The sequence below is a fragment of the Planctomycetota bacterium genome (assembly GCA_016125255.1).
Classification (GTDB): domain Bacteria; phylum Planctomycetota; class Phycisphaerae; order Phycisphaerales; family Zrk34; genus RI-421.
Window position 1 is genome coordinate 1 of sequence record WGMD01000016.1, and the last position, 57,671, is coordinate 57,671.

45 protein-coding genes, 1 tRNA gene and 2 pseudogenes (1 of these 48 running past the window's edge) are annotated in these 57,671 nt (G+C 63.2%); 29 read left to right on the plus strand and 19 right to left on the minus strand.

Going from position 1 to position 57,671, the window contains the following annotated elements; translation table 11 throughout:
- The 6 genes and pseudogenes from GC162_13160 to GC162_13185 form a co-directional block, all read left to right on the plus strand.
- Positions 1–678, plus strand: a 678-nt coding sequence (locus GC162_13160) for a prepilin-type N-terminal cleavage/methylation domain-containing protein (protein MBI1369590.1), incomplete at its 5' end; no start/stop codon positions are given.
- Positions 638–793 (plus strand): annotated as a pseudogene (locus GC162_13165) (prepilin-type N-terminal cleavage/methylation domain-containing protein). The gene GC162_13160 and the pseudogene GC162_13165, both read left to right, overlap by 41 nt.
- 746 nt (positions 794–1,539) lie before the next feature.
- On the plus strand, positions 1,540–2,085 hold the full coding sequence (locus tag GC162_13170) for a sigma-70 family RNA polymerase sigma factor (GenBank protein ID MBI1369591.1): 546 nt from the start codon (positions 1,540–1,542) through the stop codon (positions 2,083–2,085).
- The gene (locus tag GC162_13175) at positions 2,082–3,434 is read left to right on the plus strand and encodes a hypothetical protein (GenBank protein MBI1369592.1); all 1,353 of its coding nucleotides are present in this window, start codon (positions 2,082–2,084) and stop codon (positions 3,432–3,434) included. The genes GC162_13170 and GC162_13175 overlap by 4 nt, the downstream gene beginning before the upstream one ends.
- Before the next feature lie 45 nt (positions 3,435–3,479).
- Positions 3,480–5,732: a hypothetical protein gene (locus GC162_13180; GenBank protein ID MBI1369593.1), complete on the plus strand. Its 2,253-nt coding sequence runs from the start codon at positions 3,480–3,482 to the stop codon at positions 5,730–5,732.
- Between the two features lie 68 nt (positions 5,733–5,800).
- Complete coding sequence (locus GC162_13185) at positions 5,801–6,550, plus strand: prepilin-type N-terminal cleavage/methylation domain-containing protein (protein ID MBI1369594.1); 750 nt, start codon at positions 5,801–5,803, stop codon at positions 6,548–6,550.
- A gap of 175 nt (positions 6,551–6,725) precedes the next feature.
- On the opposite strand, the gene GC162_13190 is transcribed toward GC162_13185, so the two are convergent.
- Both GC162_13190 and GC162_13195 read right to left on the minus strand, forming a co-directional pair.
- A complete protein-coding gene (locus GC162_13190; protein ID MBI1369595.1) occupies positions 6,726–7,499 on the minus strand; it encodes a hypothetical protein in 774 nt (257 codons plus the stop codon).
- 45 nt (positions 7,500–7,544) lie between these two features.
- Positions 7,545–8,369, minus strand: a complete 825-nt coding sequence (locus tag GC162_13195; protein MBI1369596.1) for a hypothetical protein — start codon at positions 8,367–8,369, stop codon at positions 7,545–7,547.
- A 104-nt stretch (positions 8,370–8,473) separates the two neighbouring features.
- Between GC162_13195 and pheA the strand changes: the two genes are divergently transcribed.
- From pheA to clpB, 8 genes are all read left to right on the plus strand, one after another.
- The gene (gene pheA / locus GC162_13200) at positions 8,474–9,586 is read left to right on the plus strand and encodes a prephenate dehydratase (GenBank protein ID MBI1369597.1); all 1,113 of its coding nucleotides are present in this window, start codon (positions 8,474–8,476) and stop codon (positions 9,584–9,586) included.
- A gap of 28 nt (positions 9,587–9,614) precedes the next feature.
- Positions 9,615–10,592: a hypothetical protein gene (locus tag GC162_13205; protein MBI1369598.1), complete on the plus strand. Its 978-nt coding sequence runs from the start codon at positions 9,615–9,617 to the stop codon at positions 10,590–10,592.
- 71 nt (positions 10,593–10,663) lie between these two features.
- The gene (locus GC162_13210; protein MBI1369599.1) at positions 10,664–11,233 is read left to right on the plus strand and encodes a hypothetical protein; all 570 of its coding nucleotides are present in this window, start codon (positions 10,664–10,666) and stop codon (positions 11,231–11,233) included.
- Positions 11,230–12,654, plus strand: coding sequence for a hypothetical protein (locus tag GC162_13215; protein ID MBI1369600.1), 1,425 nt, complete (start codon positions 11,230–11,232; stop codon positions 12,652–12,654). The genes GC162_13210 and GC162_13215 overlap by 4 nt, the downstream gene beginning before the upstream one ends.
- Before the next feature lie 56 nt (positions 12,655–12,710).
- Positions 12,711–13,712, plus strand: a complete 1,002-nt coding sequence (locus GC162_13220) for a hypothetical protein (GenBank protein ID MBI1369601.1) — start codon at positions 12,711–12,713, stop codon at positions 13,710–13,712.
- A 9-nt stretch (positions 13,713–13,721) separates the two neighbouring features.
- Complete coding sequence (locus tag GC162_13225; GenBank protein MBI1369602.1) at positions 13,722–14,795, plus strand: hypothetical protein; 1,074 nt, start codon at positions 13,722–13,724, stop codon at positions 14,793–14,795.
- A 12-nt stretch (positions 14,796–14,807) separates the two neighbouring features.
- The gene (locus tag GC162_13230) at positions 14,808–15,158 is read left to right on the plus strand and encodes a hypothetical protein (GenBank protein MBI1369603.1); all 351 of its coding nucleotides are present in this window, start codon (positions 14,808–14,810) and stop codon (positions 15,156–15,158) included.
- 221 nt (positions 15,159–15,379) lie between these two features.
- The gene (gene clpB / locus GC162_13235; GenBank protein ID MBI1369604.1) at positions 15,380–18,001 is read left to right on the plus strand and encodes an ATP-dependent chaperone ClpB; all 2,622 of its coding nucleotides are present in this window, start codon (positions 15,380–15,382) and stop codon (positions 17,999–18,001) included.
- Positions 18,002–18,004: 3 nt separating this feature from the next.
- On the opposite strand, the gene GC162_13240 is transcribed toward clpB, so the two are convergent.
- Positions 18,005–18,364: a hypothetical protein gene (locus GC162_13240; protein MBI1369605.1), complete on the minus strand. Its 360-nt coding sequence runs from the start codon at positions 18,362–18,364 to the stop codon at positions 18,005–18,007.
- A 301-nt stretch (positions 18,365–18,665) separates the two neighbouring features.
- Between GC162_13240 and GC162_13245 the strand changes: the two genes are divergently transcribed.
- Genes GC162_13245 through GC162_13260 form a run of 4 tightly spaced genes read left to right on the plus strand, consistent with a single transcriptional unit; the run spans position 18,666 to position 22,403 of the window.
- On the plus strand, positions 18,666–20,126 hold the full coding sequence (locus GC162_13245) for a circularly permuted type 2 ATP-grasp protein (GenBank protein ID MBI1369606.1): 1,461 nt from the start codon (positions 18,666–18,668) through the stop codon (positions 20,124–20,126).
- A 12-nt stretch (positions 20,127–20,138) separates the two neighbouring features.
- Entirely contained in the window at positions 20,139–21,155 is a 1,017-nt protein-coding gene (locus tag GC162_13250; protein MBI1369607.1) for an alpha-E domain-containing protein, read from the plus strand.
- A complete protein-coding gene (locus GC162_13255; protein MBI1369608.1) occupies positions 21,043–21,912 on the plus strand; it encodes a peptidase in 870 nt (289 codons plus the stop codon). The genes GC162_13250 and GC162_13255 overlap by 113 nt, the downstream gene beginning before the upstream one ends.
- Positions 21,822–22,403, plus strand: coding sequence for a GNAT family N-acetyltransferase (locus GC162_13260; GenBank protein ID MBI1369609.1), 582 nt, complete (start codon positions 21,822–21,824; stop codon positions 22,401–22,403). Before GC162_13255 ends, GC162_13260 begins: the two co-directional genes overlap by 91 nt.
- Positions 22,404–22,457: 54 nt before the next feature.
- Here the strand turns inward: GC162_13260 and GC162_13265 are convergent, their stop codons facing one another.
- Together GC162_13265 and GC162_13270 are read right to left on the minus strand one after the other, a co-directional pair.
- Entirely contained in the window at positions 22,458–23,126 is a 669-nt protein-coding gene (locus GC162_13265; GenBank protein MBI1369610.1) for a glutathione S-transferase family protein, read from the minus strand.
- An 88-nt stretch (positions 23,127–23,214) separates the two neighbouring features.
- Positions 23,215–24,522: a hypothetical protein gene (locus tag GC162_13270; protein ID MBI1369611.1), complete on the minus strand. Its 1,308-nt coding sequence runs from the start codon at positions 24,520–24,522 to the stop codon at positions 23,215–23,217.
- 54 nt (positions 24,523–24,576) lie between these two features.
- Here GC162_13270 and GC162_13275 point away from each other — a divergent pair, with 54 nt between their 5' ends.
- Positions 24,577–24,843, plus strand: a complete 267-nt coding sequence (locus GC162_13275) for a hypothetical protein (GenBank protein MBI1369612.1) — start codon at positions 24,577–24,579, stop codon at positions 24,841–24,843.
- Between the two features lie 26 nt (positions 24,844–24,869).
- On the opposite strand, the gene GC162_13280 is transcribed toward GC162_13275, so the two are convergent.
- Positions 24,870–25,157, minus strand: a complete 288-nt coding sequence (locus tag GC162_13280; protein ID MBI1369613.1) for a hypothetical protein — start codon at positions 25,155–25,157, stop codon at positions 24,870–24,872.
- Between the two features lie 117 nt (positions 25,158–25,274).
- On the opposite strand from GC162_13280, the gene GC162_13285 reads away from it, so the two are divergent.
- From GC162_13285 to GC162_13295, 3 genes are all read left to right on the plus strand, one after another.
- The gene (locus tag GC162_13285) at positions 25,275–26,591 is read left to right on the plus strand and encodes a DUF1570 domain-containing protein (protein MBI1369614.1); all 1,317 of its coding nucleotides are present in this window, start codon (positions 25,275–25,277) and stop codon (positions 26,589–26,591) included.
- A gap of 114 nt (positions 26,592–26,705) precedes the next feature.
- Positions 26,706–26,779, plus strand: a tRNA-Arg gene (locus GC162_13290).
- 47 nt (positions 26,780–26,826) lie between these two features.
- The gene (locus GC162_13295; protein MBI1369615.1) at positions 26,827–27,213 is read left to right on the plus strand and encodes a DUF423 domain-containing protein; all 387 of its coding nucleotides are present in this window, start codon (positions 26,827–26,829) and stop codon (positions 27,211–27,213) included.
- On the opposite strand, the gene GC162_13300 is transcribed toward GC162_13295, so the two are convergent.
- On the minus strand, positions 27,188–28,423 hold the full coding sequence (locus GC162_13300) for a helix-turn-helix domain-containing protein (GenBank protein ID MBI1369616.1): 1,236 nt from the start codon (positions 28,421–28,423) through the stop codon (positions 27,188–27,190). The two genes, GC162_13295 and GC162_13300, sit on opposite strands and share 26 nt — an antisense overlap.
- 270 nt (positions 28,424–28,693) lie before the next feature.
- On the opposite strand from GC162_13300, the gene GC162_13305 reads away from it, so the two are divergent.
- Positions 28,694–32,605, plus strand: coding sequence for a hypothetical protein (locus GC162_13305; protein MBI1369617.1), 3,912 nt, complete (start codon positions 28,694–28,696; stop codon positions 32,603–32,605).
- Positions 32,606–32,611: 6 nt separating this feature from the next.
- Here the strand turns inward: GC162_13305 and GC162_13310 are convergent, their stop codons facing one another.
- The 7 genes from GC162_13310 to GC162_13340 form a co-directional block, all read right to left on the minus strand.
- A complete protein-coding gene (locus GC162_13310; GenBank protein ID MBI1369618.1) occupies positions 32,612–33,328 on the minus strand; it encodes a hypothetical protein in 717 nt (238 codons plus the stop codon).
- A gap of 40 nt (positions 33,329–33,368) precedes the next feature.
- A complete protein-coding gene (locus GC162_13315; protein MBI1369619.1) occupies positions 33,369–34,208 on the minus strand; it encodes a prepilin-type N-terminal cleavage/methylation domain-containing protein in 840 nt (279 codons plus the stop codon).
- A 15-nt stretch (positions 34,209–34,223) separates the two neighbouring features.
- Positions 34,224–37,151 carry a hypothetical protein gene (locus GC162_13320; protein ID MBI1369620.1) on the minus strand — a complete coding sequence of 976 codons (2,928 nt, stop codon included), beginning with the start codon at positions 37,149–37,151 and terminating at the stop codon, positions 34,224–34,226.
- 103 nt (positions 37,152–37,254) lie between these two features.
- Entirely contained in the window at positions 37,255–38,832 is a 1,578-nt protein-coding gene (locus GC162_13325) for a hypothetical protein (protein ID MBI1369621.1), read from the minus strand.
- Positions 38,829–39,356 (minus strand): sigma-70 family RNA polymerase sigma factor, encoded by a 528-nt coding sequence (locus GC162_13330; protein ID MBI1369622.1) that lies wholly within the window; start codon positions 39,354–39,356, stop codon positions 38,829–38,831. Before GC162_13330 ends, GC162_13325 begins: the two co-directional genes overlap by 4 nt.
- A 69-nt stretch (positions 39,357–39,425) precedes the next feature.
- Complete coding sequence (locus GC162_13335) at positions 39,426–41,048, minus strand: family 10 glycosylhydrolase (protein ID MBI1369623.1); 1,623 nt, start codon at positions 41,046–41,048, stop codon at positions 39,426–39,428.
- Positions 41,045–44,155 carry a hypothetical protein gene (locus GC162_13340; GenBank protein ID MBI1369624.1) on the minus strand — a complete coding sequence of 1,037 codons (3,111 nt, stop codon included), beginning with the start codon at positions 44,153–44,155 and terminating at the stop codon, positions 41,045–41,047. Before GC162_13340 ends, GC162_13335 begins: the two co-directional genes overlap by 4 nt.
- Before the next feature lie 89 nt (positions 44,156–44,244).
- On the opposite strand from GC162_13340, the gene GC162_13345 reads away from it, so the two are divergent.
- The gene (locus GC162_13345) at positions 44,245–45,534 is read left to right on the plus strand and encodes a hypothetical protein (GenBank protein ID MBI1369625.1); all 1,290 of its coding nucleotides are present in this window, start codon (positions 44,245–44,247) and stop codon (positions 45,532–45,534) included.
- A 7-nt stretch (positions 45,535–45,541) separates the two neighbouring features.
- Here GC162_13345 and GC162_13350 read toward each other — a convergent pair whose 3' ends face one another.
- From GC162_13350 to GC162_13365, 4 genes are all read right to left on the minus strand, one after another.
- On the minus strand, positions 45,542–46,342 hold the full coding sequence (locus GC162_13350) for a prepilin-type N-terminal cleavage/methylation domain-containing protein (GenBank protein MBI1369626.1): 801 nt from the start codon (positions 46,340–46,342) through the stop codon (positions 45,542–45,544).
- A gap of 60 nt (positions 46,343–46,402) precedes the next feature.
- On the minus strand, positions 46,403–48,733 hold the full coding sequence (locus GC162_13355; protein MBI1369627.1) for a hypothetical protein: 2,331 nt from the start codon (positions 48,731–48,733) through the stop codon (positions 46,403–46,405).
- Positions 48,734–48,794: 61 nt separating this feature from the next.
- Complete coding sequence (locus GC162_13360) at positions 48,795–50,153, minus strand: hypothetical protein (protein MBI1369628.1); 1,359 nt, start codon at positions 50,151–50,153, stop codon at positions 48,795–48,797.
- Complete coding sequence (locus tag GC162_13365) at positions 50,150–50,677, minus strand: sigma-70 family RNA polymerase sigma factor (protein MBI1369629.1); 528 nt, start codon at positions 50,675–50,677, stop codon at positions 50,150–50,152. The genes GC162_13360 and GC162_13365 overlap by 4 nt, the downstream gene beginning before the upstream one ends.
- 226 nt (positions 50,678–50,903) lie before the next feature.
- Here GC162_13365 and GC162_13370 point away from each other — a divergent pair, with 226 nt between their 5' ends.
- The 4 genes from GC162_13370 to GC162_13385 all read left to right on the plus strand — a co-directional run bounded on the left by GC162_13370 (position 50,904) and on the right by GC162_13385 (position 55,722).
- Positions 50,904–52,355, plus strand: a complete 1,452-nt coding sequence (locus GC162_13370) for a sulfatase-like hydrolase/transferase (protein MBI1369630.1) — start codon at positions 50,904–50,906, stop codon at positions 52,353–52,355.
- A 37-nt stretch (positions 52,356–52,392) separates the two neighbouring features.
- Positions 52,393–53,295: a hypothetical protein gene (locus tag GC162_13375; protein ID MBI1369631.1), complete on the plus strand. Its 903-nt coding sequence runs from the start codon at positions 52,393–52,395 to the stop codon at positions 53,293–53,295.
- A 4-nt stretch (positions 53,296–53,299) separates the two neighbouring features.
- Positions 53,300–54,106, plus strand: a complete 807-nt coding sequence (locus GC162_13380) for a polyphosphate kinase 2 family protein (GenBank protein MBI1369632.1) — start codon at positions 53,300–53,302, stop codon at positions 54,104–54,106.
- Positions 54,107–54,183: 77 nt separating this feature from the next.
- Positions 54,184–55,722: a sulfatase-like hydrolase/transferase gene (locus tag GC162_13385; GenBank protein MBI1369633.1), complete on the plus strand. Its 1,539-nt coding sequence runs from the start codon at positions 54,184–54,186 to the stop codon at positions 55,720–55,722.
- A gap of 97 nt (positions 55,723–55,819) precedes the next feature.
- Here GC162_13385 and GC162_13390 read toward each other — a convergent pair whose 3' ends face one another.
- Positions 55,820–56,389, minus strand: coding sequence for a hypothetical protein (locus GC162_13390; GenBank protein ID MBI1369634.1), 570 nt, complete (start codon positions 56,387–56,389; stop codon positions 55,820–55,822).
- A 262-nt stretch (positions 56,390–56,651) separates the two neighbouring features.
- On the opposite strand from GC162_13390, the pseudogene GC162_13395 reads away from it, so the two are divergent.
- Positions 56,652–57,671: pseudogene (locus tag GC162_13395) on the plus strand (DUF1549 domain-containing protein); it runs 192 nt beyond the window's last position.

A 57,671-nucleotide genomic window follows, 5' to 3' on the forward strand; every position in this document is an offset into this window, starting at 1 on the left:
CGCGGCGGCTTTACACTGATCGAACTGCTCGTCGTCGTGACGATCATCACGCTGCTGCTGGCGATTCTGTTGCCGTCGCTGAGTCGATCGCTGGCGCATGCGAAGACGACGGTGTGCCAGACGCGGATGCGACAGTTGATGCTCGCGAGCGTGACCTACTCGTCGGACTGGTTCGGCACGATGCCGCATCCGGATTGGGATTCGTGGGAGCCGTACCCCGGTTGGCTGTACGACAAGAACGACGCGAGCAAGCCCCGCCCGCAGAGCGGCGTGCTGTTTCCGCTCGTCAAGGATGTGACGCTCTACCATTGCCCGAGCCATCCCCAGCCCTGGACCTACGGCACGCAGGTCTACACCAGCTACACGATGAACGGCTCCGTCTGCGGGTACGGCAATGCCGGGAAGGCCTACGCTTTGGGCGATTTTCAGGCGACCGACGTCATCTTCTGGGAGACGCACGAAGAGAGCACCTACTGGAACGACGGCTCGAACTTCCCCCACGAATTCGCCACCGGGCGCCATCCGCTCAGCGGCGACGTCGGCGCGGGCAACGTCGTCCGCATCGATACGTCGACCAAGTGGCTCAGCACGGATGAATATCACGAACTGGCGTTTCCTTCGTTCCCCGCATCACGCAATGAACTTTGGAACCGCCCCTATTCGAGCAAAGGCTGGTGAGTCCGCCATGCGCCAACGCGCCTTTACGCTGATCGAACTGCTCGTCGTCGTCGCCATCATCGCGATGCTCATCGCCATCCTGCTGCCGTCGCTCAGTAAAGCGCGACAGACGGCCAAGGCCATCGCCTGCGCCGCCAACATCCGCCAGTTCGAAACCGCGCACATCGGCTACGGGCTCGACAATCGCAACGCGCCGTTCCCCTACGTCGGGGGGAAACTGTTCATGTGGTACCTGGAAAAATATCACTCCAATATTGATGCGATCCGCCTCTGCCCCGAGGCGATCAAGCCCAATCCCTACGCCGGCAACGGCACGGCCCACCTGGCGTGGACCTACAGCGGGTACACCGGCTCGTACGCCCTCAACGGGTTCATGTACAACTCGCAGGGCGGCGACGCATCCAACGGCGGCGGTCACAACTACGCCGCTGCTTCGCCGTATCCCAATGCCTGGTGGGACACGCTCGCGCCCAAGTACACGTCGATGGTCCCGGCGTTCTGCGATTCGATGTGGGTCGATCTGTGGCCGCATCAGAACGACACTGTTCCGACGGATCTGGAGAATCCGGTGCCGCTGCCCTTGCAGCAGAATCCGTGGCACCTTGGCCGGGTGTGCATCGACCGACATGACCGGCGGGTCAACATCGCGTACACGGACGGACACGTGCAGGCGACGCAACTGGTGGATTTATGGGATTTGCCCTGGTCGCGGACGTTCGTGCGTCAGGGCCCTGTGGTGCTGCCTAACTGACGCAAGCGGCGGCAATTGCGGCGGGCGGCGAAAGATTTTTATTGCCAGCGGGCAATTTTTTTTCCAAAATGACTCACGAGGCCGGGTTTCCGTAGTGAGGAACCCAGTTCGTGAGTGAGACACGCCAAAATTCATCGCATTCGCTCGACCCCGAGTCGTTCGTCCGTCTGTTGATGGCCAACGAACGCCGGGTGTACGGGTTCATTCTGACGCTCGTGACCAACACGGCCGACGCGGACGACCTGATGCAGGAAACGAGCGCGGTGCTGTGGCGCAAGTACGGTGCGTTCGAGCAGGGGACGGACTTTGCGGCATGGGCGATGCGGATCGCGCGATACGAAGTGCTCAAGTTCCGCGAGCGCCGGGGCGGGGCGGCGGGGCTCAGTGAAAAGGTGATGGATTCACTGGCGGAAGTGGCTCAGCAGGTGGCGGGCGAAGCGGACGCGCGTCACGAGGCGCTGCAGGGCTGCATTCAGAAGCTCGGCTCGCGTGACCAGCAGGTCATCGCGATGCGTTACGACGAAGGCGCGACGGTCAAGCACATGGCGGCGCGGATCGGGCTGAGCGTCTTTGCCGTGTACAAATCTTTGACGCGCATTCATCAGCAGCTTCACGACTGCATCGAGCGCACGATCGCGCGGGAGCACCGCTCATGAGCGAAGCGCGGTGGCAATGCGATGCGGAACTGCTGAGTCTCGTCGGCTCGGCGCGCGAGCAGACGCTCGATGCGGCGGGCTGGTCGCGGTTAAGCGAGCGGCTCGAAGGCGACGTCGAAGCGCAGCACTATTTCGCCCAGCACATGTTCCTCGTCGCCGACCTGACCCGCCGCCGCGCGACGCCGCTCCGAATGGCGGCGCCGGTGGTTTCGACGCCGGCGCGGTCGGCGTTCAAATGGCGTACGGGGCTGGCGCTGGCGGCGATGGTATTGATCGTGCTGGGGGTGACCTTCGCACTGTGGCCGCGCGAGGCGCGGACGCCGCACGAATCAAATCAGCCGCGCAGCGCGGTGGCGCTTTTGTCGGACTTGTCGAGCGATGTGACGTTCGGTGAATCGACGACGCCGACGGCGCTGGGGTCGGATTTGCCGCCGGGCATGTTGCGATTGGCCAGCGGTGCGGCGCAGGTGGCGTTCCACGGCGGGGCGGTGGTGGATTTGGCGGGGCCGTGCGCGTTTGAGATGACCGGTTCGGGTCGGGCGCGGCTGGTGAGCGGGACGGTCAGCGCGTATGTGCCCGAGCGGGCGCGGGGGTTCACGCTCGACACGGTGTCGCTGAGCGTCATCGACCTGGGCACGGCGTTTACGGTTCGCGCGGAGGATAAGGGGCCGACTGATGTGGCGGTCACGGAAGGGCAGGTCTGGCTGGATGTGCGCGATGCGGACCCGGCGTCGGGCCTTTCGCGGATCGTGCGGGCGCCGCAGGTGATGCGTCTGACGGCGGATCGTGGGCGGATGATCGTCGCCAAGGCGCGGCCGGTGTTGGTGACGGGGCGCGGGGTCAGCCCCGGCGCGGACGATCCGCAGTGGCAGATTGCCGGCGTGTCGGACGCATCGGAGTTCACGCTGACGGCGGCCAAAGCGCTGGCCCGGCCGGATGTGAGCTACGTGCAGATCGACGGCACCGAGGCGCGCTGGATCGGGATTACGCCTGACGACGGCGCGGCCCGCACCAACACGACCTACACCTTCCGCACGACGTTCGACATGACGGGCTTCGACACGCGCACCGCCTGTCTCGTCGGCAAGTACGCCGCGGACAACACCGTCACCGCCATCCGGCTCAACGGCAAGGCCGTCGCGAATATCGCCGCGTCGGACAGCGAACAGTTCCGCCGTCTGTCGGCGCTGAAGATCGCGACGGGCCTCGTGCCCGGCGTGAACGTGATCGAATTCGATGTGTTCAACGGGTCGGACCCGCATGGGGCGGCGAACCCGATGGGCTTGATTGTGGATGCGGATATTTATGCCCTGCCGGAAAAGTCCGGCGCGGCGCCAACGGAGCAATGAGTCGAGGACTCGGAGAACACTTTTTTTGCCGAAAGGGAATGACGAATGAGCGGCCAACTGAATCGCATCGTGTCTGCGCTGTGCGTGATGACGACGTGCTTGGGCGTCGGAGCCAAGGCGGCGAACCTCATTACGCCCACGAATGCCGGATTCGAAACCGACACGTTCACCGTGGCGCCGGGCTACGTGAGCGGCAACTTCCCGATCACCGGATGGAGCGACAATGCCGACAATCGCGTCGGCATCAATCCGACGACCGTGTCCAACGACTTCGGCAACAACGGCGTGACTCCGCAGGGCTCGAAGATCGCGTTCATCCAGTCCAACGGCTCGGCCACGACGCTCTCGCAGAACATCACCGGCCTGACCGCGGGCAACAATTATGTGCTGTTTTACCGGGAAAATGCGCGCAATTTCGGCGGGAACAACGCCAACGCCTCCACGACGCTCGGCCTGGACACCGTCGTGTCCGCACACAGCGTCGCGCCCGTGCAGGCATCGCCCACGCACACGCTGCCCTACTACAAGGTCGTCGGCTCCGCCTACACCGCGACCGGCACGAGCGCCAATCTCGTGTTCCAGAACAACACCGGTCCCGACTCGACGCTGCTCGTCGATGACGTGCGGCTCTACGAATACGCCGCCAACGAAGGCGTCGTCCTCAACAACAGCTTTGAATGGGACTCGTTCACAGGCAATGGCTACAGCACCGACGGCACCAACGGGCCGATCACCGGATGGACCAGCACGAGTCTGGACCGCACCGGCCTCAACCCCGCCGGCGGATCGCCCTTTGCCAACAACGGCGTCGTGCCCGACGGGTCCAAGGTCGCCTTCATCCAGTACAACGGCCACGGCGGCGCTCTGAGCACGACCGTCACGAACTTGGTTGTCGGCAAGACCTATCAGATCGACCTGAAGCTCAACGCCCGCTCCGGTTTCGATACGCCTAATGTGACCATCACCGCCGGCGGCAACACGCTCGTCGCCAACACCGCCGTCAGCCCCGTCGGCGGCGCCAATCCCTACAAGACCGCGACGTTCTACTACACCGCCACCGCCGCGACCGCCAACTTCTCCGTCGCAAACGTGAGCACGGCCGGGGACGCCACGCTGCTGTTCGACGATGTGCACTTCACCGAAGCGACGCCCGCCTGGAACACCAAACAATGGACCAATGACGCCACCAGCGGCGTCATGACCGGCGGACTCTATTCCCATGCCTACAACTTCGGCTCCGGCGGCAACGCGCCCAACACCACCATCAACGGCATTCTGTTCCGCGACGCCTCCGGCACCACCCCCGCCAACAACAACGCCCAACTCGGCGGCGACTTCACACTCGGCGGCGGATACAACACGAACTTCGGCGTCGACACCAACAACGTCACCGGCTCCAGCGCCAACCTCGCCAAGAGCTTCATCTATGAAAGCTCCGCAGCCACCGCCGGCACGCTGACTCTGACCGGCTTGCTGCCCGGCTCATTCAACAAGCTCTCGCTCTACGGCGTCGCCTTTGACCCCTCCGCCGGTCGCACCGCCACTTTCACCGACACCGCTACCAACCGGCGCCTGACCGTCAATGAAACCGCCAACGGCAATGACAACGGCACGATCATCAACTACTTCTACAAGGCCGACAACACCGGCACGCTGACCATCGACATCTCCGCGCTGGGCTCCAACAGCTATCACCTCTACGGCTTCGCCAATCAGGTGCTCAGCACGGCAGTCATCGCCGGGCTGTACAACACCGGCGTCAACGACAGCGGCGTCGCCCTTGCCGACAACGCGCTCGATACGCACTGGCGCCTCGTGAGCACGCCCGCCGGCGCCGTCGATATCGCCCCGGTCGTCGCCGCCGGGTCCGCCGGATTCCCGATTCCGCCATGGCTCGGGGACACCAGCGCGTCCGCCTGGATCACGCCCGCCAATGACACCAATGGCGTCCCCGGCAGCTACACATGGCAGACCACCTTCAACCTCGACAACGCCGTGGCCTACATCACCGGCCGCTTCGCCGTCGACAACGACGTGACCGCCATCATCCTCAACGGCACCACCCTCCTGACGAATCCCGGCTCGGGCTTCGGTGCGTGGATCAATTTCACCCTCGACTCCGGCTTCGTCGCCGGGCTCAACACGCTTCAGTTCGTGGTCAACAACGGCTCGCCAACGGGACCGACCGGTCTGCGCGTCGAGTTCCTTTCGGCCTCCGTCGCTGTCGTCCCGACGCCCGGGGCGCTGTCGGCGGGGCTGGTCCTCATGAGCATGGTGCTGGTGCGCCGCCGCAAATGAAACAGATGTCGATCCATCCTGAGCGTCATTTAGCGGCGGGGCTCGCCCCGCGCGGTTTGAGGCGCACCATGACGCGCGCGGCGTTCACCCTAATCGAGCTGCTCGTCGTCGTGAGCATCATCGCACTTTTGATCGCGATTCTGCTCCCCTCGCTCAAGCAGGCGCGCGAGCAGGCCAAACGCACGGTCTGCGGGTCCGGTCAGCGGCAGTTCGGCGTGCTGCTGTTCACGTATGGGCAGGACAACAAAGGCATCCTCCCGCCGGGCAATGCGCGGCTCGGGCTGTGGGGCATCGACTCGACGTATCACGTGCAGAGCGGCACGCCGCTGGGCCTGGCTTACCTGATGGACCTCAAGTACATGACTGATGCGAGAATGTTTTATTGTCCGAGCTGGAAGCATCCGCTGCTGGCGTACGATGTGATCAACGCCGCGACGGAACCGGGGGCCGGGTTCCCGCCCGGGTCCTACGGCGGCTGGCCGGCGCCGGGGCATGCGGGTCCGACGCAGTCCCGCGGCATCAGCTACCACTACCGCGCGACATTCGGCAAGACCGGCAATCAGCCCGCACGACTGACCGACCCCGATGCCGGCATGACCGCACTCGTCGCCGATCACTGGGTCCGACGCGAGGCGCTCTACGGTGTGGACTACGGACATGTCGATGGGTACGAAACGCTTTATCTGGACGGTCACGTAAGCTGGATCGGCATCAAGCCCGAGACGATGGAAATGCTCGAACCCGTCGGCGCGACGACCAACGACAATTGGGCGTTTCAGGAAATCATCTGGAAAGACTGGTTCTCGCTGCCGCATTGACCCCCGTTTAGCGACGCCGCTTGCGGCGGGGTTTTGCATCTTGAGATGCGGCGATGTGGCGAAGTGGTGATGTCATCCCCATCGCGGCACGCGGGGTTTGCATTTCGAGTTTCGGGGTTTCGAGTTTTGCGCATGGATGGGGATCATCGAAATGCGCTGCTGATCCGCGCGCGGCTCAGGCGGGTTTGGCGGCGGCGGCGGGGGCGCCGGGGGAGGTGGGCTTTTTCATTTTCTTGAACGCGCCCCACTGATGCTGGAGCACCAACCCGACCATCGCCGGCACCAGCACCAATAGCGGAATGGCCATCGGCTTGTCGACGAGTCCGCTGGCGATGCCGCTCTGCCAGGCGTCGACCTGAAGCATCAGGGCGATGATGCCCAGCACGGCGAGCACGGAGCCGGAGAAGGATGTGAAGAGCACGACGGAAAGCTCAAAAAGAATGAAGCTGAGCATGCCGAGGATGAGCAGGCCGGCCAGGGCGCCGACCCAGGGCGTGCCGATGTCGATGTGGAACCCGTGATTGTTAAGCTGCGTACCGATGCCGACCCAGGCGCTGGCGCCGACGAACGCACCGGCGATGCCGCCCGCCACCGCGACGGCGTATTTCATCAGAGGCCAGGCCACCACCGCCAGCAGCACGCCGAGGCAGCCGGCGAGGATGACCTCCGCCTTGACGGTTTCGCCGAGGCGATATCCGACGGTCAGGCCGGTGATCAGCGCGATGGCGATGACGACGCTCTTGTAGAGGCGGAAGCCCTGCAGCATGCAGACGAGGCCGGCGCAGATGAAGATCGCGGCGAGGACCATCGGTAGCTGCTTGAGCGCGGCGACGAGCTCCTTGGGGTGCGCCAAGGCGTCGAAGCTCGAGAAGATGTTGACGACGGCCTCGGTGGCGGACTTGTCGGCCTGGGCCTGGGCGAGTGTGGTGATGAACGTGTGCGTGAGCATGGCGTCGGCTCCTAAAGCCGCGCTCGGTCACGGATCGCGGCAACCTTACTTATCGGTTCCCGGGCGGAGAATCATCCACTGAATCAATGCTCCGATAAGTGTCATGACGACGATCATCATGATGAGGTTGCGGGCGGTGTCGGGCATGATGTCCATGTTCAGGTGCGTGCCGACCAGCCGGCCGATCCCGCCGATCATCATCATCGATCCGACGAAGGCCGTCGCCAGCGCGCCGCCGATGCCGGGGAAGACGAGTCCGATAAGAAAGCCCAGCACGCCCAACCCGCCGGCGAGCGTCATGAGCAGCACGCGATAGCTCGTGTCCTGCTCGTTCCACCACGTCGTCGTCGCCTCCTTGATCTGTGTGAGTGATTTGTCAGCGATGTCGACCATGGACGGGAGCTTCGACAGGTCCGCGCTTTTCTGGTCATCGCTGGTGACCTGCGAGACGGCTTCGCGGATGTCGCTGACAAGTTGGACGATCGGCTCTTCGATGGCCGGGCCGGGTTTGCCTTGGAAGATGAGCATCCCCGCCGGGGCCGCGAGACCGACGAGCAGGGCGAGGACGAGTCCCATGCCGACGCGGTACAGCGCGAACGCCGCCACTGCGCCGATCAGGGCGCCCCCGGCGACGAAGAGCGTCGGCGATGTATCCGCCCAGTACGTCTTGACGAGCGCCAGACCCAGCAGAGCGCCGAGCGTCAAGCCCATGACCGCGAACAGCGGACGCACGAGCCGCCGACCGAACAGAAACACGATCAGCCCCATGAGCCCCAGCCAAAGCAGCAGCCCGTCGAGCCACCACCAGGGCATCTGAATCAGCGTGTCACCGAATCGAAGGTCATACGTCTGCATAGCGGCCTCGGTCATGATGATTTTGATCGGTCGATCGGTCGATCTACAATAGACCCCGGCATGGAAAGCTGAAATAGTCGAGGCGAAAGCTTCCGGGGTCAGTTGGGGCATTGTAACCGATGAATCGATCCGAAAAACCCGCCGTCATGCCCGCCGCTCCCCTCGCTGAATTGCGCCATCGCATCGACGCGCTGGACACGCAGATCGTCAAACTGCTCAACGAGCGCGCCCGCATCGTCGTCGACATCGGCAAGATCAAGGCCCACGACGGCGTGACGCCGATCTACGCTCCCGATCGCGAGCAGGTCGTCCTCGACCGCATCCGCAAAGCCAACGAAGGTCCGCTGCCCGATGCGTGTCTGCAAGCGATCTGGCGCGAGTTGATGAGCGGATCGTTCGCGCTGGAGCGCCCGCTGTACATCGGATTCCTCGGCCCGCTTGGTTCCTACAGCCATGTCGCCGCCCGCCGCCAGTTCGGGGCATGCGTCAACTACGAAACCTTCGAGTCCATCACCGCCGTCTTCCTCGCCGTCGAAGCCCGCAAGATCGACCTGGGCCTTGTGCCCATCGAAAACTCGACCGGCGGCGGCATCCATGAAACCCTCGACAGTTTCCTGCAGACGCGCGCCCGCGTGTGCGCCGAGGCGCTGGTGCCGATTCATCATTACGTGCTTTGCCAGTCCGAAGACAAGGACATCCGCCGTCTGTGCTCGCGACCGGAAGTCTTCGATCAGTGCCGCCGCTGGCTCGGCGATCATCTGCGCGACGCGGAGCGCATCGCCACCACGTCGAGTGCCAAGGCCGCCGAAGCCGCCGCCGCCGATCCGCACACCGCCGCGATCGGCTCCGACCTCGCCGCCGAAATCTACAACCTGCCCGTCCGCTATTCCAACATCGAAGACAACCCCAACAACATCACGCGCTTCTTCGTCATCGGCCATCAATTCTCCAAACCGACCGGCGACGACAAGACCGCGATTCTCTTTACGACCCAGCACAAGGCCGGCGCCCTCGCCAGCGTCATCGACGTGTTCTCCAAACATGGCGTGAACCTCACGCACATCGACAAACGCCCCAGCCAGCGCGTCAACTGGGAATACTACTTTTTCATCGACTGCCAGGGCCACGCCGACGAACCCCATGTCGCCGCCGCCCTCGAAGCCGCCCGGGCCCATTGCCTTCAGCTCACCGTGCTTGGCTCCTTCCCCCGCGCCCGCGCCGTGTTAGAATAAGGCACACCTCTATCCGGGAGTGCCGAACATGATGGATACCTATCGTCCGTCGGGTCGATTCGCCGCCAGCGCGCTGTTCATCGTTCCGCCGGCGATCATTGTCGCCGTCGGCGCCGCATGGATCTACCAGTTACTCGTCGATTGGGTGCCGCTCATTTATCTCAACGCCGTGGCGACGTTCGGCCTGGGCGTCGTGCTCGGGTATCTGGCGGCACAGATCATTCAGCGAGGGCACTGTCGCAACATGGCGATCGGCGTGTGCATCGCCCTCACGCTCGCGCTTTCGGCGCTCGCTGCCGGTCATTACTTCAGCTATGTCCGGCTGACCGACGAATGGGCCGCCGATCCGCAGACGCAGAAGGAAGCGCCCGGCGTCAAAGGCGCCGACATTCGTCGCGAAGTCTCCCTCCTCGATTTCATGCAGCAGAAAGCCGAGGTCGGATGGGCCCTCGGTTCGCACGGGCGCGACGGCGGCCCGGCGATCAGCGGCATCGGCGTCTACGCCGTATGGTGCGTCGAAGCGGGGATCGTCATCTTCTTCGCCCTCAATCTCGCCCGCGATCAGGTCAATACGCCCTACTGCGAAGACTGCGGCACATGGGTCGACCCCAACCTGCTGACCATCGCGTTCGTCAATCCCTCCGAGTCCGACGTGGCGCGCATCCGAACCGCCAAGTCGCCCGGCGACCTGACGGCGATTCGCCCGAGCGGCGAGGGACTGGCGGGTGTGACTGTGAACTATTCGCTGTCCGGTTGCCCGACGTGCGACAAGGCCGCGTACCTGAACGTCTCCTGCGAAACCCAGACGCGCGACAAGAAGGGCAAGGTCGAAAAGAAGACGACCGGCATCTGGGCCAACCTGCTGCTCACCGCTGACGAACTCGTGAGTCTGCACGCCATGTCGCACGCCGAGCCGTCCGCTGATGCCGCCGCCGCGCAGGACTCCGCCGCCGACGCGCTCACCGACCTGTCCACCGGCTCCGACCCCGCCGCCGACCCGGCGTAGCCCCCGTTTCGCGACGCGGCTTCCCGCGTGTTTCCGCAACCGTCTCCGCCCTTACCGGTAGGTTAGGGCGTATGAAGCGTTTTTCCATTATTGTGACGCTCTTTTGCCTCGCCGGTTGCGCCAACGATTCACTCACCCTCCGCGACATCGATGGGCACGATCAGCAGCCGCTGTCATCGACCGGCGTCGCAGCCCTGATCTTCATCAGCGCCGACTGCCCCATTTCCAACGCCCTCGCCCCGACGCTTGTGCACCTGCACGACGACTTCGCCCCGCGCGGCGTGCGTTTCTATCTGATCCACTGCGACCCGGCGATCACCGCCGAGCGCGCTCATGTGCACGCCGCCGAATATCACCTCGACCACGCCGGGGCGATCATGTTCGATCGCGATCAGATGCTGGTCCGGGCCGTCGGCGCCAGCGTGACGCCGCAGGCCGTGCTTCTCAGCGACGGCGACATCGTGTATCGCGGGCGGGTCAACGATCTGTTCGCTGATCTGGGCGTGCGCCGGACCGCGCCGACGCGCGAAGATCTGCGCCTCGCCATCGAGGAAGTCCTCAATCACGAACCTGTCGCCGAGCCGCGCACCATCGCCATCGGCTGCGACATTCCTTCGCTTTCAACGGAGCTTTACAAATGAACGCGCTGCGTGCGGTCATCGGCGTGCTGTTGTGTGCCTCCTTCGTCCGTGCCGAATCGGTGCCGACGTATTCGCATGACATCGCGCCGATCGTGTACGAGCATTGCGCTTCGTGTCATCGCCCGGGCGAGGCCGCGCCGTTTTCGCTGTTGACCTATGAGGACGCCGCGAAGCGCGCGAAGTTGCTGTCGCGCGTGACGGGCAAGCGTTACATGCCGCCGTGGAAGGCCGAGCCGAGCGACTTGGGCGTGTTTCTTGATGAGCGTCATCTGACGGACGCCCAGATCGATACGTTCCGCCGATGGTACGAAGCGGGCGCGCCGCGGGGCGATGTCGCCGACCTCCCGCCGATGCCGACGTTCAGGAGCGGCTGGCAGCTTGGCGAGCCGGACATGGTGCTGACGATGGACCAGTCTTTCGACATCCCCGCCGAGGGGCGCGATGTGTATCGCAACTTCGTCGTGCCGAACCCCGGCGACAAGCTGCGCTACGTCAAGGCGGTCGAGTTCCGCCCGTCGAGTCCGACCGTGGTGCATCATGCGATCTTCTTCCTCGACCGCACCGGCCGGGCGCGCGAACTGGACGCGCAGGATGCGCAGGCCGGGTACGGGGGCATGCTCGGTCCGGGCTTCGCGCCGTCGGGCGGACTGGGCGGCTGGGCCGTCGGTGCGCAGCCGATCCCGCTGCCCGAGGGACTCGCATGGACGATTCAGCCCCGTTCGGACCTGGTGATACAGACGCATTTTCATCCCTCCGGCAAAGCCGAGTCCGAGCGTTCGACCATCGGCCTGTACTTCACGGACGCCGCGCCGACGGAACAGATGATGCCGATCCCGATGATCAGCCGCGCGATCGACATTCCGCCGGGCGAGAAGAATTACACGCGCGAACTGTCGTTCAAGTTGCCGGTCGATGTGAAAGTCATCGGGCTCACGCCGCATGCACATCAGGTCTGTCGCGACATGAAAGTCCTCGCCGATATGCCCGACGGGACGACCAAGACCGTGATCCACATTCCCGACTGGGACTTTAACTGGCAGGAGCAGTACCGCTACGCCGACCCGCCGACGATCCCGGCGGGCGCGACGCTGCGGACGATCTCTACCTACGACAATTCCGCCGACAACCCGCGTAATCCCAATTCGCCGCCCAAGCGCATCACATGGGGCCCCGAGTCGACCGATGAAATGCTCTTTCAGATCATCCGGGTCGTGCCCGAAGGCGCGTTCGGTCGCGTGCGTCTGGCGCTGGCGATCGCGCAGCAGCGCAAGACGATGTTCGGCCTCGATGGGCCGTCCAACAAGGAAATCTATCAGAAGATGATCACCAACAAATTCGACGCCGACGGCGACGGCCAGCTCAGCGCCGCCGAACGCGCCCAGGCGCAGGAATTCCTCAAGCAGATCCCCGGACGGCGGTGAGCTGTTCAGCGCCGCCGCTCGCGGCGTGCTAGCCGACCGGTCTATCATCATGGTCTATGAAGTGGCTTTCGCGCGGGATGTGGTCCGCTGTGGTTCTGGCGTACGCGCTGGTGATCTTCGCCTATGCGCTGCCGCAGGATTTTCGAGATCGCAATGAGGCGTACCTGTGGGCGACGTGGGTCGCGTTCATGGTGCGGACGTTCTCGCTGCACATCGGGCTCGTCCTGCTGATCATCGCCGGCGTCGGGCTGCGCAAGCGGATGCGTCGCGTCGCGCTGGCTGCGGCGCCGCTGGCGATCTTCGTGATGGGGCCGACGCTATACGACGCCCGGCCCAAGTCGCCGCCGCCGATCGACGGGCCGTCGTTCAAGCTCCTGTCGATGAATCTGCTCTACACCAACCGGCATTTTGACGAAATCCTCGCGGAAATCCGCCGGGTCAACCCGGATGTGCTTTTTCTGCAGGAGTATTCGAGCGACTGGTACATCGCGCTTTCCGCGGCCCTGTCTCAGGAATACAAGTACAACGCCGAGTCGGTCTACGACAATCCGTTCGGACAGGCGATCTTCTCGCGGATCCCATTCGAAGGAAAGCCCGAGTATCTGCGCATCGGCTACGTGGAGACGCCGCAGCAGCGCATCGTCATCAAACTCGGCGGCCGGCCGATCGCGCTCTACAACATCCACCTCGTCCCGCCGCACGCGATTCACGTCATGGGCGAGCGCCGGCTCCAGTTCGCCGAACTGCTCGATCACCTCGATCACGATCCCTTGCCGACGCTGATCAGCGGCGACTTCAACCTGACCAACACCAGCGCCCAGGCGGCCGCGCTGATGCAGCGCGGCTACCGCGATGTGAGTCAGATCGACGGATGGGGCCTGTGCGATACGTGGACCGTCCGCGGCCTGTGGCGCTACGTGCCGATTCCCGGCGTGCGCATCGATCACATCTACCTCTCACCCAAACTCACCGCACACGACGCGGCAACCGGCGCCGGCAGCGGTTCGGATCACCGTCCGGTCATGGCGGAGATTGGCCTGATGAAAACCGGGCCGTAACATGCTTGCATGAGCGGCGGCGAGATTCCGTCAACATCGCGCTGGCGACAATGGGTCTGGCCCACATGGTCCGAGCGAAAACGCACGCTCGGCAAGCAGGCGTGGGTCGTCATCGTCGTCGCCATTGCGACGCTTCTTTTCGGCCGCGCGTACCCGCAGCATTTTGACAACGATTCGCCGGGCTACGTGCTGGGCGCATGGCTGGCGACGATGGCGCGCCAGTTTGAGTTTCACATGGGACTGCTGCTGGCGATCGTCGGCGCCGCTGCATTGATCTACCGTCAGCGCGGCAAGGCGATCGCGGCAGGCGTCCCGGCGGTGCTCGCGCTGATGCCGACGGCGATGCTGTATCTACCCCATGACAAACCGGCGATCAGCGGGCGGGGCATCAGGATCATGAGCGTGAATCTGCTGATGATCAACGAGACGACCGGCCCGATCACGGCGGAGATCGAGCAGGGCGAAGCGGATGTGCTGTTGCTTCAGGAGTACACGGAGCACTGGGAAAAGGCGCTGACGGCGGGGCTCGGCGAGCGGTATCCGTATCGGGCGGGCGTGACGCAGGAGGATTCCTTCGGTGCGGCGATTTATTCGCGGTTGCCGTTCGAGGAGCCGCCAAATTTGTATGTGCGGCTCGGGCCGACGCGGCTGCCGGAGATTCGGGCGCTGGTGCGGATCGACGGGCGGGTGGTGGCGCTTTACAACGTGCATCTACTTCCGCCGCGCACGCTTGGGTACACGATTGAACATCGTCAGCAGTTCGCGAAGTTGTTGGAGCGGTTGCGGGCGGAAACGGAGCCGTTCGCGCTGGTGGGCGATTTCAATTTCACGGAGGCGAGCCCGAACGCCGCGGCGCTGGCGATGATGGGCGTTATCGATGGGCAGGATCAGGCGGGCAGCGGTCGCGGGGCGACATGGCCGGTCAATTCGTTCCTGCGTTACACGCCGATTCCGGGTCTGCGGCTCGATCATATCTATGTGTCGCGCGGGCTTTGCGCAGAGCATTTTTCGCGCGGCGTCGGACTTGGGTCGGACCATCGTCCGGTAAGTGCGGCTCTTGGATTTGCGTCGCGCGATGATTAGAATGCGTCCGTCATGCGGATCGAACCCACGCAGTCTGTAACGCCTTTGCGAATTGTTCAGCCGACGGAGCCGGTGAAGTCGGTCGATGCGCCGCGGAGCGTTCAGTCGTCGGGGCCCGCCGCCGATATGAGGTTCGAAGCGGTGTACGCGGCGAATCTGCCGAAGGTGCCCATGACCGACGCACAGACGAAACTCGAACGCATCCGCACGCAGCTCGTGGCGGCGAAGACCGATGTGCCGATTCACTTCGATGCGCCCGCGTCGCGCCCGCGTCCGAGCAATCCCTACGCCGCCGCATACCCCCGCCTCATCGCCGATCCCGCCACGATCAACGCCAACATCACCGAATCGAAGGTCGTCTAGGGCGGGGCAGCGCCCCGTGCTTTGCCTGCCATTCCGGCAGTATCGCGACGAATTTTCGGGTCGTCATCATCTGATTTAACGCATCTAATCATAGTCACTTGCGCGATTTGATCGCTATCGGTGATTCTCGCGCGCCGTTTGCCTCAAATGAGGTAGCCGCTCGCGGCTTAGCAGTTTTATGCGCCTGCTAAGCCGCGAGCGGCTCAGGAGGTTTTCGCATCATGTCCCCCATCGATAAATACACCACCAAAGCTCAGGAAGCCCTCGCCGCCGCGCAGGAGGTCGCTCAGACGATGGGCCACGCGCAGGTCGATGCGCTGCATCTTCTTTCGGCGCTGCTCGCCGATGCCTCGGGCGTGACGCATTCGCTGCTGAAGCGCATCGGCGCCGATGCGTCGCGCGTCGCGTCGATTGTGCAATCGGAATTGCAGCGCCGGCCGACGGTGTCGGGATCGGGTGCGGTCAGCATGTCGCGCGATCTGGGCGAGGTGCTCGGCAAGGCGCAGGCGGAGGCGACCGCGCTGAAGGACCAATATATTTCGACGGAGCACATGCTGCTGGCGCTGGCCGAAGTGAAAAGCTCCGCCAAGGAAGTGCTCTCGATTAACGCCATCGACCGCAAGCACCTGCTCGAGGCCGTCACGCAACTGCGCAAGGGTCAGCGCGTCACCGACCCCGGCGCGGAGCAGACATATGAAGCGCTCGAAAAATACGGGCGCGATCTCGTGGAGTTGGCGCGTCAGGGCAAGATCGACCCGGTGATCGGTCGCGATGAGGAGATTCGCCGGTGCATGCAGGTGCTTTCACGCCGCACGAAGAACAACCCGGTGCTCATCGGCGAAGCAGGCGTGGGCAAGACGGCGATTGCGGAGGGCATGGCGCTGCGCATCGCCAACGGCGACGTGCCGGCGTCGCTGCAAAACAAGCGGCTGATCGCGCTGGACATGGGCGCGATGATCGCGGGCGCCAAATATCGCGGGGAATTTGAAGAGCGATTGAAAGCCGTGCTGCGCGAAGTGACCGGCAGCGATGGGCAGGTCATTCTGTTCATCGACGAGTTGCATACAGTCGTCGGCCTCGGCAAGACGGAGGGCTCGCCGGACGCGGGCAATCTGCTCAAGCCGATGCTCGCGCGCGGCGAGCTGCGCGTGGTGGGCGCGACGACACTTGATGAATATCGCCAGCACATCGAGAAGGACGCCGCGCTGGAGCGACGGTTTCAGCCGATCTTCGTCAGCGAACCGAGCGTCGAGGACACCATCGCCATTCTGCGCGGCCTCAAAGCCCGATATGAAGCCCATCACGGCGTCCGCATTCAGGACGGCGCGATCGTGGCGGCGGCGCAGTTGTCCAACCGCTACATCACCGGCCGGCAGCTTCCCGACAAGGCGATCGACCTCGTCGATGAAGCCGCATCGCGCCTGCGGATCGAGAACGAATCGATGCCGGCGGAGCTTGATGAACTGCGCCGGCGGATCATGCAACTGGAGATCGAGCGCGAAGCGCTCAAGAAGGAAAAGGACCCCGGATCGGCGAAGCAGCTTGAAGGCGTGAACCACGAACTGGCGGAACTCTCCGAGAAAAACAGCGAGCTGACCGCGCGGTGGGAGCACGAGAAGGGTCAACTCGACCGCATCAAGCAGCTCAAGGAAACCATCGACCGCAAACGCGTCGAGCTCGAACAGGCCCAGCGCAGCGGGAACCTGGAGCAGGCGGCGCGCATTCAGTATGGCGAACTGCGCGACCTGACGCAGCAGCTCATGGCGGCGGAGGCGACGGTGCGCGAGGAGGAATCGCGCGGATCGCTTCTGCGCGAGGAAGTCACGGCGGAGGAAATCGCCGAGGTCGTCGGCAAGTGGACCGGCATCCCGGTGTCGCGGCTGATGGAAGGCGAGAAGGAGAAACTGCTGCGCATGGAGGACGCCCTGCGCAAGCGCGTTGTCGGACAGGATGATGCGGTGCGCGCCGTCAGCGATGCGGTGCGCCGGAGTCGAGCGGGTCTTGGCGACCCCCGGAGGCCGATCGGCAGCTTTCTGTTTCTGGGTCCAACGGGCGTCGGCAAGACTGAGCTTTGCAAGAGTCTGGCTCAGTTTCTATTTGACACGGAAGACGCGATGGTGCGGCTGGACATGAGCGAGTTTATGGAGCAGCACAGCGTAGCGCGGCTCATCGGCACCCCGCCCGGGTATGTCGGCTACGAGGAAGGCGGGCGGCTGACGGAAGCGGTGCGCCGCCGACCGTATTGCGTGATTCTCTTTGACGAAGTCGAAAAGGCGCACCCGGATGTGTTCAACATCCTGCTTCAGGTGCTCGATGACGGGCGGCTGACCGATGGGCATGGCCGCACGGTCGATTTCAAGAACACCATCATCGTGCTCACCAGCAACATCGGCTCCGCCGCGATTCAGGAACTGACCGCCTCCGGCGCGGAGGATTTCGAAATCGAAGCGCAGGTCCGCGGGCAGCTCAAGGAATACTTCCGGCCGGAGCTGCTCAACCGCATCGACGAGGTGATCATCTTCCATCAGCTCACCAAGCCGCAGCTCCGCGGCATCGTGGACATTCAGCTCCGCGACCTCAAGCTCCGCCTCGCCCAGCGCGAGATCGGACTTGTTCTGACGGACGCGGCGAAGGACCAACTGTCCGATGAGGGCTACGACCCCACCTTCGGCGCCCGCCCGCTCAAACGCGTGATCCAACAGCGCCTCGAAAACCCGCTGGCGCAGAAACTCCTTGCGGGCGAGTTCGTCGCCGGCGACACGATCCACATCGACGTAAGCGGCAAGAGCTACACGTTCGCCAAAGGCCCGGAAGTTGTCGAGGCGGAGCTGATCGAGGAGTAATCCTCACGGGGCTTGCGTGTTGGATTTTGCAGGTGATCGCGTCTGAGCATAGGCGATGCAGATGTAAGCAATCGTGAAGATCGCCTTGAATTTGATCTGATCCCAATTTGGATGTGAGAGCCACCCCGGTAAGAGAAACGCGGCGGCGATAATTGAGACGATCGCAAATAGTGCGAACATCCACCCTAGTAGACGCCGCGCCGTCAGATTTCCTCGCCAGATGTACAGCGTTTCGAGCACGATAATCGCGATGGCCAGCCCGCCCATGCCGATCGACCGCGGGTCGGCGGGATGTTTGTTCGTCACCATCGTGTAGAGCCACAACGCGGCGATAGCAATCGCCGTCGTATCCGCTGCGCCCATTCGGGAATTCGATGGTGTTGGCTCCATGTGGCGGACTATATCAGAAGCAAAGGACGACGTCGTTGCCGCTGAATATTTCCAGTGGTCCCATCCCGATAGGTGTATTAGGATGCTTGAGAATATTGTGAAGAGGCCCAAATTCGAGGCGTATTGCCGTTGCATACGGCTGCCTTGGAATTAGGCGGTTTTTTTGTTGGAAGTTGAAGGGCTGCGTATTTGATGCGCAGCGACAGGGCGGGAATGCCGCGCCAAGGGCGATGGCATTGGATTTGCATCAACAGGCGTCTGGATGGCGATGCGTATGGACCAGACACAGGTTGGCGACGAGGCACTTCTATCCATGTACGATGTCGATGCGTTTTACGACGAGGTTTTCGAGTCGGACGGCGCGATGCGTCCGGGGGCGTCGCTCCTGAAGCAGATCATCGACCTGCACGCCACGGGCGAACTGCGCGGCAAGCAGCAGGCGGTCGAGCAGCTCATGCTCAAAGCCGGCATCACCTTCACCGTCTACAACGATAATCAAGGCACCGAACGCATCTTCCCCTTCGACATGATCCCCCGCCCGATCAGCGCGGCCGAGTGGGACACGCTCGAGCGGGGCCTGAAGCAGCGCATCACCGCGCTGAACATGTTCATCGGCGATGTCTACAACGAGGGACGCATCTTCAATGAGAAGATCGTCCCCGAAGAAATGGTTCGCCATTGCACGGGCTATCGCAAACAGTGCGAGGGGCTCCAGCCGCCGCATGGTATCTGGGCGCACATCACGGGGACGGACCTGGTGCGCAACGGCGATGGGCAGTACTACGTGCTGGAGGACAATCTGCGATGCCCGTCGGGCGTGTCGTATGTTCTACAGAACCGGCGCATCATGCAGCGGGCGTTCCCGGACCTGTTCGCGGCGGCGGGGATTCGGCTCGTCGTCGATTATCCGTCGCATCTGCTTGAGACGCTCAAGCATCTCGTGCCAGATTATGTGCGCGAGCCGAAGGTCGGCCTGCTCACGCCGGGCGTGTACAACTCGGCGTACTTCGAGCATTCGTTCCTTGCTCAGCAGATGGGCATCGAGCTGGTCGAAGGGCGTGATCTGGTCGTGCGCGACAAGCGCCTGTACATGCGGACGACGCGCGGGTTCGAGCAGGTGCATGTGCTCTACCGGCGCATCGACGACGACTTCCTCGATCCCAAGGCGTTCCGCCCCGATTCGATGCTCGGCGTCCCCGGACTCATCGAGGCCTACCGGGCGGGCAACGTCGCCCTCGCCAACGCCCCCGGCACCGGCGTCGCCGATGACAAGGCGATTTACACATTCGTCCCCGACATGATCAGGTTCTATCTGTCGGAAGAAGCGATTTTGCCCAATGTGCCGACGTACCTGTGTCGCGATCCGAAACAGCTTTCCTATGTGCTCGAACATCTGAGCGAGCTCGTGACGAAACCCGTCGCCGAGTCAGGCGGGTATGGCATGCTCGTCGGACCGGCGGCGACGAAGGAGCAGATCAGCGCCTTCGCCGATCGCCTTCGCGCCAATCCCGACAACTACATTTCGCAGCCCACGCTCAGTCTTTCGCGCATGCCCACGCTTTGCGGCGAGCACATCGAAGGGCGTCATGTCGATCTGCGCCCGTTCATCCTGATGGGCGCCAAGCCGTATGTGCTGCCGGGCGGACTGACGCGCGTGGCGATGCGGAAGGGTTCGCTCGTGGTCAACAGTTCGCAGGGAGGCGGTTCCAAAGACACCTGGGTGTTCAGCGAATGAAAAGAGGCCCCCATGCTTTCGCGCGTTGCTGATTCGATTTACTGGATGAGCCGCTACATCGAACGGGCGGAGAACCTGGCCCGCATGATCGATGCGCATCTGACGCTCGTGAACGATCTGTCGCACGAGGAGCAGTGGATGCCGCTGGTGGCGATCACGGGGGACGACGCGGTCTTCAAGAAGATGTACGGCGAGCCGGAGCGCGACGCGGTCATCGAATTTCTGACCTTCAACACCGACTACCCCAACTCGATCGTGTCGACCGTGCGGGCGGCGCGCGAGAACGCCCGGAGCGTGCGCGAGACGATCACCGCGCAGATGTGGGAGCAGCTTAATGAGTTTTACCTGATGGTGACCGGGCCGGACGCCCGGCGGCAGGTCGACCGCGATCCGTATGGTTTCTACCAGATGGTGAAACTGGCGAGTCATCTGTTTCTGGGCGTGACGGATTCGACAATGACGCACAATGAGGGCTGGCACTTCGGGAAGATGGGCCGGCTCATGGAACGCGCGGACAAGACGTCGCGCATTCTGGACGTCAAATACTTCCTGCTGCTGCCGAGTCCCTCGCATGTCGGGACGCCGATGGACGATGCGCAGTGGGCTTCGCTTTTGCATTCGATCAACGGGTTTGAGATGTATCGCCAGCAGCATGGGACGATCAATCCGCTGCGCGTGGCGGAGTTTCTGATTCTCGATCGGCGCTTCCCGCGCGCGATCCGTCACTGCATCGAGCAGGCCCGGCTTTCGCTTTACGAGATTTCGGGAACGCGGCGGGAGGAGTACACCAACGAAGCGGAGCGGCGATTCAGCCGGCTCGTGTCCGAACTTTCGTACGCACGGATCGAGCAGGTCGTGTCCGGCGGGCTGCACGAATTCCTCGACTCCTTCCAGACGAAGCTTAACGCCGTCGGTCATGCGATTCATGAAACCTTCTTCGCGCTGCAGCCGATCGAGCCGGAGCCGGAGATTCAGATGCAATACCAAAGCGCGAGGACCTATGACATTCTGCTTGGGAATGAAGCTTGAGAGCGGACTCGTGGCGATCGCGGACACGCGGATCACCTGCGGGAACGATGTGACGACGGCGCGGAAGCTCTCGACGTACGCGCATCTGGGCCATCGCATGTTCATGATGACGTCGGGTCTGCGTTCGGCGCGCGACAAGGTGGTGACGTACTTCGATCAGATGATCGAGGATCGACCCGGGCCTTTCGGGCGCATCTATGAAGCCGCCAGTGCGATCGGCCAGCAGATTCGCCGCGTCGCGCAGGAGGATCGAGCTTCGCTGGAGGCGGTCGGCCTGCGCTTTGACATTCAATGTCTGATCGGCGGGCAACTCGCCGCAGATGCGGAACCCAAGCTCTATCTCGTGTATTCCGAAGGCAACTGGATCGAAGTCACGCACGGCACGCCGTTTCATGTCATCGGCTCCGGCGCCTACGGCAAGCCGATCCTCCGTCGGGGCCTGCATGCGCATGACTCGCTGGCCCATGCCCTCAAGATCGGCATGCTCGCGTTCGACTCGACGCGCCTGTCCGCCTCCGACGTCGACTTCCCGGTCGACATCGTGCTGTGCCCGGCGGGGGCGGATTCGGAAATGGTCGAGCGCCGGCTTGAAGTGAGCGACATGGCCGAGGCGTCGCGCTGGTGGCAGGAACATCTGCGGCAGGGCATCGAGAAACTGCCGACGCAATGGCTGAGCAAATTGATCGCAGGAGCAGCGGAGGAAGAGGGGACGGAGCCGGGCGGTCCTCTGGCGATGCACACGGAAGATGCCGCGTAACCGATGGGCTACAATGTCGCTGTGTGAGGAGCGTTGAGCCCATGGCTGAAGCGAAGATTGACGTGTTGGGACTGACGGACCTTGAACTGGTCGCGTCGTTGTACAACCAGGTGTTTACTCCGGCACGCGATGCCGCATTCTTCAAACGCCGTTACCTCGGGCGTTACAATCCGCTGATACTCGTCGCCACCGTCGACGGCAACCCTGCCGGTTTTTCGCTGGGGTTCGAGCTCAAGCCCGATGTGTTCTTCTCATGGTTCTACGGCGTGCTCAAGGACTTTCGCCGGGCGGGCATCGCATCGCAACTCATGGCGGCCCAGCACTCATGGGCGCTGGAGCACGGCTACGAATCCGTGCGCCTCGAATGCCAGAACGGCCACCGCGCGATGCTGCACATGTGCATCGAGCACCGTTACGACGTGATGGGCGTCCGCTGGGACCCGGACCGCGGGGCGAACCTGGTGATTTTCGAGAAGACATTGCCGGATTGATTGAAAAAGGCGAGGGGACTTAAGTCCCCCCGCCTCATGAATCCAGCTTGGTGTTTACTTTTTCGCGACCGCGGCGAAAAGGGCTTCGTCGCGCTTGAGGGCTTTGGCGAAGCTGGGGCGCTGGGTGGTTTTCGCGAGGTAGCGGGCGACGTTGGGCCAGCGCGTGGCGTCGATGGTGACTTTGGCGTAGCCGAGGTTGATGAGGCAACTGACGACGGTGATGTCGGCGATGGAGAATTTGCCGCCGACGAGATAGTCGCCGCCCCCGGAAACGACAGCTTTTTCGAGGTAGTCGAGGATGGGGGGCAGATCGACGGTGACCCCTTCTTTGACGATGGCTTCATCGCAGGGTTCGCCGAGGAACATGGGGCGGACGATGCGTTGGTAGACGATCTTGGGGCCGATCTTGGGGATGACGCCGCCGTCGATGTACTCTTCGAACCACAGGGCGTCGGCGATCTGCTCATCATTTGTCGGATACAGCGCGGGAGAGGGGTATTTGCGTTCGAGATAAAACGCGGCGACCGAGGAGTCGGGCACGTATTTGTTGCCGACTTTGGTCAGCGGGATTTTGCCCAACGGGCTGTGCGGACGCAGCTCGGCGGGCCAGTCGCGCGGGCTCACCGGCACCGCTTCGAACGCCACGTTTTTCTCATCGAGCAGCACATGCAGCTTGCGAACGAACGGGGAGAAGCTCGCTCCGTAGACAATGACATCGGCCATCGATAAATCCTCTTAAGAATAGGAATGGATCACCACCACGAACGCATCCTGCGATGCGGGTCGGCGCGGCGGGTTACACGGCGGGTCATTATTTTACGAACTTCATCACGGCGTCGGCGAAGGCCTGGCCGCGGGCTTCGTAGTTGGTGAACTGGTCATAGGAAGCGCAGGCGGGGCTGAGTACGACGGATTGTCCCGCCCGGGCGGCGGCGGCGGCTTCCTTGACGGCGACCTCGAGCAGGCCGCAGCGCCGGACGGGGCAGTGGGGGGATTGTCGCTCGATGGCGTCGCCGATCGCCGGGCCGGTGTGACCGATGGTGTACACGGCCGCACAGCGCGACGCGGCGTAGCGCGCCAAGGGCGACAGGTCCGCGTGCTTGTCATACCCGCCGAGGATCAGGTGCACGGTGTCATGATCGAAACTGTCGATGGCGAGCATGCCGGCTTCGGGCGTGGTGGATTTGGAGTCGTTGTAGTAGCGGACGTTTTTGTGGGTCGCGACAAGCTGGAGGCGATGCGGCAGGCCGGGGAAACTTCGCAGGGCGTGAATCGCATCGGTGCGGCTGACACGCGCCGATTCGCAGGCGGTGATCGCCAGCGCGGCGTTGAGCTGATTGTGCTCGCCGGGCACGAGCAGATCTTCCTCGATCGGTTCATCTTCGATGATCGACACCGCCGCCGTGTCGAATCGCCAGTCCGCCACGCTCGGCCCGAGCACCACGCGGTCCTCGTGATTCTGCTGGCGGAAGATGGTCTTCTTGGCTTTGACGTAGGCGTCGATATTGCCGTGGCGATCGAGGTGGTTGTCGCCGATGTTGGTGACGACGGCGATGTGCGGGGACCATCCTTCGAGCATGTCGAGCATGAAGCTCGAAAGCTCGAGCACGACCCAGTGCTCGGGCGTGATCTGGTCGAGTTCGCCCAGCAGCGACCCGCCGATGTTCCCGCCCATGTGCACATTACGCCGGCCGAATGCGGCGGTGAGGATGTGCGCGATCATGGCGGTCGTCGTCGACTTGCCCGCCGTGCCGGTGATGCCGATCGTGTGGGCGCGATTGGGCAGACGCTCGACGAGCAGGCGGATTTCCGTCGTGATCGGCACCTTGCGCTGCGTCGCGGCGTTGAGGAAGCGGTTGTTGCGCAGATCGACGGCGGGGTTGACGATGACGAGATCGGCCTTGGCGAAGTCGTCGACTTCGTGGCCGCCGAGGCGGTAGTCGATGGGCAGGCCGTCGAGCTTTGCGATCGAAGCGGTCAGTTCGCCCTCGGCGAGCAGGTCGGTGACGAGTACGCGGGCGCCCTGATGCACGCAGAAGCGAGCGGCCCCGACCCCGCCGCCGAAGCGGCCCAGGCCCATGATGACGACGCGCCGATCTTTGAGTTCGTGTTGTTTCATCCGACGTGGTCTTTCCACTTAACCGCCGCCATCAGATTAGCCGATATTGAGCGAGTGAGCGAATCGCGTGATTACATTCTGGATGTGGCCGGCGTGACCGAATCGCAGCCCGACGCAGCCGTCGCCACAGGCACGGTCGGCGAAGCGATGCGCCATCGTCCGTGGCTTGCCGTGCATTGGCGCTGCTGTCATGTGTACAGTCGTATCTACCGCGACCGCGCCGGCGAGGCGTACGTCGGCCGATGCCCCAGTTGCGGCAAGAACGTCCGCGCCCGCATCGGGGCCGACGGCGTGAGCACGCGATTTTTCACAGCCCAATAACCCCAACCGCCGATCGACCGCTTCGCTTACGGACTGCGCTCTTCGCGCGGCTGGCCGAAGCTCTGATTCGGATTGATCTCGCCGATCTGTTCGCCGGTGCGCGGACGCTTCTTGGACCCGAACAGGCCGTCGGTCCATCCGAAAAGCGTATTGCCCACGCTCTTGAGCGGGTCGGCCTGCTTCTTCTGCGGCGGATAGCGTTCCTCGGCGTACTCGTACTGGCTTCCGACCCAACTGTTCTTGACGCCGACCACGCGCTCCTCGCATCCCGCAAGCAGCGTCATCGCCAGCAACAGCAGCCCGAATCGTCGCATCGCAAGCTCCGAAAGGCATAGTCCGTCCTTTATCTTAGCGGTGCGCCCCTCAAGCCGCCAAACACGAGGGCCGATGCAAGTCATGACGGTCGGACCACCGATTTGACGGGCGGTATAATGCTTGCGGAAATGATTCCACGCACCGGGCGACATCTTTCGATCCTGCTGGCGGCCGCGGCCCTCAGTTTGGCCGGGTCCGCGCGATCCGTGCGTGCCGGCCCACCCCTCGACAATAAGACCGTCGCCTATCTGCAGCGGCTCTCCCAAACCGATCAAAGTAATCCGCAATCGCTGATGGCGCTCGCCGACTGGGCCGGCGACAATGACTTGGGCATTCAGGCCGCGGATCTGTATCGTCAGGTCCTCAAGCTCAATCCCGCAGATGAACATGCGTACAATCGGCTTGTCGAAATCTCCGACAAGACGCGCCTGTCCGACGACCCGCAGCGGCAGGCGGAATTGAGCAAACTGCTCGGTCCGCGTTTTGAGCTGCACGTCTCGCCGCACTTTTTGATTTTTTATGACACGGACAAGGCGTGGGCCTTGAACCGGGCGGTGCTTTTGGAGAAGGCACACGACCTGTACTTCTCCGCGCTGCGGCGGGCGGATATTCACGCGCTGCCGCTGGATCGCCGGCTCGTGTGCGTGCTCTTCGACTCCCACGCCGACTTCACCGCCTATTCGCTTCAGGCCGACGGACAGGACATGGGATGGTCCAGCGGGTACTACTCGCAGAAGACCAATCGCATCGCCTTCTACAACGACACGTCCAGCCCGGATCATCAGCGCGTCGTCGAGCACATCGAAGAGCTTCAGCAGACCGTCGACGATCTGCGTCAGGCGATCACACGCGACGCCCGGAACATCGCGCTGGTCAGCGATCACCGCCGCAAGCTCGACGATGCGAGCCGCGAGCTTCAGTGGAACCGCAATCGACTTCAGGTTGTGGCGAACATGATCAACGCCGCCAAGACCACGCATGAAGCGGTGCATCAGCTTTCGTTCAACTCCGGCGTGCAGACGAACGGCGTGATGTATCCGTTCTGGCTCTCGGAAGGACTCGCCACCAACTTTGAAGTGGATGATCCCGCCCGGCCGTTCGGCCCGTACTTCGACAATGTCGAACGCCGCCGTCTGCTCGGCGACGTCGCTTCGCACAACCGCGCCCTGCCGCTCAAGGAATTCGTCACCCTCTCGCGGCTCCCCGTTGACGACAAGGCCAAGCTCGCTGACCTGTATGCACAGGCATATGGCTTGTTCCAGTTCCTCTTCAAGAAGCGCCACGATCAGATGCGCCAATATCTCCAGCAGCTTTCGAAGATCCATCCCGGCCGCCGCTCCGACGCCTCCATGCTCCAGGAATTCGAAGACGCCTTCGGCCCGGTCCGCGATGTGCAGGAACAATGGTCCAACTACCTCCGCACGCTGCGTTGAAAAGTCGTGATGTGGCGATGTGGTGATGTACCCCCCAAATGCCCAGGGCTGAGCGCCGCGAAGCCCCGGATCGCCTTTCCTTCCCCATCTTCCCCTATAATGCCCTCCTTACCGGCGCGCGTAGCTCAATTGGATAGAGCTTCGGTCTTCGGAACCGAAGGTTGCAGGTTCGAGCCCTGCCGCGCGTATTTTTCGCCGCTTGCGGCTTGGCATTCCCATCCATTGAGGTCGCACTATGTCACGAACGCTATTACTTCTGGGCGCGATCCTGGGTCTGACCGCCGTGCTCGCAGGCACATTCGGCGCGCACGGCCTCTCGCAGCTCAACCTCGACGCCCATGCCCGTGATGTTTACGAAATCGGTGTGCGCTATCACATGTATCATGGCCTGGCGCTGATCGCCCTCGCTGCCGTGGCGTCGCGGCATCCGTCGGCGCTGCTGGACATGATCGCTTATCTGTTCACCGGCGGCGTCGCTGTGTTCTCGATCTCGCTCTACGCCCTGGCGATCACCGGCATCAAATGGCTCGGCGCGATCACACCTCTCGGCGGCATGTGCTTTCTCGCCGGTTGGGTCATGCTCATCGTCTTTGCTTTCAGGTTGCCGCGCGCTGCTGCGTGATCGTCCGCTGCGTCGCCAGATCCGCCGAGTGCTCCGTGCTCCGTCGATAATCGCCCGGCGTCATCCCCGTCTTGTGCTTGAACATCGCGCACATGTATTCCGGATGCTTGAACCCTGCGAACTGCGCGATCTTCGGCAGCGTGAAATCGGTCTCGCGTAAGAGCTGCTTCACCCGTTCAAGCTGCACACGCAAGATCTCCGCCTTCGGCGACCGGCCCAAAAGCCGGGAAAATCGCCGCTCCAGCGTGCTGCGGCTCAATGGAACCTGCGCCAGCACCGACTCGACGCTGATCCCGTCCATCGCATGTTCCCGAATGAACCGCACCGCCGCCGCGATATCCCGGTCCGCCACCGCCAGCACGTCCGTCGACTGCCGCGTCACCACACCCCGCGGCTCGATGAACATTTTGTGCTCCGGCGCCGGCCGACCCGCCATCATCGCATCCAGAAGCGCCGCCGCCTCATACCCGATCTTCTCGGTGTTCGGCGCGACGCTCGTGAGCGGCGGATTGCACAGTTCGCACAACACCTCGTCGTCATCGACGCCGATCACCGCCACCTCGTCCGGCACGGCGATGCCGCGCTCGTTGCAGGCATTGAGCACCTGCTGCCCGCGCACATCGTTGCAGGCGATGAGACCGATCGGTTTGGGGAGTGCGGCGATCCAGTCGGCGATCTGCGCCTCCTGCATGAGGCCGCGGACTTCGATGCTGGTGGTGGTGTCGCCGGCGTCCTTGCGCGGTGCGCCGCCGGACCCGTTGAAGATCGCCGCCTCGACCCCGCGCGCCGCCAGCAGCTCGCGCAGATATCGGAGTCGACGATCCGAGTAGTTCGTGCCGGCGAATCCGCAGTAGGCGAACTGCGTGAACCCGCGTTCGAGCAGATGATCGATCGCCAGCCGCACGACGGATTGATCATTGGTCTCGATGAGCGGGATGCCTGGTACATCATGCAGACCGCGCAGGTCGATGGTCGGCAGGTTGAGCTTCTGAAGCTGACTGATGAGGCGGGGGGTTTCGATGCGCGCGATCACGCCGTCGCCCTTCCATTTGTGCAGCCAGTCGGGCACATCATCCGCCTGCGCCCGCTCCTGATGGAAGATCGACCACCGCCCATGCGTTCGCGCATACGCCGCAATCCCGCGCAGCAGCCCCCGGCCGTATGCACGTGACGACTCTATGAGCAGGGCGACTTTGGGGCGATGGGTCATGCGTCTGCATTATATCCAAAGTATTGCAGTTTTGCATGATCACATATCGTCGTTCAAGTTGTTTTTATATACGAACTTGTGTATATCTACATTTTGTATTGTCGCTCTCGGATTACTGGTTTACGTCAGCTCGCCGATGGGTTTGCGTGCCGCGATCGCCGAGGTCCGCAGGCCTGATTTCGCTTCGCCGTTGCCTGTACAGGTGTGACGATAAAAATTATAATTACTGCATCAATCCGTTGAACAAGCAACCTCCCCTGGAGTGGTTTCATGCGTCAATCGCTTGCGGTGCTGATCGTGTCGGTGGTGTGTGCGGCGGGGTCATTACCGGGGGGCGATGTGCGGGCGGGGGAGGGGTCGGCGGCGGACGTCGTGCTGCCGATGGAGCGGAGCGCGTATTACATCGGCGAGACGGTCCCGCTGGGTATTGCCCATCTGGCGGACGACGCGGAAACACATCTTGAGTTGGTCGCGGCGGACGGATCGGCGCTGACGCTCTATCGCGGTCAACCGCGCGCGATCTTTCTGAACACGGCGCCGCTCGCGCCGGGCGATTATGCGCTTCGGCTCAATGGGCAGGCGCTTACACATCGACTGACGCTCGTGAGCGTGCTGCGCAGGAGCGCCGCGTCGATGCAGGATGAAGCCGCGCCGCCGACGCCGCAGTTCACCAAGGAGCAGCGGGCCAATGCGCAGGCCGCCGCGGACGCCAGCGCGGTGCATTGGGATCACATCACGAACATCTACCGCGCCTCCGGCGTGTCGACGGCGATGCTCGTCGGCCGGGCGGACAGCGGCATGTTCCCCTTCATGGACGCGATGGCGCGCGCGGGCACGATGGCGATGGTCAACTCCGACACGCGCCCCACGAGCTTCTGCCCCGTCAGCACGCCCGACGAAATCCGCTCAATGAGTCGGCGGATGATCCTTTTGGCGCAGGCGAACGGGCGCTTTCCGAATTTCGCCGGGTTCTGCTACAACTGGGACCCGACCGGCTTCGCGCCGGGCAATCGACGCATGCTGCTGACGTACTGGCAATGGGGCGATTCGAAGGACGCGCTGCGCCGCTATATCGAAAACATCGACCACGAATTGGCCAATGAGTTTACGCGCACGACTGGCCTGGCGCCCGTCACTGAGGGGCAGTACATCGCATATCTCCTGTCGATCCGCCGTCCCGAATTCGCCACCGCGATCGACCTGCCGACGCACCTGTGGCTGGGCGAGATCGCCCGGTACACCAAGCCCATGTCCGACACGCAGCGCGTGGCGTTCGAGCAGCGGCTCGACGCATGGTCGTGGTTCCTGATGACGCGCTACGCCGACACATACCGCGCCTACAATCGCAACATCAAGTCGATCGATCCGACGCTGCGCGCGACCGCCAGCGTGCAGGTCGATCACGCCGCGGTCCGCTTCGGGCAGTATCACCCCAGCGCCGACGAGCCGCTGGACTTCCATTATCAGTCGACATGGAACGACCAGGCAGGCGGCCCCGACTACGCCTTTCAACCGCTCTACACGCAGGCGATTCTCGAAATGCATCGCGGGGACAAGCCCATCTGGATCTCCAACGCCACCGGAGCCGCGCACGGGCGAGCGGCTTATGCGGGCAAGATGACGCGCTTCGCGGCGCACGGTCTGCCCTTCGGCGCGACCGGCATCGGCTTCGCCTTCGAAGCGTTCAGCACCGTCGCCGGGTCGATGAACGCCGGGAGTCTGTGGGACAACGTCCGCGACAAGAGCGGCGGGGACGACATCCGTGCGGGCAAGGCGTTCCTCGATCGATTCGCGTCATTGGCGACGAACGCCCGTGCCGAACACGGCGTGGGCGTTCTGTATTCGCGCGCTCAGTACAAGCGGCAGCACATGGTCCCCGGCTTCGGCACGCTCGGCTACAAACTCATCGTCTCGCTCGCCCGGCTGGGCTACACGCCGCGCTTCGTCACCGAAGAAGATCTGCTTGCCCATCGCGTCGTTGATCTGCCCGCGCTGATCATCGCCGGTCAGACCTTTCCGCTCGAGGCCGATGTGTGCAGCGCGATCGCAGCGCTTGGATCGGCGGGGACGAAAGTCATCGTCGACGGCAACACGACGATCGACCTGCCCGGCGTCGATGCGGTGAAGATGGACTACGCGCTGCCGTTCACCGTTCCCGGTCAGCCGCACAACTGGTCCGTCCCAAGCATGACCGCCAACGAGAACGACACGATCAGCGAAGCCCGCTGGCACGCCGAGTTGGCGCCGCATCTGATCAAGGCGCTCGGCGACGTCGGACGCGGATATTTCACATCGGACAAAGGCGCGGATACGGTTGTGTCGCTCGCTCAGATGGTCGGCGGGGAAGCACGCTACCTCATCGCCGTCAACGATTCGCATGTGTTCACGCAGGCGGACTGGTATCAGGTGCGAGAAAAGATTTCGCCGACGATTCACGCACCAAAAGACGCGGTGATGTACGACCTCACGGCTGAAACGTCGCTGGGGGCGATCGGGGCGGCGGACGTCGATTTGACGAATACGACGGCGCGCGTGCTGGCGGTGCTGCCGCGTGCGGTCAAGGCGATCGGGTTGAGCGCGACGCAGAAGGCGTCAGCGGGCCAAGGCGTGGGCGTCAGCGTTTCGTTCAGTGACGGCGACAAGCTGATCGCCGCGGTCGTGCCGTTTCATCTGGCGCTGCTGACGCCCGACGGCAAGATGTTCGCAGAGTTCTACCGCGCCACAGCGGCGGCGGGCGATTTCTCGATGACGATTCCGCTGCCGATCAATGCGGCGGCGGGGGCATGGTCGATCGTGGTGCGCTCGCAACTTGATGGTCTGACGGCGACGCTGCCGCTGCATGTCGCGCCATTGGCGTATGCGGAGGCGGGCTGCACGCCGATGACCGACCGGCTGATCGTACGAAATCGGGAAGCGATCGATCGCGTGCTGGCCAAAGGGGCGAAGGTGGTGTTGCCGATTTTCGACGGACCGGAGGCGGAGCGCCGGCTGGCGATCGCGCAGAAGATCAAGGCGATGCTCGGCGAGCGCGGCGTCCAAGTCGACGTGCGCGAGCACCCGGTGATGACGAACTACACGCTCGCATACGAACTGACCGACGAGCAGCGCGCGGAGAACGCCAAGGCGGAGTCGGGCGAGGCGATCGGTGCGGTGAAACGGCTGACCAAAAACAGCAACGACTGGTACGCGGGGGCCCCGGCGTTCTACTTCGGCCAGCCGGTGATTCTGCTGGACGTGACGAATGTACGGGACAACCCGATGGCCGAGTCGCTTGATGACTTGGGCGTGCTCTGGCCGCGGGTCAGCGCGGCGTTCCCGGGGCGCGGGCGGGGAGTGGTGCAGGGGGCGGACTGGGCATTCGCGCCGTCGGTCGACGCCCTGATTCTTCAGGCGGCGGACATCGATTCGCTCGCTACCGTCGCCGAGTCGCTTGGCAATCTGCCCGCCGATCGGCTCACGCCGAGCGTGCGCGCCGTGCGCGAGCAGGTCTGGCGTCAGTATCACGTCGGCGGCGCGCCAGACGCGCCCGTGCTATCGGGGCTCACCGCAGACGGGCTCACAACCGGCAGCGCACCCGAGCCGTATCGCATCACATTCAGCGAAAGTCAGCCGCCGACGCCGGATCATATGCCCGAGCGGGCGCTGAAGGTCGTCGAAGCCAAAGCGCTTCCGGCGACGTTCGACGCCAAAGCGTTGGTGCCGCAACAGTGTGATGAAGGTCGGTGGTTCGCCACGGGGACGCCGAGCTTTCTGGTGAGTGATCTGCGGTTCAGTCAGGGGCTGGTCGCGCCGGTGGAAGCGGCGTCGGCGGGGCGCGTGCGGATCACCTACGCCGGCGTGCTGCGATATTCGGATCGAAAGCCGTGCTGGAGCCCGGCGTGGGAGGATGTGCTGAAGCTGCGCGAGGCGACCGTGCCGGTGAAGCGCGAGCCGATGCGCATCGATGTCATCATCGGCGGCAAAGTCGTCGGCTCGCTGACGCCGACGAAGACGGAGGAGCGCGAAGTGCCGATGGAACTGTTCGTCTCGGGCGCGAAGCCGAAGATGGTCAGCGAAGAGGTGGTGACGGAATTGAGCGGTGAAGTGGAGTTGTCCGCGGGTCATGTCAACGTGCTGCTGGCGCCCCGCAATATCGTTGACGGCACGATGGGCTCGATCGTCATCGCGCCGATCGAAAAGTGAGCCCGATCACGGTGAGAAGATCTGCTGGTAGTAGTCGAGGTCGATGTTGTTGGGGGCGTTGAAGTTGTTGGTGTCGATGAGCGGCGTGGCGGGATCGCGGAAGGTATAGAGAGCGCTGTGACCGTCGGCGAAAGTCATGGCGTTGGTGTTGCCGAAGTGATTGGCGGCGGGCCAGTCCCACCAGATGTCGTGCTTCGTCGGATCGTTGGCGGGGTAGCAGACCCACGACCCGCGGTTAGCGCCGCGATTGTCGACCTCGTCGAGGATCATCAGTCGCTGACCGGGTCCGACGATCATGCCGAGCGTCGTCGCCGGTTCGATGAGCCAGCCGCTGGTCCCGCCGCAGTAGTTCGTGAAGGAGTAGCTGCGGATGTAATCGCGCGGCTCGTCGGGGCACAGGTACAGATCCAAATCGCCGAGGTAGGGCCAGAGCTTGCCCTTCTTCAGATCGTCGGGCACTTCGATATAGCCCATCGCGCGCGCGTCGGGCGTGGTCCATGAATGCGGCAGGCCGATGTTGCAGTACGAACCGACGAGCTTGCTGTAATTGTCGGAGGCGTAGCTTGTCGCCGCGACGGCGAGCTGGCGCTGATGCGTCAGACACACGGCAGCCCGGGAGGACTGAATCGCGCGGCTCATCGACGGCATCAGGATCGCCAGCAGCAGGGCGATGATCGACACCACCACGAACATTTCGATGATTGTGAACCCGACGCGTCTCATGTTGCCCGCTTCAAATTGTACCTGCATCCCGGCCGACGCATCACTTGGCCGGCAGGGCCCACGGCGGCTGCGTCTGCGTCGACTCGGTGTTCCACATCAGACCCCAAAGGCCTTCGAGCGGCACCTGGTGCGCGCTGCCGTCGACGAAGACGACGTTGACCGCGCGTCCGTGGCGATTGATGCACACCCGACCGGATGCGGAGCTGTTCGACCCCGTCAGCGTCGGCGGGGGACCCCAGTTCGGTCCACCGTTCACATTGTTCTCGAACCAGACGTCGACCCACATGCTGTCGGCAAAAAGCGGCGTGGCGTCAGGTCGGGTCGGGTTGTCGAGTTTGCGCCAATGCTTGCGTTCGTCGCGCGCATCGAACACAGGGTCGGCGCCGTCCGTTCGCCGATAGTTACGCCCGTCGAGCATCCACGCATTGAGCGCGAAGCTGCCGTCGAATCCGCGGATGAAATTGATCGTCGATGCGACATCCGGTCCGCCCCATGCGACCGACACCGTGCCCCAGCCGGAGTACGCCTTGGGCGTGTCGAGCACGTAGTCCCATTGCCCGGAATAATCGACCGGTGCCTCGGGGCAGAGCATCACCCGATTGTCCGCGAAGTACGGGCTGAAGATGTGCATCCAGTACGTGTCGTACGTGAGCCCGCCGGTCGAGAGGCCGGTCGTGCGGTAATACTTGTAGAGTCGGCCGAAGTGATCGCCGCAGTAGGCCTGCACCGCCAGCCCCATCTGCCGCTCATGCGTCGCGCATACGACGCTCCGCGCATTGCGCTGCGCATCCTTGAGCGACGGCAGCAGGATCGCGACCAGCAGGGAGATGATCGATACGACCACCATCAGTTCGACCAGACTGAATGCGCGTCGTCGCATGGGGTATCCCTTGCTTCAGCGGCGGCGTGCCGCCGCCAGTGCCAATAGACCCAGACCGGCGGCTCCCGGAAGCGCCATCGGCGTCGGCACCACCACCACGTTTTGCACCAGCCGCACCTGCCCCGCCACCGAGTAGTCGACGCTGTAGTTCTGCGCCGTCGCGTCGGAGAAATCGAAGAACGCGCCGGTGCGCGTGCCGGTGTAAGTGATGATCGTGTAGCTGGCATCGGTGAGCGTGCCGACGACGTCGAGCACGCTGGCGCCGCCGAAGGAGAGATTACCGGTGATGTTGAGCAGGTCGATCGACGAGCCGGAGACTTCGGCTTCGAAGATGTTGTTGAGCGTGAAGTTGCCGGTTATGTTGATGGTATCGATGGAGTTGCCGGGGGCGAAGGTGCCGTTGACGGTGACGGACGCGCCGATGTTGCCGTTGCCGCCGAGCGTCGCTCCGGAGGCGACGGTGTAGAGTCCGCCGCCGGTGTGCGTGCCGTTGACGATGAGCGTGCCGGCGGAGACGGAGGTTGTGCCGGTGTAGGTGTTGGCGCCGGTGAGGATGTACTTGCCGTTGCCGGCCTTCACGAAGGCGAGGTTGTTTTCATTGGTGAGTGTGCCGCCGAGCTTGCCGTTGAAGGTTGATGTGCCACTGGCGAGATCGACGGTCAGCGTCGAAAGCGCGGCGCTGCCGCCGACGGCCCGGCTAACCACGCCGTTGCCGCTGTCGTCGCCCGAGTGCGTCAGATTGGTCACCGTCTGAGCGACGCCGTCAAGCTGGAGAATCCCGCCGTTGTTGTTGCCGCTGTTGCCGAGTTGCACGCTGGTCGTCGTCGGCAGGCGGTTGGCGCTGCCGGTCAGCTCGACCTTGCCGTTGTTGATGAACGTATTGCCGGTGTAGTTGTTCGCGGCGGAGAGAAGGAGCGTGCCATCGTTGGTCTTGGCGACGTTGCTTGAGCCGGTGATGACATTGGCGATCGTCGCCGAGTTGGCGGCGGAGAGCACGCTGATGTTGGCGTTGGTGCCGGAGAGGGTGATGCCGCGGTTGGCGTCGTCGATGACGACCGCGCCGCCGGAGGTGTCGAATTGGAGGGTGGCTCCGTTGTTGATCGTGAGTTGGTCGGCGGCGAAGGAGCCGGGGTTGTTGCCCAACTGGTGCTCGTCGGAAATTTGAAGGGTTCCATTGTTGATTGTGGTTTTTCCGGTGTAGGTGTTGCCGGCATTGGAGAGGGTCCACGATCCGGCACCGGTCTTGAAGAGCGAGGTGGCGCCGCCGCTGTCGCCGATGAGCGCGGCGATGAGGTTGCCGGAGGTGTTGGAGCCGTCGAGCGTCAGCGTGCGTGCGCCGGACTGGCTGTTGAAGCCCATCGCGCCGGTGTTGTTCAAGCCGAGCGCGCCGACGCCGGAGGAGTCGATAGTTCCGCCGGAGGTGCCGACGCTGAAGAGCCGGTTCATGCTGACGGCTCCCGCGCCGGTGCCGGAGTACTGCTCATACTTGAGGGTGCCGCCGTTGAGAACGAGGGAGTTGGCGTTGGTGGTGGCGTTGGTGGAGTCACCGCGGCCGATGTCGCTGTTGGATCCGACGTTGGCGAGGTTCGAGACGGATAGGATGCCGGCGTTGATGACGGTCGGGCCGGTGTAGGAATTGGCGCTGAAGGTGCTGACGGTGGCGCCGTTCTGTCCGCCGGCGGATCCGGTGACGAGTTGGAGCGTGCCGTTGCCGGACTTGGTCAGGCCGATGTTGTTTTCGTTGGTGCTCGAGCCGCCGAACTGACCGGTGTAGGTGCTCGTGCCGGAGGCGAGATTGACGTTGAGCGTCGCGTTGGAGGCGGAGCCGCCGACGAAACGGCTGGTGACGGAGTTGGTGGCGCCGGTGCCGGAGCGAGCGATGTTGGCGACGGTTTGACTGACGCCGTCGATTTTGAGGATGCCGCCGTTGTTGTTGCCGGAGTTGCCGACGGTGACGGTGGTGCCGGTGGGCAGGCGGTTGGATCCGCCGGACAGTTCGAGGGTGCCGTTGCTGACGTTGGTGCTGCCGCCGTAGGAGTTGGACCCGCCGGTGATGATGACGGTGCCGTCGTTGGCCTTGCTCATCGAGGTGGAGCCGGTGATGGGAATGGCGACGGTCAGCACGCCGGTGCCGACGGCGGAGAGGGAGCCGCCGCCGGTGGAGAGGACGATGGAGCGGTTGGAGTCATCGAGCGTGACGGCGGTGCCGGTGGCGACCTGGATGCTGGCGCTGCTGCCGAGGGTCAGGTTGTTGCCGACGACGTTGGCGCCGAGTTGGCTTTCATCGCTGATTTGAAGCGTGCCGCCGCTGACGGTGGTGCCGAGGGTATAGGTGCTGGCGGTGGTCCCGCCGAGGATGAGCGTGCCGGTGCCTGTTTTGGTGAAGCCGTTGGTGCCGCCGATGGCGACGTTGATCTGGATGAGTCCGCCGGCGAGGTTGTCGATCTGGCCGGTGTTGGCGAAGACGAGCGTGGTGTTCTTGGTGCCGCCGCCGACGTTGTTCTGAATGGTCAGGTTGGAAGTGGAGGTGGTGTTCTGCAGGAGGATGCCGCTGACGCCGTTGAGAGTCAGCGTACCGTCGGCGGTGGAGGAACTGTTGCCGATGTTTCGATGAGTAGTGCCGGAGGCGAGCAGGATTTCGCCGACGATCTGGTTGTTGGCGCCATTGTTGGTGGAGCCGTTCATGTTGATGCCGACGGCGGTGGCGGTGTTGCCGGTGACGAAGGCGGCGATGTCGCCGCTGCCGGGGACGGGGCCGGACCCGCTGTTCCAGTTGGTGCTGGTGAGCCAGGCGCCGTTAGTCCCGCCGCTGTAGTTGATCGTGGAGGCGATCGCCGGCGGCGTGACGGCCAGACCCAGCGCGAACATCGCAGGCAGCGCGCAGGCACCTAGCGCGATCGGACGTTGGCGGAGCGTACGAAGCGTGTCAATGCGATTGTTCATGCGACGGTGCCTTTTCATGTCATTCCCTTTCTTGGTTCGATGCGCCTATGGCCATTCTCTGATTCGATCGCCTCCCCGACCCGCCGCGATGGGCCGGATGCGTTCATGGATTCTTCTCACCGGCCCGCTCGCCTTCCGTCTCGACATGCACCACATCCGCCGGCTCGACGCCTTCCGATCGCGCTGCGATGCACGTGATATCGAAATCGAAGGCGAAGGCATCGGCGTTGTAGTTGCCATTGGGTCCGACCGCGATGTAGATCATCTGTCCGTGCTTCAGATAACCCAGGTCCGTGTCGAACGACGTCGACGACGCGCCGGCGGCGAGTACGCTCAGCGCCGGTCGGATCACGCTGTACGAAGTGAACACGCGCACCTTCACGCCGTTGCCCTGTTTATCGGGGTTCGTGAGGCGGATCGAACTGTCCGTCACGGCGTAGAACCCGTCGCGATCGACGGTCCACGCGGCGATGACGTAGCGGTCGACATGGTTGGCGCGGTCCATCGTCGCGCCGGGCTCGGGCAACATTGTCTGCTGCGCCCCGAGGCCGGGGTGCCCCCAACTGGCGGCCAGACGCATGAACAGCGCCGGCGCATGGTTGGTCCCATCGCGATCGCCGTCGGCCGTCCACAAATCGCCAGCGGGCTTGAGCGGTCGATACGAGCCGGCGTCCCAGATGGCGCCGTCGGCGAAGTTGCGGCTCGCACTGGCGTCCCAATCGCGCGGCGCGTTCCAGAGATAGCGCCATCCCGCCGTGGGCGTCGACGTCGCAAAGTCACGCTGATAGCCCGCCACCACCTGCGCCTTCGATCGCGCCGGCTTGAAGAGATTCTTCGGTGGCGACTGCTGCACGAGTTCACGCGGGGGCTCGAGCCCGCTTAGATTCAGCGCGATCGGCCCCGACCGGCCGTCGGGCTCGACCGCCGCCGCGTACCCCGAAGTGACGTGCCGCAGCACGCGATCGTTCGCATCGCGCAATTCAACTTCGCCGACGAGCACATGCAGCTCGACCCGCCCCGACGGCCGCACGATGCTGGCGAATTCCGTGCCCAGGTCGATCATGCGCACCCGCCCCGGCGTCGTGAGCGTGAACCCCCGCGCCTTGTCGGGCACGAACACCTGCAGGCGCCCGTTCTTGAGGAATCCACCGTTTGTCCCCGTCAATTCAAATTCGCACGGGCCGGTCAGGTCGACCACCGCGCCGGAATTGAGCATGAACTGCGCGCTGCCGGAGGTTAATTGCACCCGCCCCGGCGGCAGCGTGCTGCCGAGCTGCAAGGATGCGTCCGCATCGGCGAACACCGCATCCTGTGCATTGGTCAGCAGGGCGACGGACTGATCGCGCGACACCGGCCGTATCGAAGGGCGATCCGCCAGATAGCGCAGCCCGATGATCATGCACAGACCCGCCAGCACCGCCGCGATGGCGACGACGATCAGCCGCCGCGATGCGTTATTGTTTGCGTGCAGTGGCATCGGCCGAATCTCGACGGAGGCGGCGCGGTATTGCCATGACAGCATGGCGTGCATCTCGACGAGGTCCAGGTAGTCGTGCTGCGCCCGCGCATCGCCGGCGGCGGCTTGCAACAGCGCGGCATGCTCATCCGTCGACAGCGAACCATCCAGGAGAGCGGTCAGCAGGCGGACCAGTTCGCGCGGCGGCGTCAGGTCGTGGGTCATGTCGACGCCTCCTCCGCGCCGGTGCGCCGGACGCAGTCGATGACCAGGCGGCGGATGCGGTAGAGCGTCTGCGAGATCGATCCGACCGGGCGACCCATCTGTTCAGCCAGCCGATGCACCGGCTCGCCGGACGTGTAGCGGCGAAGCAGCAGGTCGCGCTGATCGGGTGTGAGCTTTTCGATGCACTGATTGAGCAGGCGGCGGCGGTGCTCGAAGTGAGCCGCCCGATCGTTGGCGGCGGCGGCGATCTGCTCCAGGTCGCGCTCGTTGAAGTGCGACCAGTTCCGCGCCCGGTCCCGCCGGAAACCGAGCACTTCGTAATAGGCGATCCGGCAGGCCCACGCCGTCAGGTCCGAGCCGTCGGGGTATTCGTGGGCTTTTTGGAGGATGACGAGATTGGTGCGCTGGAGGACTTCCGACGCGGCATCGGCATCGGGCAGAATTGACATAATATACGAATAGAGCCGGGGTTGTATGCCGGTCAATTGCTGCCCGAATTGCTGCTGCCGCCTTGTAAACCGCATCGTTGCGCGCTTCCTTCTCTATGAAGCGCCTTACTCGGCCCAAATCTCAACAACCCTTTTGCACCCGACTCAGCGATATTTCACCAGCGTCTCGACGCTCCGCAAACTCAGCGGCGCGGCCACGGACGCGTTCCGCCCCCGCACCGTGACGACCAGTTCGTTGTCCCCGTTTCGCAGCACGTTCGCCACGTCGAAATCGAGCCATGTGTCGTTGTAATTGATCCGCCTCACTGCCTGGGCCGGGTCGAGCGGCTGACCGTTGAGCTGGTACGTCACGTCATCAGGCCCGGTGAGCTGCTCGATGAGCAGACGTAGTGTCGCGCTCGCCAGTGCCTTGTCGCGCCGCGCGGCCGGCAGATCGTCGGCGATCTCGATGTTCACCTTCGCCGGCTCGCCGACTTCGAGTTTGAGCGGCATCGACCCGCCGTGATCGGCCAGACAGACGGTGTAATGCTTGTCGAGTCGGGCGAGTGTCGCCGGGTCGCCGATCTCCTTCCAGTTCTGTCGATCGAAGCCCGCATCGTTGAGGAACGGAATGAAATGCTGGTTCCAGATGAGAATGCCTTCCGCCCCGCGCGCCCAGTTAACCGCCGCCGCGGCGCGGAACTTTTCGGTCGAGTTGTAATTCTTCTCACCGAACAAAACCGCCGCCGAGCGCGGGCGCGGCTCCATGAACGCATCGAGGTTCTGAGCCAGGACATGACACTGCGTCCCCTCCGCCGCTTTGCGATATTCGCCGATCGGCAGCGGGTGCTCCCATCCCTGCACTGCGCCGACGATGACATAATCGACGAGCCCTTCGCGCATCCACGTCGCTGTGTCGATTCCCGCCGCCAATCCCTCCGCCAGCGACCCCGGCACGCGGACGGACAAGCCGACCTTTCGGCCCGCGGTCTTGCGCTTGGCTTCGATCCGCGCATGCGTCTTGCGGATCATCTCGGTGATCAGCGCCTTGCCGCGCTCCGCCTCGCCGGTCTTGAACAGGTACGGAAAGCGGCAGAAGTCGAGGTTCAGCCCGTCCAGATCGTACTTGTCGATCGTCTCTTCGATCAGCGCCATCCGGTACGCACGCACCTGCGGCACCGCGAAGTTGTACGACGTCGCTCGCCAATCCTTCTCACCCAACAGCCATTGCGGATGCTCACGTTTCATCGGCGAAAAGTACCGATTATTGAGCGTGTCCGGCAGATGATGATCGTGCGTGTCGTTGAACCGCAGCGACAGATACACCGCGATACCCGCCTTGTGTCCCTCGCGAATCAATAGCGCCGGGGGGTCCTGACCCTGTTCGATCAACTGTTGCGTCGTGGCGTACACCCGCCACTCCCCCGCCGTGTCAAACCGCTTGATCCCATCGCCCCAGCGCGGCCCGATCTTCGTGTCGTGAGAATACCAGTCGCTCAATCGCGACGACAGCGTCGCCTTGTACGGGTCCGTGCCGAGCTGCCAGTAGAGCGTGTCGATCATCGTGTCGCGCAAGGGATCAATCGTCGAGCGGATCAGCCCCGCTGCACCGATCGGTCCCTCCATGTCCGGCGCCGCCAGCGTGCCTCCGTCATTGCACAGCACCAGCCGATGCGCTCCCGCCGCCGCGCGCGTCCGCTTCGCCGAGTCCTCCGCCGGTGCGACACACGCCGTCGCCATCAGCAGAACGAACATGCCGCATCGCAATGCGCCCCGTGAATGCATCATGGTTTTACCTCCGTGACAGGACGGGCCGGGTAAAGCGCCGTCGTCGGCACATGCTCGATCGCCTGCGAGAAGCTGTACCACACCAGATGCGCATCGCTATTCGCCCCCTCCGTCGCCTGCCAGTCGATGCGGATCGCATACCGATGGCCCGCCGTCAGCGCGATCGGCTCGGTCCATTGCTTGTCCTTCTTCCCCGCCGTGTCCATCACAAGTTTGTCATCGAGCCAGATCTTCGCACCGTGGTAATACACGCCCAGCACATACGCCTCCGAATACCTCGGCTCGATAAAGCCCTCCCAACGCACGCAGAACTTCGCCGGCAGTTCCGCGCCGATCGGCGTGCGCTTGCGCGTCTGATCCGTCAATGGCATCGCCGCATCCGCATTCTCGCCCACGCGCGGCCACCAGACGCCCAAGTGTTTCGCATATCCGTACACTCCGAACCACACCTGCGGGTCGATCGTCGTGCGGATCGGCTCGCCCGTGAAATCCTCGCCGACGAAATACGTAGCGTTGAGCCCGGTGCCTTGTCCGACAGCGGGCGTCGTGGCCGATTTCAATTCGACACTGCCCGATTGCCGCTCGATCTTGTCCAGCCCGTCGATGCGGTAGACGGGGATGTTGTTCCAGCCCGATCCGAACCAGAGCATTTGCCCGTCGGCGGTTTTGACGAGCGTGCCGCCCAGTTGCATGTCGTACTGGTGCAGCGCGAAGTTGCGCCATCCGTCTGCGTAGTCGCCCTTGCTGATGTCGCCGCGCCACCATGTGTAGACGCTGCGCGGCAGACCATCGTCCGCGCCGTGGTCCATCACGCCGCCGACGTACAGTCCGTCCGTGGTCCAAAGCTCGCACGGGTGCACGATCTTGTCGGGCACGCCGATGATCCCGTCGATCGGGCCGCACACGTCGACGGGGTAGTGCAGTCGCCCGCGATAGTCATTGAACACTGCCGCGTGCAGTCCGCTGACCCAGGTCACTTCGCCCGACGCGTTGACGTGGTAGACCGAGTTGGCGGAAATCAGCGGGCCGGGCCAGCGGAAGCCGTGCCCGCGCGGCGCGAACTCGTCGGACTTGTACCCGTCGCCCGCCGGCGTGTGATGCGCGACGACGAACCATCCGCCGTTTCCGTCCGGTCGAATCCCCTGCACCTCTCCTGCGGGCATGTTCTGCTCATGGTTGATCACCTTGTCCGGGCTCCACACCGGCGCGCCCGTCGGCGTCCGCCCCGTGCAGGGCACCATCCGCCATCCCGCCGGGTTCATCGCGATGTACAGATTGAGCTGATCGTCGATATACAGATTCCGCCCCACGTCCGGCGTACCCGTCCGCGGAAGATCCGTCTGAATCGTCAATTCATCAAGCTGCATCACGTGATCGCCGTTAGCGTCGGCCCATGTGAACTGATGCCATTTTCTTCGTTCGCCCCATGTTTTGTCGTCCTCCTTGATCCCCTTCGCCGCCATCGCCTCCAGAAACAGAGGTGAATAATCCTTCGCCTCAACTTTCCACCAATCCCAACTCTTCCGCGGCAGAATCCCCGCGTACAACGCCACCGGCTTGAGCATCCCGGTCGCGTCATCCGGCTCCGCCAGATATCCGCCATTTCCCGGTCCCGACAGGTACACTTCCTTCTTGCCATCCCCGTTCAGATCAAACCGCAGCACGCGATGACCCTGCGCCATCTTGTACGTGTTGATGAAAAAATCATCCTGCACATCGACCTTGTTATCGCCGTTGATGTCGCCCGCCCATTTGTACACCCCGATAACCTTCCACCGTCGCGCCGCGTAGTCGACGCTGATGTGCATGATCGAATTCCACTGCGTATCCATCCAGACTTGTGTTGCATCCTCCGGGTCGGGTACCGCGTCCGTGTAGAACTGCTGCCCGCCGTACCATTCGCGCAGCAGATGACCTTCGCGATCAAAGTGCGCGGTCCGCCTCGGCGCCTCCGTTTCGGTAATCACGAACCCGCCCATCCCGTCGGCGGCGACGTCGAGCACCTCGCGAAAATTCTCCGCGACATACTTGCCCAGCCGCCGCCCGCCGATCTGTCCGTACGACTTGATCAGCTTGCCGTTCGCATCAAAGCGATGAATCCGCTGATCCTCGTCCGCGATCGAAATCAGAATCTCGCCCGAACCGAGGTCGACATCGACGCATCGTGCATCGGTCAGCTTGTCGATGAGCGTCTTGGGCTCCGCGACGTCGTCGGCGATGAGCAACAGTCGATCGGCGTAAAGCGCCACGACCTGCCCCGCCGGCGTCACGGCGATGTCCTTCAAATCCGCGGGCATTTTGCGGTGTTTGAGCACGTTGAGCGTCTGCGGGTCGAGCCAGCCGATGACGCCCTTGCTTGACGCGGCGACAAGTTGTCCCGCCGCGGCGTCGATGCGCTCGATCGTGACGGGGGTCGGCGTCGACGCGTCCGCTTCCGTCAGCGGCAGCGTCACCTGCATCCCGCGGGAAACGCCTTCCCCAGTGGCGATATCGCGCACGTAAAGAAAGCGCTCGTCGGGTTTGTCGTTGTAGTGGCGCATGCTGATGAAATACATGCGATCGCCCAGCACCGTCAGGTCCGCGCCCTGATGCCAACCTTCGAGCGTCGGCATCGCCCAGTGATACCCGCTCGAGTTCGGGTCGTTAAGGTCCGCATCCAGATCGACGCACACCGCCTGCGGCGAGCCCTCGCACAGACTTGCCGTCATGTACAGCCGCCCGCCGATCGCCTCCACCGCGCGCGGCCCACCGTGCTGGCTGGGCCAGTGGTGATACGAACAACTCGTACCCAGCGACAGCAGGTATGTGGCGGTCAGCCCGTCATGTCGCATCAGGCGCCATTGATACGATCCTGCCGCGGCGGGCTTGCCTTGCGCGTCGAGTCCGTCCCATGTCGCGCTGTGCTTGCCCGGTTCGAGCGTTTGTCCGCTCATGAGCGTGCGCACCATGTGCCCGTGCGCATCGTACACCGCCACCGACACCGGCCCGGGGCGATTGATCTGGAAGTCGATCGTCGCACCGGCCCATCCTCGCGAAGCGATCAGCGCACTGAAGCACGCGGCCCCAAACCACGAATGCATGATCCAACGGCATGTCGAATTCACCATGCGATGCCTCCACGAATTGTTGCGATGCTGATGCCAAATCCGACTGCGAAGGAACCTCGCCGTATTGACGCGGCGGGTATCATAACGCCATGACCCACCTTCAACGCAACTGCGTGTTCGAGTCGCCCGAAGGTCTGACCCGTCGATCGCTCATCGCCCGCGCGGGTCTGGTTTGGGCCGCCGGGGCAGTCGCGCCGATCGAATCGCGCGCCGACGAGGGAGCGAAATCGCCGCCGTCCGCGCCGCTGCTCCTCGCACCAGAGGCGACGATCATCACGCGCACGCCGTCCGTCAAGACCCATTGGATTCACGATCCGGGCATGGCGCGATTCGACGATGGCGAGTTGTTCGTGACGGCGCACATCCGCCCGCGCGATGAGAAAAACCCCTGGATTACGAAGCCATATCGCAGTGTCGACGGGGGAAAGAACTGGCAGGCGCTTCCGGAAATACCCTTTACCGACACGACGCCGATCGTGCATGAGGGCAAGCTCCACGTGCTCGGCCAGACGCGTCACGGCGGTTCGTGGTACGCGATGGTCAGCGAAGACCGCGGCGCCACATGGTCCAAACCCACGCTGCTGCTGGAGGGTTCCTACTGGAACTGCAAGACTTCGATGACGGTGCGTGCGGGGCAACTCTACTGGGCGATGAACTCGGGTGATCCGTTTTACGCGAACATCGTCGGCGTGGCGTGCGATCTGAAGGTCGGGCTGCTGAACCCGGCGGCGTGGCGGTGTTCGCAGGTGCTCACGCCGCCGCTGCCGACGCTGTGCATCCCCGCTTCGCAAAGCGGTGGCGCCGACGATTCGGCGATGCGATGTCTTGAGCCCAATGTCATCGAGGTGAACGGCCGGCTTCGCGTCATTGCCCGTTGCAACACCGGCGGGCGCGGTCAGATCGCATCCCTCGCGGCGGTGTTCGATCTGGACGATCGCAACGGAGCGCTGCAACTGACTTTCTCGCACTATCACCCGATCCCCGGTGCGCAGTGCAAGATGTTCATGTTTCACGACGAAAAGTCGCGGCTTTACTGGATGCTCTCCAACCTCGTCGCCGACCCGCTCGACCAGCTCGGCTGGTTTGAACATGCCGACAAGTCCCGGCTCAAGGGCGGACCGAGCAACGATCGGCGGGCGCTTTATCTGCATTACGGTTGCGACGGACTGAGCTGGTTTCCCGCCGGTTGCGTGGCGAAGGCGGAACTGATGCGCCAGTCGTTCATGTATCCGTGCGCGGCGATCGATGGCGACGATCTGGTGTTCATCAGCCGCACCAGCGTCGACGGGCTCAACCAGCACGATGCGGACCTTTGCACGTTTCACCGTATTGCGGATTTCCGCCGCCTCGCGATCGATATCGCGCCGCGCACGGCGTGACGACCCGCTAGCGGAGGGGCACATAGGTGTACACCTGCTGCGCGGCGTTCTGATTGTTGGCGGAAATGCGCGCCAGTCGATCATCGTGCATGGCGATGTCGGTGATGAGTCGATGCGAGCCATCGCGGAAGATGAAATTGCGATCGATGAGGCCGCGCTCGCCCGGCGGGCCGATGCCCCAGCGTGCGAAGGTGTGCGTATCGCCGGGAGGCGATGTACCCAGCGCCTGGATGAATCGGAGTTTCGACGGTTCGCGGTCGGGGTGCGATGAGTACCAGTTCTGAATCCAGAACCAGTCGACGTCCAGATCCGCCACCAGCACGCTCACCTCGGTGCGCTTACCCGTCCAAAGATCGGGCGTCGTCGGTCGATCGCTGAGCCGGAACATGTATGACGCCGGGTCGTTCCGGTTGACGCTCGTGCCGAAGTACATTTCGTAACCGAGCATGATCTCATCTGCGGTCGTCGTCTCGATGAACTTCGGATCGGTGAATCGATTGAAGGGGCATTGGAGCGTATCGAACGAAAAGTATTTGGCGAACATCGGGCGGTCGTCTTCGTCGTAATATTTGATCTGGAACGGCTTGGGATTGAGCCCGACGCACGTGCTTCGATAGGGAAACACGCCGAAGTTTCCCGCGGCGTAGCTCAGGGCGGCGAGACTGATCTGATGCTCTTGCGCGGCACAGATCGTGAGCCGGGCGGTGTAGCGCGCCTTACTAAGTGACGGCGTGAGGATCGCCATCAGAAGGGTAATGATTGTCACGACGACAAGCATTTCGATGAGCGTAAAGGCGCGCCTTGGCATGGGGCTTCCTGTAGCCGCCGCTCAACGAGCGGCGCGGATGCGCGACATATTGTGTCGCGGCTATTTCCTGCGACGCATCAACAGACCCATCATCGCCAGCCCCGCCGACAGCGCGGCCGGCGCGGGGACGGACACGACGTTCTGCACCAGCCGGACCTGCCCGTTGACCGAGTAGTCGACGCTGTAGTTCTGGCTGGCGGCGTCGGCGACATTGAAGAATGTGCCGGTGAGCGAGCCGGTGTAGGTCATGATGGTGTAGCTCGAATCGGTGAGCGTGCCGATGATGTCGAGGATGCTCGATCCGCCGAGGGTCAGATTGCCGGTGATGTTGATCTTGTCGATCGACGAGCCGAGCACTTCGACCTCGAAGATGTTGTTGAGGATCAGATTGCCGATCATGCTCAGCGTGTCGATCGAGTTGCCGGGAGCGAGCGTTCCGTTGACGGTCACATTCGCGCCGATGGACCCGTTGCCGCCGAGTCGTGTGCCGGCGTCGACGGTGTAGAGTCCGCCGCCGGTGTGCGTGCCGTTGATGATGAGCGTGGAGGCGTTGGCGACGTGGGTCGTGCCAGCGTAGCTGTTGGAGCCGGACAGGATAAGCTTGCCGCCGCCGTCGATGGTGAGTCCGCCGGCGCCGGAGAGATTGCCAGAGAAGGTCAGCGTGTTGGCGCCGGTGACGAGGGTTTTTAGCGTGACGGAGCGACCGAGGGCGATGTTGCCGGTGAACGCGGCGGTATTGTTGGTGCGCTGGCCGAGTGTGATGGCGCCGGAGCCGAGGTTGTTGACGTTCAGATTGCGTCCGATGGTGAAGGCGCCATCGATGAGCAGGGCGATGGGGGTCGAGCCGCTGGTGGCGTCGGCGATCTGCACGGATCCGCCGATCGTCGAGCCCAGAGCGCCGCGCGTGCCGAAGGAGAACGCGCCCGTGCCCGAACCGGTGACGTCAGCGGCGGCGGAGAGCGTCACCGAGTTGGCGGTCTTGCTGGCGACGGTGAGGTTCGTGCTTTTAAGGCCGACGCCGGCGACGTTCATGCCGACAACGATCGCGCTGGTATCGGCGATGCCGCTGATCGTTGCGTTGCCGTTGGCCCATGTGCCGTTCTGCGTCACCGACGTATTGCCCAGTGCGTCCGCCCCGACGATGTACGAACCCTGCGCGATCGTCATGGTGCCCGAGATAGTCGAAATGCCCGTTAATTCAAACGCGCCCGCGCCGGTCTTCGTCACGCCGATGAACGCGCTGCCGCCGCCGCTGAAGCCCGAGTACGAACCGGCGGTCAGTTCCGTCGTCGTGCCCGTGCTGTCGCCGACGACGATCTTCGACACATCGCCCGCGGCTCCTACGAACGTCAGCCCGCGGGAGAACGAAGTCGTGCCGAAATTGCCGGTCGCGTCGTAGGTGATGCCGCCGTGCGTGGACATGGCGATGGCGACATTGACGTCCAGTCCGCCGCGGAGCGTGAAGGCGTTGTCGGCGCTGCTGGTGAGGTTGACCTGCGTATTGGGCGTGCCGTCGCCGTCGGTGAATGTGCCGGCGGTGAAGTTAATCGTGTTGACGCTGGTCCGGAAGCCGCTGCCCTGCACGTCAAAAGTCCCGCCCGCGATGGTCAGATTCGTTGCAGTCGTGTTGAGCATGCCGGTCGTCGTGTTCGACGCGATGCGGACGGTGCCGCCGGTGTTGATCGTCAGGTCGCCGGCGATGGCGTTGACGTTCGCGGACTTGTCGAGGATGAGCGTACCGAGGTTGACGGTAGTCAGACCGGCGAAGGAATTGGCGTTGGCGCCGCCGAGGGTCGTCGTGCCGTTGCCGCCCTTATTGAGATTGCCGGTGGCGCTGCTGATGACGCCGTTGATGATGATGTTGCCCGACCCGCCCAGGAACAGGTCCTTGCCATTGATGTTGACGGCGGCGTTGACGGTGAAGTTGTTGGCGGAGTTGTTGCGCCAGTTCTGGTTGCCCATGACCTTGATGGTCGAGGTGGAGCCGACGGTGAGCGTGCGGCTGTCGGTGTTGTCGATGAGGATGCCAAGGCCGGGGCTGCCGTTGATGGTGTTGCCGACGATGTCATACTCGAACGCGCCCGTGAGCACGACGTTCTGACCGAGCGTGCCGGTCATCCAGATGCCGCCGAAGTTGCCGGTGTTGGCGATGAGATTCGGCTGATTGGCGAACGTGCCGGTGAACACGGCGTTGTCGCCCGTCGACGGGGGTCCGCCGGCCCAGTTGCCCGCATTGCTCCATGTTGTGTTCGTCCCGCCGCTCCAGGTGATGTCCGTCGCATCGGCCCGATGCGCGCCGATGACGCCCACGCACATCGCCATTCCCGCCGCGATCATTCTCCGATGTTGCCATCCGCCTTGCCGCGCCTTACTTTGCTTGCTTCTCGACATGATTCTCGTTCCTTTCGTTCGAGGCCTCGTCCTTCTTCGATCCGTCGATCCGAGCTTGCGCCTACGGCTTGCCGAAACTCGGCGTCCGCGCGTTGCTCATTTCCGGCGGCTCGGCGAACACCATCACCTGATCCACATGCACCACCGCCGCGCGCTTCTCGTCCACCGATGCGATGCCGATCGCCAGTTGAATTTCCGTCGTACCCGTCGGCACCGTCGCCCGCAGTACCGCCGCGCGATACACGCCCGCCGGCATCTCGGCTGTGACGATCGGCTCAAGGATCCGCTTCTCGTGATGCTCGGCGTCGAAGAACGCGACGTTCATCTGCGCGACCTGTCCGCCGGTCAGTGGCGCCTCCGGTTCGTGTCGCGCCATCGCCACGATCGACAGCCGCGTCCCCGCCGGATATTTGCCCAGGTTCTGTACGATCGTGCGATACTTGAATCCGCCTTCATTGGTGAACCGCATGGCGTAATCGCCCGAGTAGGCGAATCCGCGGTCCCGCCGTGCCTGCGGCAGGTTGGACCACCCGCTCGCCAGCGACTCCGAGCCCTCAAGCCCATTCTCAAAATCACCATTGTTGATCGCGATGGTCTTTCCCAAGAGCGGCGAAAGCGCCTGCGCCGACATTGGCGCGATGCGCACCGAGTCGTGCTCGAAGTGCGCGACCTGACCGACATGAACCAGCGCGTTGCGATCGCCGCGCACCGCCTTGACCGCTCCTTCAATCACGAACACCGTCGACTTGCCCATCGCGTCGGCGCTGGCGACGAAGCGCGTGCCCAGGTCGATGACCCGCCCGCCGTCGGGGAGCGTCACGGTGAACCCGTGCGCTTCTTTGGGCACGAATGCTTCGAGGCGCCCGCGCACGAGCTTCGCTTCATTCCGCCCGGTGATCTGCACTTCGCACGGGCCGTTCAGATCGATCACCGCCGTCGATGTGAGCATCAGTTGGGCAGCCCCGCGCACCAGACGAATCGGCTCCGACATCACCGCGCTGCCCAGCGCCAACGAGTCCGCTGCATCGGCGAAAACCGCGCCTTGTTTGTCCGTCACAATCGCCAGTCCCGGTCCATCCGCGTGCAAGACGACCACAGGCGATCGCTCCATGGGTCTTTGCCAGTACAGCCACCCGATGCCCGCCGCCAGCGCCACCATCGCCGCGATGGCGATCCATCGCGCCGAGCCGCCGTCGCGCGGCAACGGTCGGGGCGCCTGATCAGTCACGCTGACCTGCCAGCGCGTCGTCCATGCCAGCGCGGCATGCGTCTGCGCCAGTTCGCAGTAAAGCTGGCGAAACATGCAGTCGCTGCGCAGGGCCGACTCGAAGCGCGCGTGGGTTGCTTCGTCGATGACCCCGTCAAGGCACAGGGCCGCCGCATTATGAAACTCATCTTGGCTCATCAGCGGCGCGTTCATCCGTGATCGACCTCCGTCAGATGGCGACGGACGCATTCGGCGAGTCGGCGGCGGATGCGGCCGAGCGTCATCGAGATCGAGGCGGCGGGGCGACCGCGTTGAGCCGCCATCTGCGCGACCGAACCTTCAGGCCCGTAGCGATCGCGCAACATCTGCCGCTGCGGAGCGGGAAGCTTGTCGAGACACTGATGGAGGGCGGCGAGTCGATGGTCAGCACGGTCGTGTTGTCGCTCGGCTTCAGTAGCGATCAGGTCGGCGACGTCGTCGCTGAACACGTGACGATCACGCTTACGGTCGCGCAGGAACGCCCGCACCTGATTCCGCGCCAGCCCGCAGGCCCAGGTCATGAACGGCACATTCCGGTCGTACCATTCGGCCTTTTCCCAAAGCACGCGGTTGGTGTTCTGAAGCACGTCATGCGCGTGATCAGGATCGGGGAGAAGTGACGTAATGTAAGCATAAAGCCGGGCTTGCGACTCGGCGATGAGGCCGACAAGATCGCTGTATTTCATGTGATCGTTCATGCGCGCGGCTAATCCTCTACCCAGTGAATACCACTTGCGTCAAGAATCGAATCATCCCGGCGGCGGATTTATCGCTGCGGGGCGATCGGCGGGGACGCCGCAAATCCTCAAGAGGTTCAGGCGAAAACTCATTGGCGCGCGGGGGGCGGGTCGTATCATGACCCATTCACACCCGCCGAGGCGCCTGAGGATGCACATGACGATCGAAGGCAAACGATGGCCGGTGCTGCGTGCACTGATCTGGCTGATCGTGCTGCTGCTGGCGGCGGCGTGGGTGCGTGCGGCGGAGGACGCGCGGCCGAACCTCGTCATGATCCTCGTCGACGACCTGGGCTACAACGATGTGGGCTGCTTCGGGTCGCCATTGATCAAGACGCCGAACATCGACCGCATGGCGGCCGAGGGTATTCGCTTCACAAGCTTTTACGCCCAGAACGTCTGCGGGCCGAGTCGCGCCGCTTTGATGACCGGCTGTTACCCCATCCGCATCGCCGAGCCACATAACACCAAGAGCGGGCACACCGTCGTGCACGCCGACGAAATCACCGTCGCCGAGTTGCTCAAGCAGGCCGGTTACGCCACGGGGCTCATCGGCAAGTGGCATCTGGCCGGCGAAGGCGCGGGCAAGCAGGGGCGCGGCACCGGACCGTTCGATGCATCGCGCATGCCCAACGCACAGGGCTTCGACTACTTCTTCGGCACGCCCGCGCATAATGGTCACACGCGCGAGCATGAACCCGCGACCTGGAAGACCGAAGTCTACCGCAACAGCGAACGGCTCGAGACCGACGCGGATGTGAACACGCTGACGAAACGCGAGACTGACGAAGCGGTCAAATTCATCCGTGACCACAAGAGTGAGCGCTTCTTTGTGTACCTGGCGTACAACATGGTGCACGTCGCGCTGGGTGCATCGGAGGACTTTAGGGGCAAGAGCCCGCGCGGGTTGTACGGCGATGCGACGCAGGAAATCGACTTCGGCGTCGGACAGGTACTCGCGACGCTCAAGGAACTGGGCATCGATGACAACACGCTCGTCGTGTTCACATCCGACAACGGGCCATGGGTCGAAGCATCGATCGGCGACTACGGAGGGAGCGCGTATCCTCTGCGCGGATTCAAGATGAACACATGGGAAGGCGGGCTGCGCGTGCCGGGCGTCGTGCGCTGGCCGGGGCATGTGCCCGCCGGGAAAGTCAGCGATGCGATCGTGACGACGCTCGATGTGCTGCCGACGTTCGCGTCGCTCGCCGGAGCGAAATTGCCGACGGATCGGAAGATCGACGGCGTGGACATGAGCGATTTTTGGCGGGGAAACACGCAAGAATGTCCGCGCGACGAGTTCTTCTATTATGCGTACACGCATTTGGAGGCGGTGCGCGACGGGGCGTGGAAACTCGTGCTGCCCCGGCCCAAGAGTCCGCCGTGGACGAGCTGGTACGGGCGCATGATCGACGCTGTACCCGCGCCGGAGCTTTACAATCTCGATGACGACATCAGCGAGAAGCACGATGTGGCGGCGGAACATCCCGACATCGTCGCGCGCCTGATGAAACGTATCGACGCGGCGCGCGAAGATCTCGGCGACTACAACGTGATTGGAACCGGCGCCCGTTTCTTCGACCCCGGTCCGCATCGGCCCGATGCGGCCAAGTGGATCAACCTCCGAAATAAGTGAGTCATCTATGCGAATCGTTCATGGGATGTTGCTGGTGATGGTGTCGCTGGTCACGATCAGCCGGGCGGACGAGCCGGCGATCCGGCATTCGTTCTTCGTCGCGGGGCAGGAGACGTACATCGTCGACGAAGACGGCAAGGTCACATGGACCTACCCCGCCGGGACGCGCGACGGATATGTGCTGCCCGACGGGCACATTCTCATGGCGGTCTCGAAGAACAAGCAGTATCCGGGCGGCGCGGTGGTGGAGGTCACGCCGGACAACAAGGTGGTGTTCGAGTACAAAGGCACGCAGGGTGAAACGCACGCCGTCGAGCCGCTCGAAAGCGGCAACATTCTGACGGTTGAAGGGGGGGCGATGCCGAAGCTGATGGAACTGACGCGTGAGGGGAAGGTCGCGGTGGAGTTTCCGCTTCAGTGTCAGGTGCCGAACGTGCACATGCAGACGCGCATGGCGCGGAAGCTGGCGGATGGGACGTATCTGGTGCCGCATCTGTTGGACTTCGCGGTCAAACAATATGATGCGACCGGCAAGGTGCTGGCGGTGATCGATACGACCGCGCCCGGCGACACGCAGCACAAAATCGAAACATGGCCGTTCACTGCGATTCGCCTGGCCAATGGGCACACGCTCTGCGGGCTGACGCACTCGGATCGCGTTGCCGAGTTCGATGCCGAGGGGAAGATCGTCTGGCAGCTTACGAACGAAGACCTGCCCGAGCCGCTGATTCACGACGCGTGCGGCGTGCAGCGCCTGCCCAACGGCAACACCGTCATCGCTCCCTACGCTTCGCGCACCCCCGGCGCGGTGAAGCTTTTTGAGGTGACGCCCGAGAAGAAAGTCGTCTGGACCTACAAGGACGACAAAAAGCACGGCATCCACGATTTTCAGATTCTCACGACAAATGGTCAGCAATTGCCGTGGCCTCCGTTAAAATGACGGCATGAAACATCTCGTGGATCGCCACCGCATCAAACCCAAGTCGCGCGTCGATCTGAACAAGATCCCGACCCGCGGCGACGGGATCGACAAGGACAAAGCTCATCATCAGCTTCAGAAGATGGCCAAGGAATTGGCGGACCTTCAGGAGCTTATGTACGCCGAGAACAAGCACGCGCTGCTGATCGTGCTGCAGGCGATGGACGCCGGCGGCAAGGACTCGACGATCCGCGAAGTGCTCAGCCAGGTCAACCCGCAGGGCTGCCGGGTGCACAGCTTCAAGGGTCCGTCGTCGCTGGAGCGTTCGCACGACTTTCTTTGGCGGATTCATAAGGAGACGCCTGAGCGCGGGATGATCTGCGTTTTCAACCGCTCGCATTACGAAGACGTCGGCATCGTGCGGGTCAAGGAACTGGCGCCCGACGTGGTGTGGAAGAAGCGGTACGATCACATCAATGCGTTCGAGAAGATGCTCAGCGACGAAGGCACGACGATCGTCAAGTTCTTCCTGCACATCTCCAAGGATTATCAGAAGCTCCGCCTGCAGCGTCGCCTTGATCGGGCGGACAAGCTCTGGAAATTCAGCCCGGATGATCTGGCGGAGCGCGGCCGGTGGGATGCGTACATGAAGGCGTACAACGAAGCGATCAGCCGGTGCACGACGAAGGACGCGCCGTGGTACGTCATCCCATCGGAGCGGCGGTGGTATCGGGATTGGGCGGTGACGAGCGTCTTGGTCAATACGCTGCGCGGGCTCAAGATGAAGTACCCGGAACCGACGATCGACCCGACGAAATTCACGGTCGAATGACCGGCAATTGCGGGCAATATCGGCTGGATTGTCCGCGTTGTGCTGCGAAGTCCGCCAGCTTTCATGAAAGGTTCGCCATGCGCCGATTTCTCGTAACGACTGCTGTTCTGATGTGTGTTTCGATGGCGATCGGCGCGGACAAGCCCAACATCGTCTACATCCTCGCCGACGATCTGGGCTACGGCGATGTGCACGCGCTCAATGCCGAAGGCAAGATCGCCACGCCGCACATGGACCAGCTTGCGGCGACGGGCATGACGTTCACCGATGCGCATTCGAGTTCAGCGGTGTGCACGCCGACGCGCTACGGCATTCTGACCGGTCGCTACAACTGGCGCAGCCGGCTCCAGCACGGCGTGCTGGGCGGGTACAGCACGCCGCTCATCGAGAAGGGGCGCATGACCGTGGCGTCGATGCTCAAGGCCGAGGGTTACGCGACGGGCTGCTTCGGCAAGTGGCACCTGGGCATGAACTGGCCGCTCAAGGAAGGCGGGGCAGCGGATGACGAAGGCAACTTCGGGGCCGGGTATAAGGACGCATGGAAAGTCGACTACGCCAAGCCGATTCAGGACGGCCCGATTGCACGCGGGTTTGATGAATACTTCGGCATCAGCGCCTCGCTTGACATGCCGCCGTACCTGTTCATCGACAACGACCGCTCCGTCGGCATTCCGACCAAGGAAGCGGAGCTCTGGGCGCATCGCAAAGGTCCCGTCGCCGATGACTTCAAGCTCGAAAACGTCCTGCCCGAAGTGACGAAGCACACGGTGGTGTACATCGAGAAGCACGCCGCGGACGCCAAGGCGGGCAAGCCCTTTTTCATTTACATGCCGCTTCCCTCGCCGCACACGCCGATCGCGCCCAACGCCGACTGGAAAGGCAAGAGCGGGATCAGCGACTACGCCGACTACGTGATGGAGACCGATTGGGCGGTGGGCGAAGTGCTCGCCGCGCTCGACAAGGCCGGCCTCGCCGAGAACACGCTCGTCATCGTCACCAGTGACAACGGCTGCTCGCCTTCCGCCAATTTCAAGCAGCTCGCCGAGCATGGTCACAACCCCAGCTACATCTTCCGCGGCGAAAAGGCCGACATCTTCGAAGGCGGTCACCACATTCCCTTTATCGCCCGCTGGCCCGGCAAGGTCGCGCCCGGCTCAAAGTATGACGAAACAATCTGCCTCACCGACCTGATGGCCACCGCCGCCGAAATCACCGGCGCGAAAATCCCCGACAACGCCGGAGAAGACTCTGTGAGCATCCTCCCCGCGCTCGTGGGCAAAACGACCGGCCCGATCCGCGAAGCCACCGTCCATCATTCCATCAACGGCTCGTTCTCCCTCCGGCAGGGCAACTGGAAACTCGAAATGTGCGCCTCCAGCGGCGGATGGAGCGGCCCCCGCCCCGGCACCAAACCCGTCGCCGAACTTCCCGACATTCAGCTCTACGATCTGTCCAAGGACATCGCGGAAAAGGACAACGTCGAAAAGGACCACCCCGAAGTCGTCGCGAAGATGAAGGCGCTCTTGGAGAAGTACATCGCCGACGGCCGCAGCACCCCCGGCTCGCAGCAGTCCAACGATGTCCAAGTCGATTACAAGCAGCACATCGGAAAGTAAGGGGAAGGGGGATGGCGGAAAGGGGGGCGCCGCCATCCCAGTTTAGCGACGCCGCTCGCGGCGGGCGCGACTGGCACTCGATTGCACTTGCCGCAAATCATTTTCCGGCTGCTATAACGTTCAAATTGGCCCATCCATCTTTGTCCTTGTATCGATATGCGCCGAGCACGGGATGGTTTTCGACGACGGCTATTCCTATAGACCTCAAATCGCCATTCGCGGCAACGAGCGTTTTCCATTGATCCGCCGTCAATATCTCTCTGAATTCAAATTTTATTGATTCGACTTCCTTGAATTCTGCGTCCCAATTCAACTCCGAAATCTCAGAGACAACGATATCCGATTCGTCGGTTTCTGGTTTTAGCGTTGAGGGGAAAGTCAAATCGACAAAATAGCGTTCGTGTAACACGGCCTTCGCTATGAGTATGGGTCGCCAATCACGCTGCCCAGCACTCACGTTCTTAGAAAGCCCCATCGAGTAGCTGGCGTCAGGAAACAGCCGATGGAAGTCGCGGCCGACGTTCGCAGCAAGAAACGCTTTGATCGTGGCAATCTTTTCAAGCCTTGCTTGGCGCCGGTAGATCTGATTGGCGATGAAGACTCCGCCCACGATGAGCAGCACCAAGCCGGCGATGACAATGTAGCGTCGTTTCTTGTATTTGAACATTCAGTTTCCGGCTCATCTTGAATGCCGAATGTGATATTTACGACGGCACAAGCATATTACCGGATGTGGCTCACTACCTGCCCCTTCGCGTGGGTTATGATGCCTGATTCTCTAAAAACTTTGCCGCAGAATCTCATGGGTCGGTTTCGGGGCGGCGGTCTATACTGACCGGCACGCATTGAACGCCCCGCAATGGGCGTTTGAGCGTGCGACGGAATTACTCATGACACGATGCTGGACAACCCGGCTCATCGGCATCGCGATGCTCATCGCGGCGGCGGGGCGGGTGCAGGCGGCGGATGCCGACGGCGTCACGTTCTTCGAGAACAAGGTCCGCCCGATTCTGGCGGAGCACTGCTTCAAATGTCACGGCCCCGACAAGCAGAAGGCCGGTCTGCGATGGGACCACATCAGCTTCATCTTAAAAGGCGGCGAGCGCGGGCCGGAGATTGTGCCGGGCCGGCCGGAGATGAGCCGCATAATCGAAGCGGTCGGGTACGGCAACAGCGAACTTCAGATGCCGCCGGACGGACCTCTGGACAAGTCGCTGATCGAAACGCTCAGGCAGTGGATCACAATGGGCGCGCCCTGGCCGGATGAACCGGTGCCGGGGGGCGGATCCGCGGGGGCGACGCATCGCGGTTTTGATTTACAGCAGCGGCGGGCGGAGCATTGGGCGTGGCAACCCGTGACCAACGCACCGGTGCCGCAGGTCAAAGACACGAAGTGGGCGAGCGATCCGATCGACAACTTCGTTCTCGCGAAGCTTGAGGAAGCGGGGATCAAGCCGGCGGGTGATGCGGATCGGCGCACGCTGATTCGTCGCGTTTACTTTGACATCATCGGATTGCCGCCGACACCCGAAGCGGTCGAAGCGTTCGTCAATGACCCATCGCCCGATGCGTATGAGAAGGTCGTCGACGGGCTGCTCGGATCGGAGCATTACGGCGAGCGGTGGGCGCGGCACTGGATGGACTGCTTCCGTTGCGCCGAGTCGCGCGGGCACGAGTTTGACTATGACGTTCCCAATGCGTGGCAGTTTCGCGATTATCTGATTCGCGCGCTCAATGACGATGTGCCGTACAGGCAATTCGTGATGGAGTCGATCGCGGGCGATCTGTTGCCCGAGCCGCGCATGAGCAAGGCGGGCGACTTCAACGAGTCGGTGCTCGGGACAGGGTTCTGGTGGCTGGGCGAATGGGTGCATTCGCCGGTCGATTTGCAGCAGGACGAAGCGGACCGGTTCGACAACATGGTCGATGTCATGGGCAAAAGCTTCCTG

Bases quoted from the DNA above. Each gene is read 5' to 3' on its own strand.
- GC162_13175 (MBI1369592.1), top strand. From the start codon at position 2,082: ATGAGCGAAGCGCGGTGGCAATGCGATGCGGAACTGCTGAGTCTCGTC.
- GC162_13180 (MBI1369593.1), top strand. From the start codon at position 3,480: ATGAGCGGCCAACTGAATCGCATCGTGTCTGCGCTGTGCGTGATGACG.
- GC162_13185 (MBI1369594.1), top strand. From the start codon at position 5,801: ATGACGCGCGCGGCGTTCACCCTAATCGAGCTGCTCGTCGTCGTGAGC.
- GC162_13190 (MBI1369595.1), bottom strand. From the start codon at position 7,499: ATGCTCACGCACACGTTCATCACCACACTCGCCCAGGCCCAGGCCGAC.
- GC162_13195 (MBI1369596.1), bottom strand. From the start codon at position 8,369: ATGACCGAGGCCGCTATGCAGACGTATGACCTTCGATTCGGTGACACG.
- pheA (MBI1369597.1), top strand. From the start codon at position 8,474: ATGAATCGATCCGAAAAACCCGCCGTCATGCCCGCCGCTCCCCTCGCT.
- GC162_13205 (MBI1369598.1), top strand. From the start codon at position 9,615: ATGATGGATACCTATCGTCCGTCGGGTCGATTCGCCGCCAGCGCGCTG.
- GC162_13210 (MBI1369599.1), top strand. From the start codon at position 10,664: ATGAAGCGTTTTTCCATTATTGTGACGCTCTTTTGCCTCGCCGGTTGC.
- GC162_13215 (MBI1369600.1), top strand. From the start codon at position 11,230: ATGAACGCGCTGCGTGCGGTCATCGGCGTGCTGTTGTGTGCCTCCTTC.
- GC162_13220 (MBI1369601.1), top strand. From the start codon at position 12,711: ATGAAGTGGCTTTCGCGCGGGATGTGGTCCGCTGTGGTTCTGGCGTAC.
- GC162_13225 (MBI1369602.1), top strand. From the start codon at position 13,722: ATGAGCGGCGGCGAGATTCCGTCAACATCGCGCTGGCGACAATGGGTC.
- GC162_13230 (MBI1369603.1), top strand. From the start codon at position 14,808: ATGCGGATCGAACCCACGCAGTCTGTAACGCCTTTGCGAATTGTTCAG.
- clpB (MBI1369604.1), top strand. From the start codon at position 15,380: ATGTCCCCCATCGATAAATACACCACCAAAGCTCAGGAAGCCCTCGCC.
- GC162_13240 (MBI1369605.1), bottom strand. From the start codon at position 18,364: ATGGGCGCAGCGGATACGACGGCGATTGCTATCGCCGCGTTGTGGCTC.
- GC162_13245 (MBI1369606.1), top strand. From the start codon at position 18,666: ATGGACCAGACACAGGTTGGCGACGAGGCACTTCTATCCATGTACGAT.
- GC162_13250 (MBI1369607.1), top strand. From the start codon at position 20,139: ATGCTTTCGCGCGTTGCTGATTCGATTTACTGGATGAGCCGCTACATC.
- GC162_13255 (MBI1369608.1), top strand. From the start codon at position 21,043: ATGCGATTCATGAAACCTTCTTCGCGCTGCAGCCGATCGAGCCGGAGC.
- GC162_13260 (MBI1369609.1), top strand. From the start codon at position 21,822: ATGGCTGAGCAAATTGATCGCAGGAGCAGCGGAGGAAGAGGGGACGGA.
- GC162_13265 (MBI1369610.1), bottom strand. From the start codon at position 23,126: ATGGCCGATGTCATTGTCTACGGAGCGAGCTTCTCCCCGTTCGTTCGC.
- GC162_13270 (MBI1369611.1), bottom strand. From the start codon at position 24,522: ATGAAACAACACGAACTCAAAGATCGGCGCGTCGTCATCATGGGCCTG.
- GC162_13280 (MBI1369613.1), bottom strand. From the start codon at position 25,157: ATGCGACGATTCGGGCTGCTGTTGCTGGCGATGACGCTGCTTGCGGGA.
- GC162_13285 (MBI1369614.1), top strand. From the start codon at position 25,275: ATGCTTGCGGAAATGATTCCACGCACCGGGCGACATCTTTCGATCCTG.
- GC162_13295 (MBI1369615.1), top strand. From the start codon at position 26,827: ATGTCACGAACGCTATTACTTCTGGGCGCGATCCTGGGTCTGACCGCC.
- GC162_13300 (MBI1369616.1), bottom strand. From the start codon at position 28,423: ATGACCCATCGCCCCAAAGTCGCCCTGCTCATAGAGTCGTCACGTGCA.
- GC162_13305 (MBI1369617.1), top strand. From the start codon at position 28,694: ATGCGTCAATCGCTTGCGGTGCTGATCGTGTCGGTGGTGTGTGCGGCG.
- GC162_13310 (MBI1369618.1), bottom strand. From the start codon at position 33,328: ATGAGACGCGTCGGGTTCACAATCATCGAAATGTTCGTGGTGGTGTCG.
- GC162_13315 (MBI1369619.1), bottom strand. From the start codon at position 34,208: ATGCGACGACGCGCATTCAGTCTGGTCGAACTGATGGTGGTCGTATCG.
- GC162_13320 (MBI1369620.1), bottom strand. From the start codon at position 37,151: ATGAACAATCGCATTGACACGCTTCGTACGCTCCGCCAACGTCCGATC.
- GC162_13325 (MBI1369621.1), bottom strand. From the start codon at position 38,832: ATGACCCACGACCTGACGCCGCCGCGCGAACTGGTCCGCCTGCTGACC.
- GC162_13330 (MBI1369622.1), bottom strand. From the start codon at position 39,356: ATGCGGTTTACAAGGCGGCAGCAGCAATTCGGGCAGCAATTGACCGGC.
- GC162_13335 (MBI1369623.1), bottom strand. From the start codon at position 41,048: ATGATGCATTCACGGGGCGCATTGCGATGCGGCATGTTCGTTCTGCTG.
- GC162_13340 (MBI1369624.1), bottom strand. From the start codon at position 44,155: ATGGTGAATTCGACATGCCGTTGGATCATGCATTCGTGGTTTGGGGCC.
- GC162_13345 (MBI1369625.1), top strand. From the start codon at position 44,245: ATGACCCACCTTCAACGCAACTGCGTGTTCGAGTCGCCCGAAGGTCTG.
- GC162_13350 (MBI1369626.1), bottom strand. From the start codon at position 46,342: ATGCCAAGGCGCGCCTTTACGCTCATCGAAATGCTTGTCGTCGTGACA.
- GC162_13355 (MBI1369627.1), bottom strand. From the start codon at position 48,733: ATGTCGAGAAGCAAGCAAAGTAAGGCGCGGCAAGGCGGATGGCAACAT.
- GC162_13360 (MBI1369628.1), bottom strand. From the start codon at position 50,153: ATGAACGCGCCGCTGATGAGCCAAGATGAGTTTCATAATGCGGCGGCC.
- GC162_13365 (MBI1369629.1), bottom strand. From the start codon at position 50,677: ATGAACGATCACATGAAATACAGCGATCTTGTCGGCCTCATCGCCGAG.
- GC162_13375 (MBI1369631.1), top strand. From the start codon at position 52,393: ATGGTGTCGCTGGTCACGATCAGCCGGGCGGACGAGCCGGCGATCCGG.
- GC162_13380 (MBI1369632.1), top strand. From the start codon at position 53,300: ATGAAACATCTCGTGGATCGCCACCGCATCAAACCCAAGTCGCGCGTC.
- GC162_13385 (MBI1369633.1), top strand. From the start codon at position 54,184: ATGCGCCGATTTCTCGTAACGACTGCTGTTCTGATGTGTGTTTCGATG.
- GC162_13390 (MBI1369634.1), bottom strand. From the start codon at position 56,389: ATGTTCAAATACAAGAAACGACGCTACATTGTCATCGCCGGCTTGGTG.